46 protein-coding genes, 2 tRNA genes and 1 riboswitch (1 of these 49 cut by a window edge) are annotated in these 57671 nt (G+C 58.4%); of the genes, 32 read left to right on the top strand and 16 right to left on the bottom strand.

Going from position 1 to position 57671, the window contains the following annotated elements:
- Positions 1 to 213: the final stretch of a multidrug/biocide efflux PACE transporter gene (locus D8U61_RS02225; protein WP_130926347.1), read on the top strand. The gene continues 225 nt to the left of window position 1, outside the view; only the last 213 of its 438 coding nucleotides appear in the window; its start codon lies beyond the left edge, outside the window; its stop codon occupies positions 211 to 213.
- A 121-nt stretch (positions 214 to 334) separates the two neighbouring features.
- Here D8U61_RS02225 and D8U61_RS02220 read toward each other — a convergent pair whose 3' ends face one another.
- A complete protein-coding gene (locus D8U61_RS02220; protein WP_130926346.1) occupies positions 335 to 1093 on the bottom strand; it encodes an SDR family oxidoreductase in 759 nt (252 codons plus the stop codon).
- Positions 1094 to 1214: 121 nt separating this feature from the next.
- Between D8U61_RS02220 and D8U61_RS02215 the strand changes: the two genes are divergently transcribed.
- A complete protein-coding gene (locus tag D8U61_RS02215; protein ID WP_130926345.1) occupies positions 1215 to 2111 on the top strand; it encodes a LysR family transcriptional regulator in 897 nt (298 codons plus the stop codon).
- 137 nt (positions 2112 to 2248) lie between these two features.
- Here D8U61_RS02215 and D8U61_RS02210 read toward each other — a convergent pair whose 3' ends face one another.
- Entirely contained in the window at positions 2249 to 3271 is a 1023-nt protein-coding gene (locus tag D8U61_RS02210; protein ID WP_016773564.1) for a transporter, read from the bottom strand.
- Positions 3272 to 3547: 276 nt separating this feature from the next.
- Here D8U61_RS02210 and D8U61_RS02205 point away from each other — a divergent pair, with 276 nt between their 5' ends.
- The gene (locus D8U61_RS02205) at positions 3548 to 5170 is read left to right on the top strand and encodes a methyl-accepting chemotaxis protein (RefSeq protein WP_130926344.1); all 1623 of its coding nucleotides are present in this window, start codon (positions 3548 to 3550) and stop codon (positions 5168 to 5170) included.
- A gap of 267 nt (positions 5171 to 5437) precedes the next feature.
- Here the strand turns inward: D8U61_RS02205 and D8U61_RS02200 are convergent, their stop codons facing one another.
- Positions 5438 to 5743: a PepSY domain-containing protein gene (locus tag D8U61_RS02200; RefSeq protein WP_016773566.1), complete on the bottom strand. Its 306-nt coding sequence runs from the start codon at positions 5741 to 5743 to the stop codon at positions 5438 to 5440.
- Positions 5744 to 5899: 156 nt separating this feature from the next.
- A complete protein-coding gene (locus tag D8U61_RS02195) occupies positions 5900 to 7027 on the bottom strand; it encodes a glycerophosphodiester phosphodiesterase (protein WP_110602434.1) in 1128 nt (375 codons plus the stop codon).
- 220 nt (positions 7028 to 7247) lie between these two features.
- On the opposite strand from D8U61_RS02195, the gene D8U61_RS02190 reads away from it, so the two are divergent.
- Entirely contained in the window at positions 7248 to 7574 is a 327-nt protein-coding gene (locus D8U61_RS02190; RefSeq protein WP_130887352.1) for a DUF2025 family protein, read from the top strand.
- 108 nt (positions 7575 to 7682) lie between these two features.
- On the opposite strand, the gene D8U61_RS02185 is transcribed toward D8U61_RS02190, so the two are convergent.
- The 3 genes from D8U61_RS02185 to D8U61_RS02175 form a co-directional block, all read right to left on the bottom strand.
- The gene (locus tag D8U61_RS02185; protein WP_232245588.1) at positions 7683 to 8183 is read right to left on the bottom strand and encodes a DUF1003 domain-containing protein; all 501 of its coding nucleotides are present in this window, start codon (positions 8181 to 8183) and stop codon (positions 7683 to 7685) included.
- A 135-nt stretch (positions 8184 to 8318) separates the two neighbouring features.
- Positions 8319 to 9638 carry a PAS domain-containing methyl-accepting chemotaxis protein gene (locus tag D8U61_RS02180; protein ID WP_130887350.1) on the bottom strand — a complete coding sequence of 440 codons (1320 nt, stop codon included), beginning with the start codon at positions 9636 to 9638 and terminating at the stop codon, positions 8319 to 8321.
- A gap of 232 nt (positions 9639 to 9870) precedes the next feature.
- Positions 9871 to 10479 (bottom strand): TetR/AcrR family transcriptional regulator, encoded by a 609-nt coding sequence (locus tag D8U61_RS02175; protein WP_016773570.1) that lies wholly within the window; start codon positions 10477 to 10479, stop codon positions 9871 to 9873.
- 211 nt (positions 10480 to 10690) lie between these two features.
- Between D8U61_RS02175 and D8U61_RS02170 the strand changes: the two genes are divergently transcribed.
- Positions 10691 to 11746 carry an MBL fold metallo-hydrolase gene (locus D8U61_RS02170; protein ID WP_125917208.1) on the top strand — a complete coding sequence of 352 codons (1056 nt, stop codon included), beginning with the start codon at positions 10691 to 10693 and terminating at the stop codon, positions 11744 to 11746.
- A gap of 38 nt (positions 11747 to 11784) precedes the next feature.
- On the opposite strand, the gene D8U61_RS02165 is transcribed toward D8U61_RS02170, so the two are convergent.
- The 3 genes from D8U61_RS02165 to D8U61_RS02155 all read right to left on the bottom strand — a co-directional run bounded on the left by D8U61_RS02165 (position 11785) and on the right by D8U61_RS02155 (position 13233).
- Positions 11785 to 12042 (bottom strand): XRE family transcriptional regulator, encoded by a 258-nt coding sequence (locus D8U61_RS02165; RefSeq protein ID WP_122691415.1) that lies wholly within the window; start codon positions 12040 to 12042, stop codon positions 11785 to 11787.
- 12 nt (positions 12043 to 12054) lie between these two features.
- Complete coding sequence (locus D8U61_RS02160; RefSeq protein ID WP_039758012.1) at positions 12055 to 12372, bottom strand: hypothetical protein; 318 nt, start codon at positions 12370 to 12372, stop codon at positions 12055 to 12057.
- Between the two features lie 93 nt (positions 12373 to 12465).
- Entirely contained in the window at positions 12466 to 13233 is a 768-nt protein-coding gene (locus D8U61_RS02155; RefSeq protein WP_130926343.1) for a helix-turn-helix transcriptional regulator, read from the bottom strand.
- A 112-nt stretch (positions 13234 to 13345) separates the two neighbouring features.
- On the opposite strand from D8U61_RS02155, the gene D8U61_RS02150 reads away from it, so the two are divergent.
- The 3 genes from D8U61_RS02150 (at position 13346) to D8U61_RS02140 (ending at position 16715) form a co-directional block, all read left to right on the top strand.
- Positions 13346 to 14161 carry a sulfite exporter TauE/SafE family protein gene (locus D8U61_RS02150; RefSeq protein WP_130926342.1) on the top strand — a complete coding sequence of 272 codons (816 nt, stop codon included), beginning with the start codon at positions 13346 to 13348 and terminating at the stop codon, positions 14159 to 14161.
- Positions 14149 to 15399, top strand: coding sequence for a hypothetical protein (locus D8U61_RS02145; RefSeq protein ID WP_241663590.1), 1251 nt, complete (start codon positions 14149 to 14151; stop codon positions 15397 to 15399). The genes D8U61_RS02150 and D8U61_RS02145 overlap by 13 nt, the downstream gene beginning before the upstream one ends.
- A 125-nt stretch (positions 15400 to 15524) precedes the next feature.
- Positions 15525 to 16715 carry a hypothetical protein gene (locus D8U61_RS02140; protein WP_125926458.1) on the top strand — a complete coding sequence of 397 codons (1191 nt, stop codon included), beginning with the start codon at positions 15525 to 15527 and terminating at the stop codon, positions 16713 to 16715.
- Between the two features lie 3 nt (positions 16716 to 16718).
- On the opposite strand, the gene D8U61_RS02135 is transcribed toward D8U61_RS02140, so the two are convergent.
- Both D8U61_RS02135 and D8U61_RS02130 read right to left on the bottom strand, forming a co-directional pair.
- Positions 16719 to 17705, bottom strand: coding sequence for a hypothetical protein (locus D8U61_RS02135; protein ID WP_130926341.1), 987 nt, complete (start codon positions 17703 to 17705; stop codon positions 16719 to 16721).
- A gap of 277 nt (positions 17706 to 17982) precedes the next feature.
- Entirely contained in the window at positions 17983 to 18492 is a 510-nt protein-coding gene (locus tag D8U61_RS02130; RefSeq protein WP_130926340.1) for a Bro-N domain-containing protein, read from the bottom strand.
- A 573-nt stretch (positions 18493 to 19065) separates the two neighbouring features.
- Here D8U61_RS02130 and dcm point away from each other — a divergent pair.
- From dcm to D8U61_RS02110, 4 genes are all read left to right on the top strand, one after another.
- A complete protein-coding gene (dcm, locus tag D8U61_RS02125) occupies positions 19066 to 20502 on the top strand; it encodes a DNA (cytosine-5-)-methyltransferase (RefSeq protein ID WP_130926339.1) in 1437 nt (478 codons plus the stop codon).
- Between the two features lie 145 nt (positions 20503 to 20647).
- Positions 20648 to 21154 (top strand): very short patch repair endonuclease, encoded by a 507-nt coding sequence (locus D8U61_RS02120; protein WP_130926338.1) that lies wholly within the window; start codon positions 20648 to 20650, stop codon positions 21152 to 21154.
- On the top strand, positions 21100 to 22350 hold the full coding sequence (locus tag D8U61_RS02115) for a type II restriction endonuclease (protein WP_130926337.1): 1251 nt from the start codon (positions 21100 to 21102) through the stop codon (positions 22348 to 22350). Before D8U61_RS02120 ends, D8U61_RS02115 begins: the two co-directional genes overlap by 55 nt.
- A gap of 57 nt (positions 22351 to 22407) precedes the next feature.
- Positions 22408 to 24021, top strand: coding sequence for a hypothetical protein (locus D8U61_RS02110; RefSeq protein ID WP_130926336.1), 1614 nt, complete (start codon positions 22408 to 22410; stop codon positions 24019 to 24021).
- Between the two features lie 54 nt (positions 24022 to 24075).
- On the opposite strand, the gene D8U61_RS02105 is transcribed toward D8U61_RS02110, so the two are convergent.
- Together D8U61_RS02105 and D8U61_RS02100 are read right to left on the bottom strand one after the other, a co-directional pair.
- Positions 24076 to 25326 carry a ribonucleotide-diphosphate reductase subunit beta gene (locus D8U61_RS02105; RefSeq protein ID WP_016773579.1) on the bottom strand — a complete coding sequence of 417 codons (1251 nt, stop codon included), beginning with the start codon at positions 25324 to 25326 and terminating at the stop codon, positions 24076 to 24078.
- Positions 25327 to 25876: 550 nt separating this feature from the next.
- Positions 25877 to 26137, bottom strand: a complete 261-nt coding sequence (locus D8U61_RS02100; RefSeq protein WP_016773580.1) for a DUF2790 domain-containing protein — start codon at positions 26135 to 26137, stop codon at positions 25877 to 25879.
- A 423-nt stretch (positions 26138 to 26560) separates the two neighbouring features.
- On the opposite strand from D8U61_RS02100, the gene acs reads away from it, so the two are divergent.
- The 7 genes from acs to argR all read left to right on the top strand — a co-directional run bounded on the left by acs (position 26561) and on the right by argR (position 34551).
- Entirely contained in the window at positions 26561 to 28516 is a 1956-nt protein-coding gene (gene acs, locus D8U61_RS02095; RefSeq protein WP_016773581.1) for an acetate--CoA ligase, read from the top strand.
- A 652-nt stretch (positions 28517 to 29168) separates the two neighbouring features.
- Positions 29169 to 29942, top strand: a complete 774-nt coding sequence (locus tag D8U61_RS02090; RefSeq protein ID WP_024014020.1) for an ABC transporter substrate-binding protein — start codon at positions 29169 to 29171, stop codon at positions 29940 to 29942.
- Positions 29943 to 30033: 91 nt separating this feature from the next.
- The gene (locus tag D8U61_RS02085; RefSeq protein ID WP_016773583.1) at positions 30034 to 30723 is read left to right on the top strand and encodes an ABC transporter permease; all 690 of its coding nucleotides are present in this window, start codon (positions 30034 to 30036) and stop codon (positions 30721 to 30723) included.
- Positions 30720 to 31418 carry an ABC transporter permease gene (locus tag D8U61_RS02080; protein WP_122507650.1) on the top strand — a complete coding sequence of 233 codons (699 nt, stop codon included), beginning with the start codon at positions 30720 to 30722 and terminating at the stop codon, positions 31416 to 31418. The genes D8U61_RS02085 and D8U61_RS02080 overlap by 4 nt, the downstream gene beginning before the upstream one ends.
- A gap of 1 nt (position 31419) precedes the next feature.
- Positions 31420 to 32532, top strand: a complete 1113-nt coding sequence (locus tag D8U61_RS02075; RefSeq protein ID WP_130926335.1) for a succinylglutamate desuccinylase/aspartoacylase family protein — start codon at positions 31420 to 31422, stop codon at positions 32530 to 32532.
- Positions 32533 to 32559: 27 nt separating this feature from the next.
- Positions 32560 to 33324 (top strand): ATP-binding cassette domain-containing protein, encoded by a 765-nt coding sequence (locus tag D8U61_RS02070; RefSeq protein WP_007912705.1) that lies wholly within the window; start codon positions 32560 to 32562, stop codon positions 33322 to 33324.
- Positions 33325 to 33570: 246 nt separating this feature from the next.
- Positions 33571 to 34551, top strand: a complete 981-nt coding sequence (gene argR, locus D8U61_RS02065) for a transcriptional regulator ArgR (RefSeq protein ID WP_024014018.1) — start codon at positions 33571 to 33573, stop codon at positions 34549 to 34551.
- 13 nt (positions 34552 to 34564) lie between these two features.
- Here argR and D8U61_RS02060 read toward each other — a convergent pair whose 3' ends face one another.
- A complete protein-coding gene (locus tag D8U61_RS02060; protein WP_130926334.1) occupies positions 34565 to 42328 on the bottom strand; it encodes a DUF6543 domain-containing protein in 7764 nt (2587 codons plus the stop codon).
- A gap of 304 nt (positions 42329 to 42632) precedes the next feature.
- On the opposite strand from D8U61_RS02060, the gene D8U61_RS02055 reads away from it, so the two are divergent.
- The 7 genes from D8U61_RS02055 (at position 42633) to astE (ending at position 50514) form a co-directional block, all read left to right on the top strand.
- Positions 42633 to 43853 carry an aspartate aminotransferase family protein gene (locus D8U61_RS02055; RefSeq protein WP_071173305.1) on the top strand — a complete coding sequence of 407 codons (1221 nt, stop codon included), beginning with the start codon at positions 42633 to 42635 and terminating at the stop codon, positions 43851 to 43853.
- Positions 43854 to 44099: 246 nt separating this feature from the next.
- A complete protein-coding gene (aruF, locus tag D8U61_RS02050) occupies positions 44100 to 45119 on the top strand; it encodes an arginine/ornithine succinyltransferase subunit alpha (protein WP_024014015.1) in 1020 nt (339 codons plus the stop codon).
- 51 nt (positions 45120 to 45170) lie between these two features.
- Positions 45171 to 46196, top strand: coding sequence for an arginine N-succinyltransferase (gene astA, locus D8U61_RS02045; protein WP_024014014.1), 1026 nt, complete (start codon positions 45171 to 45173; stop codon positions 46194 to 46196).
- Entirely contained in the window at positions 46193 to 47662 is a 1470-nt protein-coding gene (gene astD / locus D8U61_RS02040) for a succinylglutamate-semialdehyde dehydrogenase (RefSeq protein ID WP_177433298.1), read from the top strand. Before astA ends, astD begins: the two co-directional genes overlap by 4 nt.
- 138 nt (positions 47663 to 47800) lie before the next feature.
- Positions 47801 to 49147 (top strand): N-succinylarginine dihydrolase, encoded by a 1347-nt coding sequence (astB, locus tag D8U61_RS02035; protein WP_130926332.1) that lies wholly within the window; start codon positions 47801 to 47803, stop codon positions 49145 to 49147.
- Between the two features lie 56 nt (positions 49148 to 49203).
- Entirely contained in the window at positions 49204 to 49494 is a 291-nt protein-coding gene (locus tag D8U61_RS02030) for a hypothetical protein (protein ID WP_016773591.1), read from the top strand.
- Between the two features lie 12 nt (positions 49495 to 49506).
- Positions 49507 to 50514, top strand: coding sequence for a succinylglutamate desuccinylase (gene astE / locus D8U61_RS02025; protein WP_130926331.1), 1008 nt, complete (start codon positions 49507 to 49509; stop codon positions 50512 to 50514).
- Positions 50515 to 50675: 161 nt separating this feature from the next.
- Here the strand turns inward: astE and D8U61_RS02020 are convergent, their stop codons facing one another.
- Positions 50676 to 51185, bottom strand: coding sequence for a 6,7-dimethyl-8-ribityllumazine synthase (locus D8U61_RS02020; RefSeq protein ID WP_024014011.1), 510 nt, complete (start codon positions 51183 to 51185; stop codon positions 50676 to 50678).
- A 103-nt stretch (positions 51186 to 51288) separates the two neighbouring features.
- Positions 51289 to 51461: riboswitch (FMN riboswitch) on the bottom strand.
- A gap of 275 nt (positions 51462 to 51736) precedes the next feature.
- Here D8U61_RS02020 and ltaE point away from each other — a divergent pair.
- From ltaE to D8U61_RS01990, 6 genes are all read left to right on the top strand, one after another.
- Entirely contained in the window at positions 51737 to 52741 is a 1005-nt protein-coding gene (gene ltaE / locus D8U61_RS02015; RefSeq protein ID WP_024014010.1) for a low-specificity L-threonine aldolase, read from the top strand.
- Between the two features lie 146 nt (positions 52742 to 52887).
- Positions 52888 to 55503, top strand: a complete 2616-nt coding sequence (gene alaS, locus D8U61_RS02010; RefSeq protein ID WP_122612069.1) for an alanine--tRNA ligase — start codon at positions 52888 to 52890, stop codon at positions 55501 to 55503.
- Positions 55504 to 55593: 90 nt separating this feature from the next.
- Entirely contained in the window at positions 55594 to 56835 is a 1242-nt protein-coding gene (locus D8U61_RS02005; RefSeq protein ID WP_016773595.1) for an aspartate kinase, read from the top strand.
- A gap of 187 nt (positions 56836 to 57022) precedes the next feature.
- Positions 57023 to 57211, top strand: coding sequence for a carbon storage regulator CsrA (csrA, locus tag D8U61_RS02000; RefSeq protein WP_002554426.1), 189 nt, complete (start codon positions 57023 to 57025; stop codon positions 57209 to 57211).
- A gap of 62 nt (positions 57212 to 57273) precedes the next feature.
- Positions 57274 to 57364 (top strand) — tRNA-Ser (locus D8U61_RS01995).
- Positions 57365 to 57471: 107 nt separating this feature from the next.
- A tRNA-Arg gene (locus D8U61_RS01990) sits at positions 57472 to 57548 on the top strand.
- The last annotated feature ends 123 nt before the right edge of the window (positions 57549 to 57671 follow it).

Below are 57671 nucleotides of genomic sequence, written 5' to 3'. Positions count from 1 at the left end.
TGGGTCCGTGTAGTGCATGCGTTGCTGTTCGAAGGTGGACTGATCGTGATGGGCGTGCCGCTGATTGCCTGGTGGCTGTCGGTCAGCCTGTGGCAGGCGTTGTTGCTCGACATTGGCGTGCTGCTGTTCTTCCTGCCGTACACCTATGTCTACCACTGGGGTTATGACGTCCTGCGCGAGCGCTTCATGACCCGCCGCGCATATGAAAGCTGAGGTGAACCTGTGTGGCGAGGGGATTTATCCCCGTTGGGCTGCGTAGCAGACCCGATTTTGGGGCCGCTCCGCAGCCCAGCGGGGATAAATCCCCTCGCCACAAACAGTCTGTTGGTTGAGGTCAGAGAAACATGCCGCCAGATGCCTCGACCCGCTGACCGTTGATCCACTGTCCACCCTCCGACAGCAGCAGCGCCAGTGCACCGCCAATATCATCCGGCAGCCCGACACGACCCAGCGCGGTATTACTGGCGACCATCGCGTTGACCGCGCTGTTGTCGCGCACCGTGCCACCGCCAAAATCGGTTTCAATCGCACCCGGCGCCAGAACGTTCACGCCAATCTGCCGCGCACCCAGCTCTTTCGCCTGATAACGCGTCAGCACTTCCATCGCACCTTTCATTGCCGCATAAGCGCCGTAACCCGGCAGGCTGAAGCGGGTCAGACCGCTGGAAATATTGACGATGCGCCCACCGTCATTGATCAGCGGCAGCAATTGCTGAGTCAGGAAAAACGGCCCTTTCAACTGCACGTTCATCAGCAGATCGAACTGCTCCGGGGTGGTTTCGCTGAACAGCGCATGCACGCCGACCCCGGCGTTGTTGATCAGGAAATCGAAGCGCTGACGCTCAAAGGTTTGCCCCAATATCTGTTCAACCTGCGCGGCAAACGCGGCGAAGTTTTCGCTGTGGCCGACGTCCAGTTGCAGCATCGCCGCTTTCGCGCCGAGTGCCTGCAATTCAGTGACCAGCGCCTGGGCCTCGTCGGCGCGGCTGTTGTAGGTGCCGATGATGTCGATGCCTTGCGCGGCGAGGTGCAGAGCGGCGCTGCGGCCGAGGCCACGACTGGCGCCAGTGATCAGTGCGATTTTGCGGTTCATGCTGACTTCCTCGATTGCGTTGAGTGGGGATGGAAGAAGTTTATTTATCCGCCCTGAGGTGATAAACACGGCAAAAGCGGAATAACTGATCGGCTCAGCCGAACAATCACCGGGGCTCGCAATGAACAAACTGGAACTGCTGCGGACCTTCGTCCGGGTCAGCGAACTGTCGAGTTTCACTCTCGCCGGGGAAAGCCTCGGCCTGCCGCGCTCCACCGTGTCCGAACAGGTGCAGGCACTTGAAGCCTTGCTCGGCACGCGGCTGTTGCAGCGCACTACGCGCAAGGTGCAGGCCACTCAGGATGGACTGGTGCTGTATGAGCGCAGCAAGGACTTGCTTTCGCACATGGATGAGATCGAAGGGTTGTTCCGTCAGGACGAGGCTTCGCTGACCGGGCGCATCCGCGTCGATATGCCGAACATCCTCGCGCGACGGCTGATCCTGCCGCGCCTGCCGGAATTCATGGATCGCCACCCGAATCTGCAGATGGAAATCAGCAGCACCGACCGCCGCGTCGATCTGCTCAGCGAGGGTTTCGACTGCGTGTTGCGCATCGGCGCGCAGCCGGATCAGTCGGTGGTCGCCCGGCATCTCGGCGACTTCCCGATGGTCAATTGCGCCAGCCCGGCTTACCTGCAACGTTACGGCGTGCCGCAGACCATCGAGGATCTGGCGCAGCATCGGCTGGTGCATTACGTCGGCGTACTGGGCTCGCGTTCGGAAGGGTTTGTGTATGAGGAGGGTGGCGAAGTGCGACGGGTGGCGATGGCGGGCAGTGTCACGGTCAACAGCACCGACGCCTATGAAGCGGCGTGCCTGGGCGGCTTCGGCCTGACGCAGGTACCGCGCACCGGCATGCAGCCGCATCTGGAAAATGGCGAACTGGTGACCGTACTGCCGCAACACACCGCACCGCCGATGGCGATTTCGTTGTTGTACGCGCGGCAACGGCATTTGCCGCTGCGGGTGCGGGTGTTTATGGATTGGCTCGGCGAGGTCGTACGTTCAACACTCTGACATTGAGCACTTTCCCCCTGTGGGAGCGAGCCTGCTCGCGAAAGCGCCATGTCATTCAACATTGATTTATCTGACACACCGACTTCGCGAGCAGGCTCGCTCCCACATTTGCCCTACGGTGGCATTGCGTTTTGCGCTCAGTAATCGCCACGCTTGCGAAACGCCCAGCGCCCGGCAATCACGGTGAACGTCGCCACCAACGCGACCAGCACCCAAAATCCGTGCGGGTCCTGGGACAGCGGCACGCCGCCGACATTCATCCCGAAAAAACCGGCAATGATGTTGATCGGCAAGGCCAGCACTGTCACCACCGTCAGGGTGAACAGCGTGCGGTTGCTTTGTTCGTTGAGGTTGGCGGCGATCTCTTCCTGCAGCAATTTGATCCGCTCGCCGAGGGCGGTGAGGTCGTTGATGATCAGCGCAAACTCCTCGGTGGATTTGCGCAACTCCTTGACGTCCTCCTTCTGCAACCACGGCGGCGGACGATTGAGCAGGCGCAGCAACGACCCTGGCTCCAGCGCCAGCAGCCGTTGCAGTCGCACCAGCACGCGACGGTTGGCGCCAAGTTCGGCGCGGTTGGTCGACAGGCGCGAGGAGAGCAGTTCGTCTTCGACCTGATCGACACTCAGGCTGGTCTTGCGCACGATCTGCGTCAGCACTTCGCCCTGATCGCGCAGCAAATGCACGAGCAGTTCCGAGGGCGAGCGAAAGCATTCGCCGGCCTTCACCGACGAGCGCAACTTGTCCACCGAGTGCAGCGGTTGCAGGCGCGCGCTGACGATCAGTTTGCTGCGCACGCAGACCCACAGCGTCGACACGTCGGAGGAGACCATGCTGCTGAGGTTGAACACCACATCGTTGACCACCGCCAGCAGCGCCGAATCGACATGCTCGATGCGCGTCGATCGCGAACCTTCGTGCAGCGCTTCGAAAAACTCCTCGGGCAATTGCAGATGACTTTTCATCCAGCGCTCGCACGCGGCGTGGGCCAGGTTCAGGTGCAGCCAGAGAAACTCTTCGCTGTCACCGTCATCCTGCAAACAGCGCAAAGCCGTCGCCGAATCGATCTCGCGCCCGCGCTCACCGGGCAGGAAGCGAAAGCCGTAGAGCAAGCCAAACAGGTCCGGGGCGCGATGGCTGATATCGAGGCTGTGGTTCATGGCGGCTCGCTGCGAGGAGGGTGCCTGGTGGGGGATTTTCAGGTTCACCTGAGCGGCATCATCGCAAGCCAACATGACCGTTTTGTGACAGCAAAGTGACTGCAAATCAACGCGTTACCGACTGTCGGAAGATTCTCAAGAAGCGCTCTGGCGCGCCGATCTCGGTTGAGTTAGGTTGCGCGCCATTGGCTTTCGGTCATGGTGTGTCGACAGGGAAGTCCGGCCATTTTTCACGTCCGCTCGGGCGTGCCTCATCCCTGCTTCGAGTACCTTGCAATGCTGCAAAAATCCCTGAGAGCGCAAATTCTCGCCCTGTTGAGCGGCAGTCTGCTGGCGATATTGTTGATCGCGCTGGCCTGCTTTCATTACCTCTCCAACGGCGTGCAAAGCTATAGCCAGTTGATCGCCGGCCCGCTGCACACCTCGCAACTGATCGATGAAGCCAACCTGCAATTCAAAGTGCAGGTGCAAGAGTGGAAAAACGTCTTGCTGCGCGGCAAACAACCGGCGGATCTGGCGAAATACTGGAGCCAGTTCGAAGAGCGCCAGCGCGACGTGCAGAACATTCTCGGCGAACTGGCCGGCCAGAAAGGCATCGAGGCCAATCTCAAATCCCGCATCGAACGTTTGCGCGAGGAGCATCGCCAGTTGGGCACGGCCTACCAGCAAGGCCGCGATGCCTACGTGGCTGCCGGTGGTGATCCGAGCGCCGGCGACGCTGCTGTCAAAGGCGTCGACCGTGCCACCAGCGAGCAGATGAGCGCACTGGTCGCCGAGCTGCGCGAGCAGGGCACCGCGCAATCGGCGTTGATCAGTGCCAGCGCTGAGCGCACCGTGTGGCTGGGGCTGTTGGTGATGCTCGCATCAGGCTTGCTGATCGGTCTGCTGAGCCTGTGGCTGGTCAGCCGCAACCTGATCGAACCGATCCGCAACCTCATCGATTACGTCACCCGCTTAAGCCGTGGCCAGTTGGCTGAACGTGTTGTCAGCGAGCGTCGCGATGAACTGGGCAACCTCGCCGCCGCAGCGAACACTCTGCGCGATTTTCTGGCGGACACCTTCACTCGCTTGCAACGCAGCGCCGGTGATCTGGACAGCGCCAGCGGCGAGTTGAACGCCATTGCCACGACCATGGCCGGCGGCACCAGCGAGCAATTCAACCGCACTGATCAAGTGGCCACGGCGATGAATGAAATGTCCGCCACGGCCCAGGAAGTCGCCCGTCATGCCGCCGATGCCGCGCGTGCTGCCGACGATGCCGATCACTCGGCGCAGCAGGGTGAAAAGGTCATGCAGACCACCATTCACTCAATCACGCAGATGCGCGGCGAAATCGCCAACACCGCCACGGTGATCCGTCGCCTGGAAACCGACAGCGGTCGTATCGGCAAGGTGCTGGAAGTGATTCGTGGCATCGCCGAACAGACCAACCTGCTGGCGCTCAACGCAGCCATCGAAGCGGCGCGGGCGGGTGAGGCCGGGCGTGGTTTTGCCATCGTCGCCGATGAAGTGCGCAACCTCGCCCAGCGCACGGCGGAGTCGATCATCGAGATCAACCAGATCATTCAGAACGTGCAGACCGGCGCTGTCGATGCCGCGCAGGCTATCGAGAGCGGCCAGGCGCGCAGTGATGAAAGTGTCGAGCAAGTGACCCAGGCCGGCGCGATGCTGGAGCGCATCACCTTGGCGGTGGAGGCGATTCGCGACATGAACCGGCAGATCGCCACGGCGGCAGAAGAGCAGACGTCGGTGGCCGAGGATATCTCGCGCAACCTGACTGAAATCACTGCGATTGCCAGCACCAACCTCGACAATGTGCAGCGCACCGAAAGTGCCAGTCAGAACCTGCATGGATTGTCGGGGCAGTTGAATGAGGTGACGGCGCGGTTGAGTGCTTGATTTTGGGTGGTGGTTTGTCAGCCCCTCACCCTAACCCTCTCCCGGAGGGAGAGGGGACTGGCCGCAGGGAATGTGTGAATTGCACCGAACTTGCAATACCGAGTCGAACTCGGGTTTGAGCGGCCCGCAAATCGGCTCCCTCTCCTGGGGGAGAGGGCTGGGGTGAGGGGGATCGATTTCACAGACCACACAAAGTTTGCGCGCCAATCCGCAGCCACAAAAAAGCCGCACGATCGTTAAATCGTGCGGCTCTTTAACAGCGGTCTATCAAGTGTCTTGCTTGTCGCTCAGCACTTTACCGGTGGTGGCATCAAAGTCCACGTCGAACTCTTTGCCGTCAGCAGTTTTAAGTTCAACTTCATACTCGTAGCCATTGAAGTGGTTATCCAGGTCGGTGTCGGTAATCGTTGCGCCCGGGTGCAGTTTCAGTGCTTCGGCGTTCATCGATTCCAGCGACTTGATCTTGCCGTCCTTGACCAGTTGCGGGATCTGGTCGATGCGAACATCAGCCTGAGCCAGGCCAGCGGTGAGGGTCAGGGCAGCGGCGGTAAACAGGGCAGTCAAAGTTTTCATCGGTTCATTCCTTGGCAGTGCGTTGAAGTGGTTGATCTGTGTAAGTGGGTTCAGATTAACCAGCGCAACTTAACTCACCCTTAAATCTCTGCTTCGCGATAAAACTGCTCTTTGTCGGAGCGAGCCTGCTCGCGAAGCAGGCGACTCGATAACAACTTAGAAACCGTTCTTCTTCAGAACCTCATCAACACTGCCAACAGCCGGACGCTTGTAAAACTTCAACAGTTCACTGGCGCGGTTGGTAAAGATGCCGTCGACACCCGCTGCCATGACTTTCTCGTAGTCCACCGCCTCGTCGACCGTATAAACGTGCACCAGCATGCCTTGGTCGTGGGTGTACTGATTCATCCACGGTTGCACCAGGTCGGAGTAACTCTGATCACCACCCTGAGTCAGCTTCGCCGAAGGGCCGGTGCCGATCGCGCCCTGGGCCTTGGCGTAGTCGACCCATTGCTTGAATTCCGCTTCCGATTTCGGTTCCTGTTTGCCGTAGAACACGTTTTTGTCTGTCTCGCCGGACGCGGCAAACGTCACGGCGGATTTCGGCTCGATGCTGCCTTCGCCGACCCACAACAGCAGAATCTTCGGCACTTGCGGCATTTCCTTTTCCAGCAATTGCAGGCTGTTCTTATCGAACGTCTGCAGGATCACCTTGCCTTTGCCCTGACCGACGCGGAGCGCACTTTTCGCCAGTTTCGAACCGGCCGGGCTCAGCCAGCCGCGATCCTGGAGTTTTTCCTTGAGGTCATGTTCGATGCCGGGAAACAGCTGCGGCTCTTTGGTTTCGATGTACAGGCCCGGCTTGTGCTGCGGGTTGGCGCGGGCGATGTCGATGATTTCATCGAGGGTAAGAATCTTCAGCCCGGCGTACGAGGGGCGTGCGCGGTCAGGATATTTGCTGTTGAACCAGCTGCCGGCATCGAGGGTTTTCAGTTCGGCCATGGTGAACGCGGTGGCCGGGCTGTCCTTGCGCTCGGGGAATTTGCTGGCGACGTCGGTGGTGCGTTGCAGGTTGTCGTCGTGCAACGCGAAGAGCACGCCGTCCTTGCTGCGCTGCAAATCCATTTCCAGGTAATCTGCGCCCAGGTCACGGGCCAGTTTGTAGGCCGCAGCGGTGGATTCCGGGGCATCGAACGACGCGCCACGGTGGGCGATCACCGCCGGATGCGGAATGCCATGGGCAGCAGCGATTGCCTTGGGCTCCGGGTGGCTGGCGGCATGCGCCTGACCGAGGCCGAACAACAGACTCAGCACCAGAGCGCTTCGGGTAAAAGTGGCAGGCATGGTCGAGTTCCTTTCGCAGGTTTTTTTCGAGACGTACCTTTTAACAATTGACGCGCCGCAGGGCTATCGCCAGACCGACATAAACCGAGCAAAACGGAAATTTCCTGCACTTTTGTGGCGCTGTTTGCAGTACGCTTGCCCTCGGCAGACGCCCCGGCAGAGGGCGCGCCGCTACATTGCCCTGCGTGTAAACCATCGATCATCTTTCGTGAGGTTTACCATGCGCATCACCTCCCAACTCATCTGCCAGGCCGCCGACGATCTCAAAGGCTTCGTCGGCCTCAACCGCAAGACCGGCCAGTACATCGTGCGCTTCAGCGAAGATTCCTTCGGTATGGACGTGGCCGACGACGGCATCATCCCCGCCAGTGAATTCGTCTGGGCGAAGGCGTCGGACACCACCATGACCCTCAAGCGCGAATTGATTCAGTTGCTGCTCGATCAACACATTGACGACCGGATCAACATCACCGAACCGTTACGGGTTTACATGAGCAAGGTTGAAGTGCCGGAGATTGTTGCGGTGCGGAGTCTGGTGCGCGGTTGAGGTATTGCAGTGTGGTTGCGGGCCTCTTCGCGAGCAGGCTCGCTCCCACAAGGATTTCGTGAACGCCACAGATCCAATGTGGGAGCGAGCCTGCTCGCGAAGGCGGCCTTAGTTCTGGCACACGTGAGCGTGCAACTCGCTGGTCAGTCCTTCGATGCGCTCGGTGAGGGTTTTTGTCATTTCGGTAAGGCGGGTGTTTTGTTCCAGTAACGCCAGCAATTGCGCGGAATTCTTCGCCGCGTCAGCCTGACGTTCGGTATTGGCCAATGCCAGCGCTTCGCGGTGCTGCGCATCGGCGTCGGCCTGCGCTTTGTCGCGCGCGGCCTGACGGGTTTGCGCGAGCAGGATCAATGGCGCGGCGTAGGCCGCCTGCAGGCTGAAGGCCAGGTTCAGCAGCATGAACGGGTAGACGTCGAATTGAGTCACGCCCCATACGTTGAGGCCGATCCATACCGCCACGATCAAGGTTTGCGCTCCCAGGAACAGCGGCGTGCCGAAGAACCGCGCAAAGGCTTCGGCGCGCAGGGCGAAGGCATCGTTGCCGAAGGTCGTATTCAGGTGGGCGTGGGGGCGGTGGAAGCGCAGGTGATCGATGGGGGCGTTGGACATTCCGGGTTTTTCGTTATTCATGAGGCACTCGGCGGGGCTTGGGACGTGTCGTCACTATAGCGCTGCGTTGTGGCGGCCGACCTTCGCGGACTGCCCACGAAGGTCGCGACTCGTTCTATCGACCCTGCACAAGCCTCAATTCGACACCCGCTCATTGGCAAACATGCTCACCGCATCCACCGCCTCACTGGCGCCATCGCGAATCTGCAGAATCACCGTGCCGGCCTGATTGGCCAGTTCCACGCCTTCTGCGGCGCGGTCGCGGGTGCCTTGCATGCTCTTGATCGCCTGCCGTGTTTCGCTCTGGATCAGACTGATCATGGTGGAGATCTCCGCGGTGGAACCGCTGGTGCGCGCCGCCAGTTGCCGTACTTCATCGGCCACCACGGCAAAGCCGCGGCCCTGTTCACCGGCGCGCGCGGCTTCGATGGCGGCGTTGAGGGCGAGCAGGTTGGTCTGATCGGCGATTGCGCGGATGGTGTTGACGATGGCGGTGATCTGCTCGGAGCGGTCGCCCAGTTGTGCGATCAGCGTTGAGGACTGGCTGATGTCCTCGGCGATTTCGCGCATTTCGCTGGCAGCCTGTTGAATCACCTGCGTACCTTGCTCGGCGACTTTTCGCGTCGCTACCGAGATGTGATAAGCGGTGCTGGCACTGCGTGCGTCCTGCTCGTGTTGCTCGACACGGGCGGTAACGTCAGACGCGAACTTCACGACTTTGTACAAACGCCCCGAAGCGTCGTAGACCGGGTTGTAGTTGGCCTCCAGCCAGACGATCTGACCGCGTTTATCCACGCGCTCGAACTGCCCGTGGAAGAACTCGCCCTGATTCAGGCGCCGCCAGAAATCCTGATAGGCGCCGCTGTTGACCAGCGCCGGGGTGCAGAACAGGCGGTGATGCTGGCCCTTGAGCTCTGCGAGGCTGTAACCCATGCGCGAGAGAAAATTCTGGTTGGCGGTAAGAATGTTGCCGTCGAGATCGAACTCGATCACCGCCATCGCGCGATCGATCGCCTGCAGCTTGGCGTTGGCCTCGTTCTCCTGCTGCACCTTGGCGGTGACATCCATCGCGTACTTGACCACTTTGATCACCCGTCCCGACGCATCCTTGATCGGGTTGTAACTGGCCTCGAGCCAGATCGGCTGGCCTTTGCTGTTGACCCGTTCAAAGGTGCCGGACTGGAACTGACCGTTTTTCAGGCGTGACCACAGCTCGGTGTATTGGACACTGCGCCCGAATTCCGGCGTGCAGAAATGCCGGTGCGGCTGGCCGATCGCCTGGGCAGCCGTGTAACCCATGGTCTTGAGGAAATTGTCATTGGCACGCAACACCACGCCATCAAGATCGAACTCGATCACCGCCATCGAACGGTTGATCGCTTCGAGCATCGCAGCTTGGTCAAAAACGGTGTGTTGCAATTCAGCGAGGGCGGCTTTCTGGCGATTGAAAAACATGCTTGCGATACTCGGGAAGTGGGGAAAATCAAAAGGATTCAGTCCCTATTCCTGTGCCGGCAGACCGAAATGCACGGACGGCATTCGGTGGTGACTGCTCAATGCCAGCGTTCCGTTACTGGCAGATGGCTACTTATACAAAACTTAATAAAGTTGTACAAGAAAGGAATTTTTCACAACCTTGTATAACTTTTTGCGAAATTAGTTGTACGCGGCTCGCCGCACCAGTGATTCACCGCTGATACAGTGCCAGGAACATCTCCAGCGCCGACTCGGCAACTGCATTCTGCGCGTCTGGATCAAGGGCCGCGCGACCCAGCGAGATCTGCGGCCAGAACGCGAATGCCTTGAGCAAACCTTGTACTTGATGCGCGGCAAATTCTGGATCCACCGGCTTGAGCCGTCCGTCGGCTTGTGCTGCGCGTATCCAGACGGTCAGGCCTTCCTCGCGCTCGCCCATGCGCTCGATCATGTTCTGCGCACGTTCGGGGGAATGAATGGTTGCAGCAATTGCCACCCGGGCGAGGGTGAGAAAATTCTCGTCAGCCATCATCTGCACTTTTTCTCGCAGCATCAGGCGCAGCTGCTCATGCAGCGGTTGCTCGCGGTCGTAGCTCACCGACGGCTCGGCAATGATCCGCGCCCACAACTGATTAAGGATCTCGGCGAACAGCTCTTCCTTGCTCGGGAAGTGGTTGTACACCGTCCGCTTCGACACCCCCGCCGTGGCGGCGATCTTGTCCATGCTGGTGATTTCGAACCCGTGGGCACGGAATTCGGCGATCGCCGCCTGGATGATGGCTTCGCGTTTGCGGTCGGTGAGGCGTTGTGGAGCGGTCATGAGCGGACTTCGGCAGAGAAGGGGGGAAATTACACTCGGCAGTTTACTTGGCGTCGGCTTTGATGCAACCTAGAAACTACACCGCTCAGTGTAATGTTGCGTTAATCCTCGCACCTTACAAACCAGAGCGTTTGGCCTTTGCGTGCAGCTTGGCCATTTTCATTTCCCGTGGAATACCGTGCAGCACACGGTTTTTCGGAGTCGTTCAGTCATGGCCAATCCAGTCTCTCTCCCGGACAACACACCCACGCCTGAAGCCTCGCGCCAGGATCAAGGGCTGTTTCGCAATCATGCGCCGGTTCAGCGCGAAGGCCTGCGCAAAATGCTGCGGATCATGTGGAACATGATTTTCCACAAACCGCGCGACACCCGTCCGAGCGCCGCCATTCCTGTGCAGCCGCTTACTCGCGAAGATCTGCTCGCAGCGCCCAATCACAGCGTTTACCGCTTGGGGCACTCGACGCTGCTGCTGAAGATGCGCGACAAATTCTGGATCACCGACCCGGTCTTCGCCGAGCGCGCCTCGCCAGTGCAATGGGCTGGCCCGAAACGCTTCCACCAACCACCGATCAGCATTGACGAGCTGCCACCGATCGAAGCGGTGATCCTCTCGCACAACCATTACGACCATCTCGACTACGAAGCGGTACTCAAACTCGCCGCCAAAACCACTTACTTCCTGACTCCGCTGGGCGTGGGCGACACCCTGATCAAATGGGGCATCGACGCCAGCAAGGTGCGCCAGTACGACTGGTGGCAGGGCACCGAAATCGCCGGTATCCGCTTCATCGCCACCCCATCGCAGCACTTCTCCGGCCGTGGCCTGTTCGACGGCAACAGCACGCTGTGGGCGTCATGGGTGATGATCGACGCCGACACACGAATCTTCTTCAGCGGCGACAGCGGTTACTTCGACGGCTTCAAACGCATCGGCGAACAATACGGCCCGTTCGACCTGACCCTGATGGAGACCGGCGCCTACAACGTCGAATGGCCCCACGTGCACATGCAACCGGAAGAAACCCTGCAAGCCCACATCGACCTCAAGGGCCGCTGGCTCTTCCCGATCCACAACGGCACCTTCGACCTGGCCATGCACGCCTGGCACGAACCTTTTGACCGCATCCTTGCGCTTGCATGGGAACGCAGTATTGCGATTACCACACCGCGGATGGGGGAGGCGTTCAACCTTGCGCATCCACAACGGGGGAGTGCGTGGTGGATGGCGGTTGAAGAGGAGGGGGAGGCGCTAGTGCAGAACGCCTGACGATTTCATCCGGTTCGCCTCGGTGCGAACCGGATGAATCAGATTCCCATTTCCTTCATTCGCCGGTGGTAATCCTCCATCGTAGCGACTGACAAATCCCTGAATTTTCCACGAAGTATCTGACTTAGTGTTTCCAAGGTGATGCCAGTAATTTGCGCCGCTTCAGATTCGTTCAGGTTGGCAGTCTTGATCAACGCGGCCATTTTTGTCGCATATCCCGATTTGATCAGCATTTCATCTGCACCCTGCAGTCCCAAATCTGCGTAGATGTTGCCCGTGCTTCTTTCGATGTCCATCCTTAGCGCTCCTTATTCAGCCATCGCAAAATCCCCACGCCCCACCGATTCCCCCGCCATACCCTGTGCCCTGACACTGCGCCCCGGTGCAAACCCCGGGAAGAACACCAACCCCTGCGCTTCAAACCGATAAGCCAGTGCCAGCCTTGCGGCGTCCGCCACGTCCTGCTGCGCTTCGAACCGCTGGATATCTGCCACCGCCACTTCGGCCTCGCGCGACAGTTGTTCAACGCTCCAGCCCAGCATGGCGCGGGCCTGGACGCAGTGGGTCGGGGTGAACTGGAAAAGGGCAATGCGTTCGAGGACGTGGTTCATCGCAAGAGAGGCCATGGTGTGCTCCGGGCTCAAAAGTGCTGATTGAAAATGTACTGTGTTTTTGTACAGTTGTTTTCGGCCGGGATCAAACGCATTTTTCGAATTTGCCTAGTTCGTCGGCTCCAACCAGACGGACGGTGCCTGTCCCAGCACGCGCCGAAACATCGTCGAAAACGCCGCCGGGCTCTCGTAGCCGAAGTCCAAGGCAATCCGCGTCACCGCTTCCCCCGCCGCCAACCGTGCCAACGCCTGCACGACGCACGCCTGCTGACGCCACTGACGAAAGCTGAGCCCGATCTGTTGCCGAAACAATCTGTTAAAGGTACGCAAGCTTATGTGTAACTGATCGGCCCAATCCTGCGGGGATTGATGGGTGTTGGGCATGTTCAGAAAGGTCTGACACAGACTGAGGAGCTTTCCTTCGGCTGGCATGGGAATGTGTAGGGCAAGGGGCGCGCTGCGTGCCAGTTCATGCAACAGCAAGTTGATCAGCACACCGTCGCGTCCGGCCTGGTCGTACATCAGTGGCACGTCCACCGCTTCCATCAGCAAATGCCGCAGCAGCGGCGACACATTGAGCACTTGGCAGTCCGGCCCCAGATCCACGTTGCCCGGTTCGACATACACACTGCGCGTGCTCACCCCGAGCATCAACACCTCATGAGCCACGCCCGGCGGAATCCACACCGCGCGCTGCGGCGGCACCACCCAATTACCGTTCCGGGTGCTGACTTGCATCACGCCTGTTGCGCCGTAGAGCAATTGGCCACGGCGATGCGTATGAAACGGGAGTAGGTGACCGTGGGAATAATCGGTACCGATGGCCACGACCGGGCGAGGCGTGTCATCGAGCTGATTGATCGAAATATTGCGCATCAGGCGTGTTCCAGCGATTGGCGTAAACGCGAACATTATTGGCCCAACTACTGAAGCCGGCCAGTGCATCACGCTCTAATGTCCTGGGCTCCCCCGATCCTGGACGCCCACCATGTTCTACCTCCTGCTTACACTGTTCGGTTGCCTCACCGGCATCAGCGCCGTGCTCTTCGGTTTCGGCGGCGGCTTCGTCATTGTGCCGCTGCTCTATCGGATGCTCACCGCCAGCCACGCAGCCGACGACCCCATCGCCCAGTCGGCCATGCACATCGCCGTGGCCACCTCGACCTGCGTGATGATCGTCAACGCCCTGATCGCCACACGCAAACACCAACGCGCGGGCAATCTGCTCAGGGATTATCTTTGGCCATTGGGCGGGTTTATCGGCGTGGGCGCGATCGTCGGCGCCATCGCTGCGATGTGGGTCAACGGCCAAGTCATCCGCTACGCCTTCATCGCCTATATAGGCGTGACCATCGTCGATTGCCTGCTGCGCCAAGGATTTCTCACACAGTCCCAAACCACTTTCCCACGGCGACTGACCATGACGGAAACATCCGCCGGCGGTGTAGGCATCGGCGCCGTCGCAACCTTCCTCGGCGTAGGAGGAAGCGTCATGACCGTGCCGCTGCTGCGCCGTTGCGTACTGAGCATGTCGCAAGCGACGTCCATGGCCAATCCGCTCAGCGTGCCGGTAGCGTTGGCGGGGACGTTGACGTACATGGCGCTGGCCGGTTTCACTGAGTCTGATTTGGGCGTTTGGTATATCGGGTATGTCGATGTGCTGGCGTTTGCGCTGCTGACGGTTGGTTCGTTGCTGGGGATCAGATTGGCTGCGCCGTGGATAGGGCGAATACCGGATCGGCTGCATGCGCGCGTGTACATCGGTTTACTTATGGTGGTGATGATCAGCATGTGCTTGAGCTGAGCGCGACGGCGCTCGATTCCAGCGCGCAAGCTCGCCATAATTCGCAGCTACTTTCGCGGGCAGTTGCTCGCTTATTCAAGGATGAAGTGATGTACCGAGGACTGTTACGTCTTTTTGCTGTTTTTCTTCTAACGGGTTCTTTTGTCTCGACGGCAACTTGGGCCGAGACCGGCGCGCAGTTGTTCACCGGCACGTTGGGTAAATCGTCTATCGTCCTCGAAATAAATCCTCGTACCGGAGAGGGACGTTACTTTTACAAGAAGTACCGCAAGGATCTACCACTCGACGGTGCTCTGGACGGGGAAACGCTTGTGCTGGAAGAAGGCTCGCGGATAGACGACTCACGCCCGACCTTGCGTCTGCGGCCGACAACTGATGGTTGGTATGGCGAGTGGACGAGCACCGCTGGGAAAAGCCTGAAGATCAAGTTACAGCCAGCCGTCATCCCCGATGTAGCGGATGATGCCTTGCCCTTTTTCACCACACTTCACGACAAGTACCCTTATGAATACCTGCGGCTGCAGGGCGTCACACTCAAAAAAGGCAACATCGACACCTTCATGGGCTACACGCTGCAGTGGTGGAGCGAGCCGAAGACAGGCACTTCTCTGTTTGAAGTGGTCTCGGGTTATTCCCTTGAAGAGCGTCGACGCATCAACCAACAATTGATGGCGCGTTTGTGGAGCGAGGTATTGTCGTCTTATGGATGTTCAGGCACTTACGCGCAGTCGAGCCAACCACTGTGGATGTCGTCAACAGTGATGAGTGTTCTGATTTCATCAGATTATTTCTGCGGCGGTGCCTATCCGGATCAAAGCCAGGATGCGCTCAACTTCGACACTAAAACAGGCAGACTCCTGACCCTTGATGATGTTTTGTGGGTGGGGCAGGGCAAGCCATTGCATTTCCAACGAGAGGGCGACTTCGGCGGGGAGGCGTCCGGCTCGTCTGATTCCTGGTCTAACTACCGCAGTGAGGAACTGGCACCCTGGCTGGTCGCGCAGTTGCTGAAACTCTACTCCAGTGAAATGACCGTTACCCCCGAAGGTGAAAACGACTGCAACTACGACGAGAGTTATCCCTGGCAATTTCCCGGTTGGCACTTCACGGAACTGGGCATCAAGCTCGAGCCATCATTTCCCCACGTCGCGGCGGTCTGCGGATTCGTCGACTGGAGCGTTCTGCCGTACACAATCGTCAAACAACATCCGGGCGGGGTTGCACTGCAACTGCCTTGATGTCGCGTTTACTTTCATGCGCAGCCCCTCGATTCCCGACCACAACCCCGCCATAATCGCCGCGAATTTATCCGCGCCGGCCCTCAAATGCCGGCGCGACATCCGACTCTTTCAAGGAACGATCAATGCTCAAGGGACTGATGCGCCTGGCGCCATGCGCTGCTGTGCTGTTCTCGCTGATTCCAAGTGTCCACGCCGATGATGGCCGACGCGTGTTCACCGGCACGTTGGGCAAAATGCCGATCGTCGTAGAGCTCAATATCACGCAGCAGGACGAAGTAACCGGTCGGTACTTCTACGAAAAATACCATCGTGATTTGCCGCTCAGTGGCGCGTTGCAGAACAGCACGCTGACTTTGACCGAGGGCAATAATCGCTATGGTGACGAAAAGCCGCTGTCAACGTTGGAACTGGAAGAAACCGGCAGCGGCTGGCAGGGCGAATGGAAAAGTCCGCAGGGCAAGAAGCTGCCAGTGAAACTCATCGAGGCCAGACTTACCGCCCCCACCTCATCAACTTTGCCGTTCATTGCCGCTTTGCCCTACAGCGAGCCTTACGAGTATTTGCGCCTGCTGGGACTCAAACTGAAACCGGCGAAGAAAGAAAACTTCATGGGCTACGACCTGCAATGGTGGACAGAGCCTGAGACAAAGATTTCCCTGTTCAGCGTGGAGTCCGGATTGTCGAAAGATGATCAGCAACGGGTTAACCAGCAGTTGCTTGGACGCCTCTGGAATGAAGTCATCAGTTACCACGGCTGCCAGCTGCAGGGCGGCGAAAACGTCGAATTTATGCAACAGGTGCAACCGAAAATGATCTCGCCAGCCGTGGTCAGCCTGAACATCTCGACCAGCTATTACTGCGGCGGCGCGCATCCAGACTTCGGCGATTCACCGCTCAACATTGACGTCAAAACCGGCCACCCGCTGTCCCTCGAAGATGTGCTGTGGGTCGGTGAGGGCAAACCACTTTTACATGCCGAACGCGACAGCTTGGGCGACGAACCTCTGAGCAAGGACGAAAGTAACGCGCGCTATCAGTACGTCAGCAAAGAGTTGGTGCCGTGGGTGATCAAACAATTCACGGCCCTGTACCCCACAGAAATGAAGACACCGACGGGAGATGACGACTGCAACTTCCAGGACGAAAGCATCTGGGGGACTTCACCTTGGTACTTCACCGAGAAGGGCTTGTACCTCGGCGCGTACTTCGCTCGCGTGCAACGCTCTTGTGATAGACCTGACTGGTCGATCCTGCCGTACTCCCTAGTCAAACAACACCCTGGCGCCGTAAAACTGCAACTGCCCCAAGGCTAGCCATCACTCCAACCCCGGCGCTTCACGAATAATGAAGTGATCCAGGTTCTCGATATTGGCATTGAAGACCTCGAAAGGCTTTTCGGGGTTCTTCTTGCCGGGCACCTGCTTCAACTCCGGCGTCACCCCATAGAAGAAACAGAACAACGCCTTGTCGCTATCCACCGCGTGCTTGATCTCTTCCAGAAACGCCTTGCGCTTGCGGTAGTTGTCGATCAGCTTCTTGTTCAGATAAACGCTGACCGGATACGGCTTCTTCTTGCTGTCTTCGGGCTTCTTGAACCAGACCTTGTCCTCGAAATCGATACGAAAACTGGCGCTGTGGAAGTCCTCGATCTTCTTGATCCGCCCCCAGTAAATCAGCCCCTTGTTGTCCGTCAGATACTCGATCTTCTTGAAGAACGAACTGTACGGCGCCGTATGCTCGCCAATCTTCAACGGCATGCGCTTGAGCAACTCCTTGTCGGCGAAGTTGGAAACAAAACACTCCACCGGATGCGCAAACACACTGGTCTTGTCCGGCGCCGACTCACGACTCGCTGACTCCTTACCACTGTCTGCCACCATCCGAACCGGATCATCGCGCAACACATCCGCCGCCCCCGCTGGCGTGACAGGCTTGCGTACATACTCACGCCGGGTCAGCAATAACTCCGATGGGAAATGCTCCTCACGCCCGTCATCCACCTCGCCATCCGCCGTCTCAACACCAGACGCCGACGCCTTCAAACTCACATACGGACAACCCGCCACATGCTGCGTCGTGGGCAGATTCTTGAAGTGCGGCGTGCGCACGTAATTCACATTCTTGGCATTGAATGTACCCAACTCATTGGAAGCCTCGAACGCCGCACGACAGGCATCGTTGGGGCACTGGAAGTGTTCCTTCGCCGAGTCAAACGCCGCCGTCTCATCGAAATTGAGATCGCGAACGTCATAGATCGACAACTTGTCGTCGAGGCTGAGGCAGTAGGCGAGATCGAATTTCATGGTGGGGCTCGGATCCTTGAGTGGGGGAGGGGTATTAATAGCGGGAGGCGGCGCGGGTTGCACTGATTGTTTTCAAGGTGATGCGGGATTTGTGGGAGGTAGCCTGCTGGCGATTCTCGGCATCAACTCAATACCCAATCCCGACTCCCGGCCGGCAGCAACACATTTCAATCGTGGTGAGGGGATTTATCCCCGATGGGCAGCGAAGCTGCCCCAAGGATTTTTGGCCACAAAAAATCCGCTGCTGGAAAACTCAAACAGCGGATTTCTGAAACCATCAGCCTCCACGCAACAATCGCGAAGCCTTACGCCACCAGGACTCATGGCGATTGGACGAATTATCTGCCAACAAACAAGGCATATCCCGCAACCGAATCCACGGCTCGTCCTGCCAGTGCAACGTACTGAGCGACATCTGCGGCCAACTCAAAACACTCAACGTCGGACGCTCAACCGAGCGCGCCGGACGAGCATCACGCAGAGCAGGCACAACTTGGTGCGTCAGCCACTCACGAAGCTGCCGATGCTCAGGACAGTAGTGATAGATCAGCAGCGCATACACGCCGGACTCACTCACCATCATGTGTTCCTCAGCTTCGCCATAGGTCTCTACGCGCATCATCTGCCGCTGATCCGCGTCGAGTTTGCGTAGCTGGCGCTCATCAAGATGTTTGCCCATCAACCGGCCCAGCTCATGGACGCAGAACCACGCCTGGTTCTCCACCAGAACGGCATGCAGATGGGTTTTGTTGCGAGCAAATCGAGTCGGTAATAGTAGCTCAGACATGGACGGCCTCCGGTGTCGGAAGCGACGCGGGCGTCCTACGGGTACAGCGATTCACCTTCATCTTGAAGGTTGGATAGTCAGGCATTTCCATTTACCTCTGGCTGCTTTCTTAGGGCATTCGTTAGGGTGTCGGGAGCTAAGAAACCCACCAGAGACGGGCCGGACATATTCCCCTTTCGGGTCTTGTATTCGCCCACTCCCGACATAACGGGATTTTTCGCAGGCGTAGAGAAACCGCAGACGAAAAAAAGCCGCATGACTGTCGGGTGCGGAGAACCGCTCTGGTTTGTAGAGTTTCTTAGGCTCGGAGTTGAGGGTAGGGGCATCAGGGATGGTCGTCAACCAGCGACTTTTCCTACTGGTAATGAGGCGGAAGGAAACCTGGACAAAGATGCAGAGTAAATTATGCTGTGTTTATATACAGTGCTTGATTGCCATTGAATCCCGCAGCTGCCATATCCGTGTCGCCACGACTCACCTCACGGAATCCAGGAAATTTCATTTACTTTGGAGTTTTGCGGGATAGAATGGTGACCATTCGTCACAGCTTTGACCCAGAGGATCTTCGGGCTCATGAATCTTTTTGAAACACCGTCTTTTGAATCCTTGAGCGAAACAACCTCGGGTTCGTACGAGCCTGATACCCATCCCGTTACTGATCTGGCGCTGCTGCACAAGCTGCTGGAGATCTACGATCAAGGGCAGTTGGCTGAAATTCTCAACGACGTTAGCCCTAGCCACTGGTGCCGTGAAACCATCAATCGCTGGATCAAGGGAAAGGCCTCGCCGAAGCTCTCTCACATTGAGTTCACTCGTCTGAAGGATCTGCTGCCCAAGCGCTTGAACCACAAACCTTCATTCACTTTTATCGATCTCTTTGCCGGCATTGGCGGTATCCGGAAAGGGTTTGAAGCCATCGGTGGCGAGTGCTTGTTCACATCCGAATGGAACAAATACGCCGTTAAAACGTACAAGGCGAACCACTACTGCGATCCTGCTCGTCATCGCTTCAATCTCGATATCCGCTCGGTCACGCTTTCAGACAGGCCCGAAATCAGTGACGAGGAAGCCTACAAGAATATTGATCGTGAAATTCCTGATCACGATGTTCTGTTGGCTGGCTTTCCATGCCAGCCGTTTTCGCTTGCAGGTGTTTCCAAGAAGAATTCTTTGGGGCGCAAGCACGGTTTCGAGTGCGAGACCCAAGGCACTCTGTTTTTCGACGTGGCGCGGATTATTGCCGCGAAACGCCCGGCTGCATTCTTGCTTGAGAACGTGAAAAACCTGAAAAGCCATGACAAGGGCAATACGTTCCGGATCATCTGCGAAGCGTTGGATGAACTCGGCTACGAGGTTGCAGATGTAAATGCGCCAAAGGGGTCAGACCCGAAGGTCATCGATGCCAAGCACTTCGTGCCGCAGCATCGTGAGCGAATCGTGCTGGTCGGTTTCCGCCGTGATCTCAATGTTCACCAAGGATTCACTCTGCGCGACATCAGCAAGCACATACCAAAGCAGCGACCTAGCTTCGGTGATCTGCTCGATAAGGATGTGGACGAGAAGTACATCCTTACCCCGAAGCTATGGGACTATCTATACCGGTACGCCGAGAAGCATCGTGAGAAGGGTAATGGCTTTGGCTTTGGCTTGACTCGTCCAAACGATGTCGCTCGTACGCTGTCGGCGAGATATCACAAGGATGGTTCGGAAATCCTGGTTGACCGTGGGTTTGTAGATACCTTGGATTTCAACAGTGAACTGAATCAGCTCAATCGTCCTCGTCGATTGACTCCGCATGAGTGCTCGCGCCTGATGGGTTTTGACAAGCCTGGGGAAAGCAAATTTGTGATTCCTGTCTCCGATACCCAAGCGTATCGACAGTTTGGGAACTCCGTGGCGGTTCCTGTTTTTGAGGCTGTGGCTCGGTTGATGAAGGAACGGATATTGGCCGCGAAGGAAAAAAACGCTGAAGAGGAAAGACCGCAGTTGGAGTTTGCCCTTCCTGAGTAAGGGGAGGCATCTCTATCCAAGGTCTGGCATATTTTTCTCGTCGACTCCATCCATGAATGCATTAGATAGTTCAAGGTGAACCTTGAGTTTTAAGTCTCCAAGGGTTTACAAAGGAGCTGAACTATCGAGTGCATGGAGGTGAGGTTTGGTCGATGTTGTGGATGCCGTAACCCGATCTCGAATGATGTCTGGCATTAAAGGTAAAAATACCAAGCCAGAGATTTCGATTCGCAGGGCTTTGCATGCCCGCGGGTTTCGCTACCGAATTCACGTCAATAATCTCCCCGGTAAACCTGATCTGGTTTTACCAAAATACAAGGCTGTGGTGTTCGTCCATGGCTGCTTCTGGCATGGACATACCTGTCGCTATTTCAAAGTGCCCCAAACGCGTTCGGATTTCTGGCTGGAGAAAATTGGCAAGAATCGAGCTAGGGATCGGAGCCAGGAGACTGAGCTTTTGAATCAAGGCTGGCGAGTTCTAGTCGTTTGGGAGTGTGCGATTAGGTCAATGAATAGAGAAAAATCTCTAGTATTGATTGACCTAATAGCGGAGTGGCTGATAAACGGTAATGAATATTTACAGATAGACGAAACCGTATGTTCACCGACCGCATCAGTGACTATTTTGAAGGCGTCGCCGCCAAATATTTGAGTGCCGTGGATGCAGACCCTGGGCGTTCCCATCAGCATGAGATCGGTGGCCTTCCTGCTGCTGGATTCAAACAGTATCTAGGTACGCCAGGTAAAAATGAAGAGTATCGGTTCAAAGCCAAGCAAATCTATTTCACAGACGATTCCGATGCTCCTGATGTAAGTGACGGTATGGTTACGTGGTACGACTGTCGGCGAAAACAACCTCATCGAAGTGCCGAGTTTCGACTTTATTACAATAGAAATGTTGTGACTGAGTTGCTTGAGGAGGGGGATTTTCTTCTTGTAGCTAAGATGCGAGATGGATCTCTATTAATGGTTTTCACGCCTGCGGGGAGTACAATTGAAAGTCAGTTAAGGTTGCTCTTTGGATTGGATTACGTTGGCGAGAGCTTTACTTCTGGTACGTTGGATTCGATACAGTTACTTTTACCTTTGCGGTTAATGCTTGAAGATTTAGGGGTCGAAGTAAATAAAGTTGAAACAGGCGATAGTAACTGGTTAGAAAAACTTGTTCAAAATTTTGGTGGGATAGCATTTCCTACCACAAGAGAGTTTTCCTGCTTTGCGAGAAAAACGATTGAGGGTGTGGTCGATCCGTTAGGAAATCCAGATGAAGCTGTTGTTGTCTGGATGGAGCATGAGGAAAAGCTCTTTCGAATTTATGAGCGACATTTAGTACAGCAAAGACTGCGTAGTGGTTTTGGTGAGAATGGTGATGATGTAGATGAGTTTGTCGGCTTTTCTCTGAGCGTACAAAATCGTCGCAAGTCCAGAGTAGGTCATGCTTTTGAGGGGTATTTGGATGAAATCTTCCGGATTCACGGATTACGATTTCAGCAGGGACGGGGCAAAGGCTTAACAACCGAAAATAACTCTAGGCCGGACTTTGTTTTTCCGGGATTCTCTGAGTATCGAAATCCAGAGTTTCCCGCGGAAAAGCTAATAATGCTGGGTGCAAAAACAACATGCAAAGATCGGTGGCGTCAAGTTTTGAGCGAGGCTCATAGAATTCCTCGTAAACATTTAATAACTATGGAAGCTGCTATTAGCGAGCATCAAACTAAAGAGATGATGTCTCATGATTTGAGTTTGGTAGTTCCCGAGCGGATTAAGTCAACATATACAGATCAGCAGAAAGATTGGTTGATTGGGTTGGGCGCGTTTATAGGATTGGTCAAAAATACAGCTACTTAACGTAGCTCAAGTTTATCAATTTCTGCGTATATTTTTATTATTTGCTAAGGAAGGGAAATGGGACTCGATCCAATCAGTCATCTATATGAATACGATTTAGAGGGTTTTCCAGCTGAGTGGTTGCCTTTGACGCATCTCTATGATCCAGACTTACCTCTTTTTCCAATTCTTTACTTTCATGAACTAGATCCATTACTGGCAAAGGATGAACGACCGGGAGCGAAAGATCGAGTATTTGGATTTGTTTATAGCGTGTCATTGATTCGCTCTGAAAATACCGTTCGGATAACGCTCGCGATAAATAAAGATCCATCGTTAGCTGGAGAAAAGCGCTTCATCGACGTTGCCAGAAAAGCTGCAAACTCGAGGCTTGGACTTGATGATCCTGTTACCGAAAAGGATATAAAGGGGGCGTTTGCTGCTGGAGGAGCATTGGACTCTGCGAACCAGATAATTAAAGAGTTATGGCACCAAGTGATAGCTAGTTCCTTTGGCGGGCAGCTGCCATTCGGGCGATGCTGGGATCCAGTATTTGGTCTCGCTAGATTTATCGCTAGTTGGTATTCAGATGGCGGAAGGAAGGGGGAGCTTATACAATTACACTCCTATGTGGCTGCTTTCGGTGAAAAGATTAGTATGGGGGGCGGTATTCATGCTGATTTTTATTTGTTGCCCACTTGGCAGGAATTTATCGATGTAGATAACCCGCTTGCAATATTTGCAAAATATGCATCTCTTGTTGGCGTCGACGGTGCGGCCGCGTATTTTATAGATAAATTTGCCGGCCAAGTGACGGCTGGCGGATTTTCGTACAGTAAGTTTGATTTACCTCGCATGAAAAGTCATTTGGGGCGTCAATTCAAAAGCCTGAATACTGATGCATTTGTTTCGATGATTAATCTTTCTCCAAGAAGTGGCGGTGTAAGGAAGGCGCTTTTCGAGAATTATAATGCTTTTAATCGCGGCCCCTCTAGAGCAGTGCTGTCTTTGCTGATGCATTATGATTTAAGGAATGCTTTCTGGGATCCTTCTAGTTTGAGTCCGGAGGATTGCATTGCTCAATATACTGGGTTGCAAAATAGCTATCAAAGCCCGAAAGTTATGCAGCTTTATGCTCAACAATGCTTCGGTGCAAAGTCGGTACTTCCCATTGATAATTGGATAAAGGTTTTCCTAAAAACACCGCTATCATTAAATGTTGCAAATAAGGTGTTTCATAGTTCTGTTTTTAATAGTAGTGCAGTATGGGGTAAGGTTGAGCGGCTTATTTGGATGGCTGTACAAGCTCGTAAAGTTCATTCTTCCGTTGCGGGCGATATTCTCTGGTGTGTCCGTTATGGTGGGCCTGATAAGCTTATGAGGTCAGCAAATCCATTAAGTTGCAAGGTGTGCTTGGTACATATGCGTAGGTCTTGCCCGTCATATGCTGGAATCAAAAATTTAACCGTGGGCTTTAATGATGGTTCGTCAGGTCGTGAAGATTTTTTAATTAAAACTAATGAAGGAAATAATTTTGCTCAAGGACAGTTCTTTTCTAGCTGTACGGGGAAGGATGGTTCTTATGATGAGTACACACCGAAAGATAGAGAGGCGGAGTTCTCACTTTATCCAAATTCTTCTCATGTTGATGGTGTTAACTTGTCTGTTGAAAAATTTATAAAAACGTATTGAAAAAAAGGGCAGCCTTGCGGCTGCCCTGCTTTTGTTAATTTTACTTTCGTTGGATCAATCCCAGCTCAACGCACCACCAGTTTGGTATTCGATCACGCGCGTCTCAAAGAAATTCTTCTCTTTCTTCAAGTCCATAATCTCGCTCATCCAAGGGAACGGGTTCGTAGTCCCTGGGTATTCCTCTTTCAAACCAATCTGCGACAACCGACGGTTAGCAATGAATTTCAGATAATCCTCCATCATCGCCGCATTCATACCCAACACCCCGCGAGGCATGGTGTCGCGGGCGTATTCGATCTCCAGCTGCGTACCCTGCAGGATCATCTGGGTCGCTTCTTCTTTCATCTCAGCATCCCACAAATGTGGGTTTTCGATTTTGATCTGGTTGATCACGTCGATGCCGAAGTTCAGGTGCATGGATTCGTCGCGCAGGATGTACTGGAACTGCTCGGCGACGCCGGTCATTTTGTTGCGGCGGCCCATGGAGAGGATTTGGGTGAAGCCGCAGTAGAAGAAGATGCCTTCCAGCACGCAGTAGTAGGCGATCAGGTTGCGCAGCAACTCTTTGTCGGTTTCCGGGGTGCCGGTTTCGAACTTCGGATCGGAGATCGAGCGGGTGTACTTCAGGCCCCAGGCTGCTTTTTTCGCGACCGATGGGATCTCGTGGTACATGTTGAAGATTTCGCCTTCATCCATGGCCAGCGATTCGATGCAGTACTGGTAGGCATGGGTGTGGATCGCTTCTTCGAAAGCCTGGCGCAGGATGTACTGGCGGCATTCCGGGTTGGTGATCAGGCGGTACACGGCCAGGACCAGGTTGTTGGCAACCAGGGAGTCGGCGGTGGAGAAGAAGCCGAGGTTGCGCATGACGATGCGGCGCTCGTCGTCGGTCAGGCCTTCCGGGTTTTTCCAGAGGGCGATGTCGGCGGTCATGTTGACTTCTTGCGGCATCCAGTGGTTTGCGCAACCGTCCAGATACTTCTGCCAGGCCCAGTCGTACTTGAATGGCACGAGTTGGTTGAGGTCGGCGCGGCAGTTGATCATGCGCTTTTCGTCAACGGCGACACGGGCGGAGGCGCCTTCGAGTTCGGCGAGGCCTTCGGCGACGTCGAGGGAGTTCAGTGCAGCCTTGGCGCGGGCCACGGCGGCCGAGTCGTCGGCGGTGACGGCGCGGGCTTCCAGCGCTGCGGCGCCGCCGGCGTTGTCGAGGCGGTCCATGTTGGCTTCGCTTGCGTGGCCGGCGTTGGCGCCTTTCACGGTTGCGACTTCACTGTCTTCTTTATCGAATTCGTCCCAGCTCAGCATGACGTGTCGTCTCCTGCGTGAGGGCTTGTGCCCGTGTGAAACCTGAAGGGTTGGTTTTTCACACGGCCAAACAAGCCGCATTGGATGTCGTTTTTTGCAGCGCTGCACGCAGGCAAATAAACAGAAATTTTGACGGGTTCCGAGAGCCTCTGATGGGCGCAATCAGCGTCGGGCACTGTTGCGGGGCTTCAGAATGGCTTTTGCTCCCTGTAAGGGAATATTGCTGACCCGTATAGGGCGGCATTATAGGGAAATTTTTACCGGCGTGGTGCGGCGAATCGGCTCATGGCGAGGCCGAGGAGGGGGTGGATTTCGGTCCGACCGAGGGATTACAGGGCTTTGCGCGGAATCGACCCGAGCAGATTTTTTTTCGTTAATTTTTTGGCAGGTGGTTTTTTGTTTAAAAAATAGCCAGAAAAGTGGGTTTTTCACTATATCTAGTGTTTTGCAAGCCTTTTTCGCGGCTCCAGACACAACTGAGCCCGACCGAAGCCGGGCTGGAATAGACCCTCAATGTAGCGCTGAGCGATCCGATTCGGTGCAGTCTGATTCAGTTCGTGCAGCCGTTGCCCATGATGCTGTAGCGCAGGATGTGGCGTTGGCCTTTGGAGTCGTCGTATTCCATTTTTGCCGGTACAACTTCGCAGACATTTGGAATTTCGCTCATCGATACAACTTTGGCGATGTCCAGGTGTGTGGAGTAAGTGTATTCCTCGATGACCGGTTGTTGCTGTGCGACATCAGTCGGGACCTCGTCTGCCATGGCGGTTGCGCACAGACTGCTGAGGGCCAGAACCAATAAAGCTTTCATTTCTAATTCACCTTTTTGAGGTCGAGTGGGGTCACGCAACCTTTTTAGGGTTGCGTGTGGAGCTTGAGTATTTGATGCGTTACTTGGAGAGCTGGATTAACGGCCTTCGTGGGGGCTGTAACGTTGTTAATCGCGGTTGCCTTGTTGGCGAGGTGAATTTTAGGGCGGTGGGATGCAGGTAAACAGGGGCGGTTTTGATAAACACTTTTGATAGATTTGGTAACAATCGATTGAGGTCTTGGTGTCCGGCCGGATGGGGTTTGCCTGACGGACCGCGTTGACTGCATCGCTGGCAAGCCAGCTCCCACATGGAATGCGGACATTTTGTAGGGGCTTGTTACTACCATCGTCGAATGGTTCTATGGGCCCCACCCGGCTACAACGGGGTCATACAAAAACAACTATTACACCGAGGTAGGAAAGATGAGTGCGGCTTCTCTGTATCCCGTTCGTCCCGAGGTTCTGGCAAACACGCTGACTGACGAGGCGACCTACAAAGCCATGTACCAGCAGTCGGTCGTCAACCCTGACGGCTTCTGGCGCGAGCAAGCCAAGCGTCTGGACTGGATCAAGCCTTTCACCACGGTGAAGCAGACGTCGTTCGACGATCACCATGTCGACATCAAGTGGTTTGCCGACGGCACCTTGAACGTTTCCTATAACTGCCTCGACCGTCATCTGGCCGAGCGCGGCGATCAAGTCGCGATCATCTGGGAAGGCGACGATCCTTCCGAAAGCCGCAACATCACCTACCGCGAACTGCACGAGCAAGTGTGCAAACTGGCCAACGCCCTGCGCGGTCAGGACGTACACCGTGGCGACGTGGTGACCATTTACATGCCGATGATTCCCGAAGCCGTGGTCGCCATGTTGGCTTGCACCCGGATCGGCGCGATTCACTCGGTGGTGTTCGGCGGTTTCTCGCCGGAAGCCCTGGCCGGTCGCATCATCGACTGCCGCTCGAAAGTGGTGATCACCGCTGACGAAGGCATCCGTGCCGGCAAGAAGATTTCCCTCAAGGCCAACGTCGATGACGCGCTGACCAACCCGGAAACCAGCAGCATCCAAAAAGTCATCGTCTGCAAACGCACCGGTGGCGACATCAAGTGGAACCAGCATCGCGACATCTGGTACGAAGACCTGATGAAGGTCGCAGGCACCGTCTGCGCGCCGAAAGAGATGGGCGCCGAAGAAGCGTTGTTCATCCTTTATACCTCCGGTTCCACTGGCAAGCCGAAGGGCGTGCAGCACACCACCGGCGGTTATCTGCTGTATGCGGCGATGACCCACGAGCGCGTGTTCGACTATCGTCCAGGCGAAATCTACTGGTGCACCGCCGACGTCGGCTGGGTCACCGGCCACAGTTACATCGTCTACGGCCCGCTGGCCAACGGCGCGACCACCGTGCTGTTCGAAGGTGTGCCGAACTACCCGGACATCACCCGGGTGGCGAAGATCATCGACAAGCACAAGGTCAACATCCTCTACACCGCGCCGACCGCGATCCGCGCGATGATGGCCTCGGGTCAGGCCGCCGTGGAAGGCGCCGATGGCAGCAGCCTGCGCCTGCTCGGTTCGGTCGGTGAGCCGATCAACCCGGAAGCCTGGGACTGGTACTACAAGAATGTCGGCAAGTCGCGTTGCCCGATCGTCGATACCTGGTGGCAGACCGAGACTGGCGGCAACATGATGAGCCCGCTGCCGGGTGCCCACGCGCTGAAGCCGGGTTCGGCGGCGCGTCCGTTCTTCGGTGTGGTGCCGGCACTGGTCGACAACCTCGGCAACATCATCGAGGGCGAGGCCGAGGGCAATCTGGTGATTCTCGATTCGTGGCCGGGTCAGGCGCGTACGTTGTACGGCGATCACGATCGTTTCGTCGATACCTACTTCAAGACCTTCCGTGGCATGTACTTCACCGGTGACGGCGCGCGTCGCGATGCCGATGGTTACTACTGGATCACCGGGCGCGTGGACGATGTGCTCAACGTCTCCGGCCACCGCATGGGCACCGCCGAGATCGAGAGCGCGATGGTCGCCCATCCGAAGGTTGCCGAAGCTGCGGTGGTGGGCGTGCCGCATGACATCAAGGGGCAGGGCATCTACGTCTATGTGACCTTGAAGAATGGCGAGGAGCCGACCGAGCAACTGCGTCTGGAGCTGAAGAACTGGGTGCGCAAGGAGATCGGCCCGATTGCTTCGCCGGACGTGATCCAGTGGGCGCCGGGGCTGCCGAAGACCCGTTCGGGCAAGATCATGCGCCGCATCCTGCGCAAGATTGCCACGGCGGAATACGATGGCTTGGGCGATATCTCGACCCTGGCGGATCCGGGTGTGGTGCAGCATTTGATTGATACGCACAAGACCATGAATGTTGCTTAAGTAGCGGTTTGATGTGCTGAAAAGCCCTGTTCGGTTTTCGCCGGACAGGGCTTTTTTGTGTCTGCAGGTTTTGTGCGGGTAGGATTTGGCCTCATCGCTGGCAAGCCAGCTCCCACAGGTTTTTGATCGTTCCCACGCGGAGCGTGGGAACGATCAGCGACTCAACCAATAATTATCGATCTGCACCGTCAGACCTTTCCCGCTGTTACCCGCCACAACCCAATGTGTAACCGCCCGCGCCAAACCGGGGCGAAGGGAAACGCGGTGCGCCGTTTTAGAGCCTCCAAAGCCCCGCTGGAAAATAAGACATAACGCTGCGCTTGCCGGATTAGAAGGGTTTGCGAATAATGGGCCCGCAACTTGCAATATGTATCGGTTCACTGTCTTTCGCTCTTGCATGAAATTGCAGGGCTGTCAATGAGCTCAAACCGCTTTCTCGGTGCATCTGTAATTAGTTGTCGCATTGAAGAAATATCGGCTTCGGGCCTGTCGTTAGAATGCCGATCACTCGCTCATCGTGGCTGACGTTGAAATCGCCTGCGGTTTCAACGAGAAATTTCCGCCGATGCGCAACCGATTTCCGATTCACCCATTCGCATATTGGGCTGTCGCTCACTCTGCCGTTTTTGCCCTTTACCGATGGAGTCCCAAGATGAAGAAACTTGTGCTGCTTGGCGCCCTGGCACTGTCCGTGCTGTCGCTGAATGCCGTCGCTGACGAAAAACCTGTGAAGATCGGCATCGAAGCGGCTTACCCTCCATTCGCTTCGAAAGCACCGGACGGCAGCATCGTCGGTTTCGACTACGACATCGGCAACGCGCTGTGCGAAGAGATGAAGGTCAAGTGCGTTTGGGTCGAGCAAGAGTTCGACGGTCTGATCCCGGCTCTCAAAGTGCGCAAGATCGACGCGATCCTGTCGTCGATGTCGATCACCGAAGATCGCAAGAAGTCGGTCGACTTCACCAACAAGTACTACAACACCCCGGCGCGTCTGGTCATGAAGGCCGGCACTCAGGTCAGCGAAGGTCTGGCTGAACTGAAGGGCAAGAACATCGGCGTACAGCGTGGCTCGATCCACGAGCGTTTCGCCCGCGAAGTTCTGGCTCCACTGGGCGCCGAGATCAAGCCGTACGGCTCGCAGAACGAAATCTACCTCGACGTGGCTGCCGGTCGCCTCGACGGTACCGTGGCTGACGCCACCCTGCTGGACGATGGTTTCCTGAAAACCGACGCCGGCAAAGGCTTCGCATTCGTTGGCCCGGCCTTCACCGACGTCAAATACTTCGGCGACGGCGTAGGTATCGCAGTGCGCAAGGGCGACGCCCTGAAAGACAAGATCAACACTGCCATCGCGGCCATCCGCGAAAACGGCAAATACAAAGCAATCCAGGACAAGTACTTCGCCTTCGACATCTACGGCAAGTAAGACGTCTCTGCGACAAGTCCGAAATGGCGCAAGCAACAGAATCTCTGCGGTTTGCGCCATTTTTTCATCCCAACTTTCGAGGACCTGAATCATGTTGAAAGGCTACGGGGCTGTCATCCTCGATGGCGCATGGCTGACGCTTCAGCTCGCCTTGTCGTCCATGGCTCTGGCCATCGTTCTCGGGCTGATCGGTGTCGCGTTGCGCCTGTCGCCGGTGCGCTGGCTGGCGTGGCTGGGCGACCTGTATTCGACGGTGATCCGCGGCATTCCCGATCTGGTGCTGATCCTGCTGATCTTCTACGGCGGTCAGGACTTGCTCAACCGCGTCGCGCCGATGCTTGGCTACGACGACTACATCGACCTGAACCCGCTGGCCGCCGGTATCGGTACCCTCGGTTTCATCTTCGGTGCGTACCTCTCGGAAACCTTCCGTGGCGCGTTCATGGCGATCCCCAAGGGCCAGGCCGAAGCGGGCATGGCGTACGGCATGAGCAGTTTTCAGGTGTTCTTCCGGGTGATGGTGCCGCAGATGATTCGTCTGGCGATTCCCGGCTTCACCAACAACTGGCTGGTACTGACCAAGGCCACCGCGCTGATTTCCGTGGTCGGTCTGCAAGACATGATGTTCAAGGCCAAGCAGGCGGCGGATGCCACGCGCGAGCCTTTCACCTTCTTCCTCGCAGTGGCGGCGATGTACCTGGTGATCACCAGTGTTTCGTTGCTGGCATTGCGTCACCTTGAGAAGCGCTACTCGGTAGGCGTAAGGGCGGCTGATCTATGATCTTCGACTACAACGTCATCTGGGAGGCACTGCCGCTGTACTTCGGCGGCTTGCTGACCACCCTCAAACTGCTCGCGCTGTCGCTGTTCTTCGGCTTGCTCGCGGCGTTGCCGCTGGGGCTGATGCGCGTCTCGAAAAACCCGTTCGTCAACGGCGCCGCGTGGCTGTACACCTACGTGATTCGCGGCACGCCGATGCTGGTGCAGCTGTTCCTGATCTACTACGGTCTGGCCCAGTTCGAAGCGGTACGCGAAAGCTTCCTGTGGCCGTGGCTGTCCAGCGCAACGTTCTGTGCCTGTCTGGCTTTTGCCGTGAACACCAGCGCCTACACCGCAGAAATCATTGCCGGCAGCCTGAAGGCCACGCCGAACGGTGAGATCGAAGCGGCCAAGGCCATGGGCATGTCGCGCTTCAAGCTGTACAAGCGCATTCTGCTGCCGTCGGCCCTGCGCCGCGCGCTGCCGCAGTACAGCAACGAAGTGATCATGATGCTGCAGACCACCAGTCTGGCGTCGATCGTGACCCTGATCGACATCACTGGCGCGGCACGTACCGTCAACGCGCAGTTCTACCTGCCGTTCGAGGCGTACATCACCGCTGGCGTGTTCTACCTGTGCCTGACCTTCATTCTGGTCAAGCTGTTCAAACTGGCCGAGCGTCGCTGGTTGAGCTACCTCGCGCCACGGAAGCACTGATATGCAACGCATTGATCACGTATTGCCGTGGAGCCACTTGGGCAGCGAGCGCAAGGTTTCGGTTTTCCGTTTCGGCAGCGGCGAGCGCAAGGCCTACATCCAGGCCAGCCTGCACGCCGATGAACTGCCGGGCATGCGCACCGCCTGGGAGCTGAAAAAGCGCCTCGGCGAACTCGAAGCGCAAGGCTTGCTCAACGGCGTGATCGAGCTGGTGCCGGTGGCCAATCCGTTGGGTCTCGGGCAATTGCTGCAAGGCAATTTCCAGGGCCGTTTCGAGGCGGGCAGCGGCAAGAATTTCAACCGTGATTTCGTCGAGCTCAGCGCGCCGGTCGCGGCGGCACTGGGCGAAAAACTCGGTGATGATCCGCACGCCAATGTGCGCCTGATCCGCCAGGCAATGGCCGACCACCTGGCCGGCTTGCCTGAAGCAAGCAGCCAGTTGCAAGGCATGCAACGTGTGCTGCTCAGCCACGCCTGCACCGCCGATGTGGTGCTGGATCTGCACTGCGATGCCGAAGCCGCGCTGCACATGTATGCGCTGCCGCAGCACTGGCCGCAGTGGCGTTCGCTGTCGGCACACCTGCACGTCAAGGTTGGTTTGCTCGCGGAAGATTCCGGCGGCAGCTCTTTCGATGAGGCGTGCTCGTTGCCGTGGCTGCGCCTGTCGCGGCAGTTTCCCGATGCGCAGATTCCGCTGGCGTGTCTGGCGACGACGATCGAGCTGGGCGGGCAGGCCGACACCGGCCGCGTCGAAGCCGAGGCTTATGCTGAAGGCATTCTGGCGTTCCTTGCCGAGCAAGGTCTGATCACCGGCGAGTGGCCGGACCCGGCCTTCGAACCGTGCGAAGGCATGCCGTTCGAAGGCACCGAATTGCTGTTTGCGCCGCACCCCGGTGTGGTGAGTTTTTCCCGCAGGCCCGGCGAATGGGTCGAGGCGGGCGATGAAATTTTTCAAGTGATCGACCCTGTGTCCGATCGGGTCAGCACGGTATGTGCTGGTACGTCCGGGGTGCTGTTTGCCATTGAACGGCTGCGCTATGCCCAACCCGGTTTCTGGCTGGCCAAGGTGGCGGGGCGCGAAGCGCTGCGTCACGGGCGCTTGCTCAACGACTGACTGACTGTTTTTGTGAGAACCGACCGCATGTACAAACTTGAAGTCCAAGACCTGCATAAACGCTATGGCAGTCACGAAGTGCTCAAGGGCGTGTCCCTGAAAGCCGCCGCCGGCGATGTGATCAGCATCATCGGCTCCAGTGGCTCCGGCAAAAGTACTTTCCTGCGTTGCATCAACCTGCTCGAGCAGCCGCACGCCGGCAAGATCCTGCTCAACAACGAAGAGCTGAAGCTGGTGGCGAACAAGGACGGCGCGCTGAAAGCCGCTGATCCGAAGCAGCTGCAACGCATGCGTTCGCGCCTGTCGATGGTGTTTCAGCATTTCAACCTGTGGTCGCACATGACCGCGATTGAAAACATCATGGAAGCGCCGGTGCACGTGCTTGGCGTACCCAAATATGAAGCCCGCGAAAAAGCCGAGTACTACCTGAACAAGGTTGGCGTGGCCCATCGCAAAGACGCGTTCCCGGGGCACATGTCCGGTGGCGAGCAGCAGCGTGTAGCGATCGCCCGGGCGCTGGCGATGGAGCCGGAAGTGATGCTGTTCGACGAACCGACCTCGGCCCTTGACCCGGAACTGGTCGGCGACGTGCTGAAAGTCATGCAGGCGCTGGCGCAGGAAGGCCGCACCATGGTGGTGGTGACCCACGAAATGGGCTTCGCCCGTGAAGTGTCGAATCAGTTGGTGTTCCTGCACAAGGGCGTCGTCGAAGAAAGCGGCAACCCGCGCGAAGTGCTGGTCAACCCGCAGTCGGAACGCTTGCAGCAGTTTCTGTCGGGCAGCCTGAAATAAATCAGGGCTGCCGTTGTGCACCAGATTAGGTCATGCTTCGCGATCTTCTGGCTGGCTCAGTTCCCCTGTGGGAGCTGCCGAGTGCAACGAGGCTGCGATCTTTTGATCTTGTTTTTCAAAAATCAAAAGATCGCAGCCTTCGGCAGCTCCTACATGGATCTGTGTCGGACTCAGGATTTGTATTCATTTCCGGGCTAGCATTGGCCCATGCCTTCATCACCGTTGTTCGTTTCGGATTGCCCGCCCATGACTGCCCATCGAATTGGTTTCCTGATTTGGCCCAGCACTAAAGCGTTGACGCTGGCGCTGGCGGAGGAGGCCTTGCGTGTTGCGCAGCGGGTGCACCCGGACGTGGTTTACGAACTGTCGTTCTTGCAGGCCGAGCCGCAGAGCGAAGGGGCCTGGCAATTGCCCGGCGAACCCTGGGCCGGCAAGCTCGAGAATTTCCAGAAACTGTTCCTGCTCGCCGACGAGCCACCGACCACCCTGGCGCCGGCGCTGAGCAGTGCGCTCAAACAACTGGTGCGTGCCGGTTGCGTGATCGGTGGTCTGTCGGCCGGTGTCTATCCGCTGGCCCAGCTCGGTTTGCTCGACGGTTATCGCGCCGCCGTGCACTGGCGCTGGCAGGACGATTTCGCTGAGCGCTTCCCGAAAGTCATCGCCACCAGTCATCTGTTCGACTGGGATCGCGATCGTCTGACCGCTTGCGGCGGCATGTCGGTGCTCGACCTGTTGCTGGCGGTGCTGGCCCGCGATCACGGTGCGGAACTGGCCGGTGCGGTGTCGGAAGAACTGGTCGTTGAGCGCATCCGCGAGGGCGGTGAGCGTCAGCGCATTCCATTGCAGAATCGCCTCGGCTCCAGCCATCCGAAGCTCACCCAGGCGGTGTTGCTGATGGAAGCCAACATCGAAGAGCCGCTGACCACCGACGAAATCGCCCAGCACGTGTGCGTATCCCGTCGGCAACTGGAGCGGATCTTCAAGCAATACCTCAACCGCGTGCCGAGCCAGTACTACCTGGAACTGCGCCTGAACAAGGCCCGGCAGATGTTGATGCAGACCAGCAAGTCGATCATCCAGATCGGCCTGTCGTGTGGCTTCTCCTCGGGGCCGCACTTCTCCAGCGCCTATCGCAATTTCTTCGGTGCCACGCCGCGGGAAGATCGCAACCAGCGACGCAGCAGCAGCCCGTTCGAATTGTCGTCAGTGCCGCCGGAGCGTGGCTGAGCGCGGGCCGAGTTCAATCGGTGTCGATGCTGCTGGAAAAATCATGGAAGTCCTCAAACGACTGATACACGGTGTCGTTGCTCGACTGCTGCTCCGCCAGGCGCAATTGATACGCCGCCTCATAACGCTGCAGGCGCTGCTGGCTTTCTGCGGTCAGCGGGTTGTCGCCGAAGGCATATTCGGTCAACACCTCGCCGGGCTGTGAAGGAAACTCGCCCGGCAACTCGGTGATCGCGTTCCCGGACAAGTCCGCGTACCTCAATCGAGGCAGTTCGAGCAGACCCTCAGGCACCTTGCTCAAGGCGCAATTGCCCAGACGCACATCGGTCATCTGCGGGAAATGACTCAGATCCGGAGCCATGTTGAGCGGATTGTCGCTCAGGTCCACGGATCTCAGGTTTCTCAGCATTCTGAAGGCTTCTGCGGTCTGCGCAGTCAGCGTGATTTCACAGCCAGGCAGATACAGGCTGTGCAATCTGTCCATTCCGAAGATTCTGGGGGGAACCTCGCGCAACGGATATTTGCGGATGGTGATGCTTTTGAGTTTGGGAAAAAGCGCCAACAATTGATCGACCCTGGGCGGCGCGGACGCTCCGCTTGTCAGTCGCAACTCTTCGATATGGTCGAAGCTTGCGGCCAGCGCCGGCAGCTCGCCGGTAAACGAAATGTCGCAGGTAACTCTTGGGTCCATGATGAACGTGGGCGCCCGGCGCAGGTCAATTTCCAGATCTCGCCTGAAATGTTGGCGATTGCGTGTTTCCCTGGCTGCCGCGTCGTTCGCCAGTGGCATCTGCGTGCCAGGATCGTTGGGGATCTCGTTTGCCCAGCTATCCAGGCGTTCGAGCAGGCTGGTGAGGCCGGTTTTGCGGCGCATCAGCTCAAGACGTCCATCGGCCAGCGTACCCGCAAGTTTGTAGACCAGATCGTTAGCATCGAAGCCGGACAGCGACGGGTAAAGGCTTTGCGCCAGATCGATGTCGTCCTGTTGGACCCAGACACCGAAATTGTCGGCTTTGGCCTGGAAAGCGGCTTTGACACGTTCTCTGGAAGCAACCGACAACGGGTTGGCGCCCAGTTCCATGCCGCGACCGGAATAACGCGTCAGCTCCGTCGGCACTTCGATGATGTTGTTGTCGCTCAGCAATGCAACTTCCAGCTGCGGCAGCTGTTCCAGCCCGGCAGGAACGCTATCGATTCCGGTGCTGGTCAGATCGATGAACGTCAGGTTCTGCAGTGCCGACACATCGGGCGTGACCTGCAGCGGATTGCTGTACAAGTCCAGAGATTTCAAGCGGGTCAGCGTGGACAAGACCGCTTGTCCGGCAGGATCCAGTGTGATCTGGCACTTGCTCAGCATCAACGTTTCCAGCGACGGCAGGCTTTGCAGCGCTTGCGGCATCTGGCCCAGGGACAAATCCTGCAATTCCAGGCCCTGCAATCCGCTGAAGCTTGTGAGAAAACCGTCGGAAACCTTCAGTGCCGGATTGCCTTGCAGACTGAGATGGGAGATGTGACTGAAGTCGGCAGCCAATTGCGGTAACTCACCGGTAAATGCCGCATTGGCATTGAAGGTGTTGAACCGTAGTGCTGAATTGTCGGTGCGCCTGCCGCGCCACAGTTGTTCGAGGCTTTCGCTGAATTTATGTCTCTCGGCGAGTTCTGCGGCTTTTTCCTGCGCAGTCCATGGCCGTTCTGTCGATGGATTGTTGACTGGCAGACGCTCACGCCATGCGTTGAGATCGCCAATCATGCGGGCGATTTCGCCCTCCCACCTGATCAGTTGCGCCGTGCCGGTCTGTAATGTCCCGGGCAGGCGATAAATCATGTTGATCGCAGCGTTTTCCCCAAGTCGCGGGAACAGTCTCTGCGCCATGGCAATGTCAGCCGATGGCGGCTTGATCCGGAAGTTGCGCCCGTGTGCCGCGTAGTAGAACTTGACGCGCTCGCGGGCATTTATCGACAGAGGGTTGTCGTTCAGATATATGCCGTCGGCCTTATCGGGCTTCAGGCTGAAGATAGCGTCCGGCAGTTCGGTAATCTGGTTGTTGGCAAGCGAGAGCTCTCGCAGAAGCGGATGCTCGGCGATGCCCTTCGGCACGCTGGTCAGATCGGTATGGCCAAGTAAAAAGTTGGTGACCTTGGGCAGGGTGGTCAGATCGGGCGCGTTTGACAGTGGGTTGTGGCTCAGATCGAGCAGCCGCAACTCGGACAGAGTGCCGAGTACTTGCTGCCCGGCAGGTGACAGTGTCAGCGCGCAGTCATTCAGTTTGAGCTCTTTGAGATACTGCAGGCGGCCGACGAATGAGGGTATGTCATAGAGCGTGAAGGCTTTCAATTTCAGCGTCTGAAGATTCGGGAACAAGGCAGCGAACGGCTCCAGTCCGGCGGTCGTCACGTTGCCGGTAAGCTTGAGGCTGGTCACGTGATCGAAGTTGACACTCAGGCGCGGCATTTCGCCGAGAAACTTCAGGTCTGCCGCAAACAATGCGCTGCGCTTGCCGCTTCCCATCGATCTTTCGCTCCAGAAATCCTCCAGCAATTGCTTGAAGTCCGAGCGTGCGGATCGTTGCGCCAGATGCTCGCTTACGCTCAAGGCCTGGCCTGTGACCGGGTGCGCGGACGGAATTGCCGAGGCCCAGCGGGTCAGGTCATCGCGCATCTGTTGCTGCTCCGCTTTCCAGCGAAGGAGCTGTTTGCGGCTGTCGCCCAGATTGCCGGGCAAGTCGTAGATCATCTCGCTGGCCTCCTGCTTGTTCAAACCGGGAAACAGCTGCCGGGCGAGGCTGACATCCTGCTCGGGCGCCAGGACGTCAAAGTCGTTTCGATGGATGCGGAAGTAGTTTTTGATCTGATCGCGCGTTGCTGCCGATAGCGGATTGTCGGCAAGGTCAATGCCGTCACTGCGCTCGGCGGGGAGGTCGAACAGCGCCTCCGGCAATTGCGTGATGCGGTTGCCCGAGAGGGCTGCGATTCGTAACCCCGGATGGCTGCTCAGTCCTTCGGGAGCGACGGTCAACCCGCAGTTGGACAGGTCGAGATGGAACAATTCCGGCAACAGGTTCAGGTCGGGGAACGTTCCCAGCGGATTGTTGCTCAGGTCCAGCGTATCCAGGGCGGTGAGTGACAGCAGCGCAGCCTGGTTTTCCGGGGTCATGACCACGCCACAATTCTTCAGTTCCAGATCGGTCAGCCGAGGCAGTTTTGCTTCGCCAAGCGCCAGCGGTTCCAGTTCGAAGCCGCTCATTTTCAGCTTGGCAAGGTTGGGCAAGCACTCCACGAAGCGCAGGGCTGCGGTGATATTGGCGTTGCCAACGAGGTTCAACCGGGTAACGCGCTCCAGACCGGTGCTGAGTATCGGCATATCGCCACTGAAGGCCGCCGTTGCCCTGAGTTCTTCAAGGCGCGGGTACGTGGGCGGGCTGCGCCAGAACTGTTCGATCTGTTGCGCAAAGTCTCGCCTGGCATCCAGTTCGCGGGTCTGCGTCTCGAGCGGCAGACGTTCTCCCGATTCGGCGGCAGTCACGGCGGCCTGGTTGATCCATTGGCTGAGTTCGAGATTCAGAACGCCGAGCTCATTTTCCCAGCGTGACAACTGTGCACCGCACTCGGCCAATGGCCCGGGCAATCGGTACAAAACCCGTGTCGCGCCTTCGGTGTCAAGGGAAGGGAACAAGGCGATGGTGCGCTGCAGATCCTCCTGCACAGGCCGGACCCCGAAGTGCTTGCCGGTATGCTCGTAAAACACTTTGACCCGTTCGCGAGAGGCCGCGGTCAACGGGTTGTCTGCAAAGGTGTAACCGTCGCTGAGGGAGCTGGCCAGGTTGAAGAACTTTTCCGGTATCCGCGTGATGCGGTTGCGATCGAATTGCGCCGAGATCAATCGCGGATGATCCAGCAGATCGTCGGGCACCGTATGAATGCCGGTGTCGGACAGATTGACGTAGCGTAACGAAGGCATCGCGTGCAGGTCCGGCGGCAAGCCCAGTGCATTGCCTTGCAGATCGAGCAGGGTAAGTTGTGGCAAGGAAGCCAGCACCGACTCTGTGACCGTTGTCAGGCTCACTCGGCAATCGCGTAAACGCAGTTCGCGCAGCGAGGGCATTGAAGTCAGTGCTTGCGGCAGGCTGGGCAGATTGAGGTTGCGCGCATCAATATTCTGCAACTGACTGAAGGACTGCAGAAAGCTGTCGACAGATGTGGTCATCGGGCTGCCATCAATGGCGAGCGAGGTGATATGGCTGAAGTCCGCTGACAACACCGGCAAGTCGCCCATCACCGCAGGTGTAAGGCGCAAGGCGTATCCGGCGGCGAAGCCCTGTTGATTGATACCCGTGACGTGCTCCCGCCTCCAGGCTTTGAGCAATTGCTCCCTGAGCAGCCTGCGATTCTGGAATTCGGCGCGCTTCTCCAGCGGCGTCAGCGCCGTGCCGGTTTCCGGGTGTACGGCGGGCGGATTGTTGGCCCAGACATGCAGCTCGTTCTGTAATTGCAAATAGTCATTTTGCAAGCGAAGCATCTCTGCGCGCGGGCCTGCGGGACTCCTGCGCATGCTTTCGGCGAGAAAGCGCATCTCATGATTCGACATGCGTGGATAGAGCACGCGGATGTCTTCTTCGAGGGTGTGTGGCTGGTAAGCGGGACGCGGCGGACGCGGAGCATGGGCGTAACCATCGGTCCCCAGCAGGCGCAGGGTGTCGACAGTCGGCGCTCGGGACGGCGTATCGGCAATCATTTCACGCCACTCGTGGCGCTCGAGCGTACGTTCGCGAATGGCCGCCTTCAGCGCCTGACTCTGACCGATGCGCAGGTCCAGGCTCTGGCGCTCGCTGTCGGGCAATGCGTACAACAGGCTGGAATAGAAATCAGTGAATGAGTGCAGCTGCTGCCCACGATCGTCATAAGGTTGATATTGGCCATCGTCGCGGCGAACCAGCACCTTGTATTCGGGCGCATCGTCACGGCCGATGGTGTCCAGTAATGCGCCCTTGTAGCGCCCGTCACGGATCTCGATGCGCACATCACCACTCCAGCCCGGCAACAATTTGAGGCTGTGCAGCGCCAGAGATTCAGAGTCGGGGTTGCTCACCGAGGCCAGCTCAAGGCCTTCATACGCGCGGGTGACGCGTACCTCGTCACTGGCCATCTGCATGAGCGTCTGTTGGCGCGGGGGCAACTGTCCTTCGCTGATTTGCAACAGTTCGCTGCCGGTCGCGGTATCGAGCAGTTCGCGGGTAATGCTGGCCGGCAATTGCGGAGGGTGGGTCTTGAGTCGTGCCGCCAGCGGGTCGTCGAGGTGCTGAAGGGCTTGATAGCGCGACTCGAACAGCGCGCTTGTGTTGCGTCTGGCGAGGTCAGCCACTTGCTTGCGCAGGTTCTGGCTGCGGACCTCGATGGACGGCATCGGTCCGGCGAAGGGCTCGTCCAGCAAGGCTTTGATCTGCGTCTCGTCGAGGGCTTGGAGCAGGGTTTTGAGCACGTCGCCACCGATCAGTTCGCCCTGGCGCAGTTCAGTCACGGGCAGGGTTGTGTCGACAGACGATTGCCACAGTTGCGCGCCCTGGCGATCGAGCAGACGCAGGCATTTGTCGCTTGGCCAGCGACCGTATTCGCTGAGCACCTGCAATTGCATGGCCGGGTCGGCGCTCAAAAAAACTTCGGCGTCATCGCTGTCGAGCTGGTCGATGAAGCGTTGCAACTGCTGATCAAGCTTGAAGCGCTGGATACTGTCGGCCAGCAGCGGCGGGACCTTTTCCTGCTCGACATGCATTTTGCGCAACGCGTCTTCGCTGGTTCCGCTGATCTGCAGGACGGTTTCGCGCTCGCTCGCGGACAAGCTCTCGACCGCAGGGCCGATACGGCGCAGCGCGGTTGCGCCATCCCATTCCAGCGGTTGCTCGAGTTCAGTGTGCCAGGCACCTTCGCCGTTGTGGCGCAGCACCGGTTGGTATGCGTCCGGGCGACTCGGATGTTCGATGCGGTACTGCCCTGGCACCTGACTTTCCCTGACTGCAAAGTGCGCGTCCTCCAGGGGCAGCAGGCGCTTGTCTTCATGGGTATGCAGACCCAGCGCATCGGGTTGCGAATCGGCAGTCGGGCGCTGCGGATGTTTGTAGCGTTCGAGATCCGGTTGCCAATAGCGGGTGTCACCATTGGCCAGTTGTACCGGTTTGAAGCGGTCGATGAACGCCACGATTTCCTTGGGCAATACCTTGCGAAACTCGGCCGCGCCAATCGCACCGCCGACGGCGAACATGCCCAACTGGATCATCGATTCCACGGTCCCCATCAGGTGTTCGACCGCTTCGGTCGTGCGTCCCTGCGCCCACTCGACAATGCCTTCGAATACTTCATCGAGCATCTGATAGGCCATGTACGCCATCATCGCTTCACCGAGCACCGGCACGAACGGCGCGACGATCATCGCCGCGGTCTGGGCGATGGAAGACAGGATGTTGACCAGCGAATCCCAGAATGCCCAGCGCGCCCTTTGATCAACCAGGGCAGTCGGTACGGCAATGGTTCGGGCGTCATTGAAAATCTTGTTCAGCTTTGCCTGGTACAGGTGTTGCCAGACATCGTCGTAAAACGGCGTCAGCGCAGTTTGCAGATCGGGCCGCTCCACCGGGGCTTCGCGCCACGCCGGCAGCGGGTTGCCGGGTTCGTGCGGATGCCAGCGGATTTCACTCAGCCGGCTGTTGAGGGTGCTGAAGAAGAAACCGCGCTGGTCGTGGTTGACGAAGCGGCTGAAGAATTGCTGATAGTCCCTGGAGCGCAACTGGCGCGTCAGTTCCACAACCATTTCCAATGGCGAGGCGTACTCCTTGAACGGATGTTCGGGGTCATCCGGGACGTAGGCGACGACGCGCGCTGCATTGCGTGTCATGTACAGGTCCGGGGCGAATACCACGATGCCGGTGAGCGGTGCGCAAAGCATCGTCATGTCATGACACAGCAGCGGGGCGCCATGCACATGCAGGCCTTTCATGCCGTCGAGCATGGCCTCGATCGTGCGTAACGCGTTTTCCGAGACATCGCGGTTCATCCGCGCCCATTGCAGGGCAAACTTCATCGCGGCCTTCTGGCTGGCGTCGATTTTGCCGCGCAAGACCGAAGCGACCATCGGATCGGAATAGCCCAGATTGTCTTCCAGACTGGCTTTGTATTGGGCGCCGATATCCAGTCGACGGCACAGTTTGGTGAAAGCGGAAATGCTCAGTTTCGCCTTGATCTCGGGCAGGGTTTCAAACTGCCCTGTGGCCGAGGGGGCGCTGGTGAATGTCGACTCGGCTTCGAAGGCGTTGTCTTCGGTTTCCCTGTCTTCGAAGTTATGCAGCGCAGCCTCGAGCAGTGACACGGACCAGGCGCGGGCGCCGGTGCGGATCGGAAACCACGGGGTGGTGGCGGGAATGTACAGGCGCACGTAGGTGTTTCTGACATCCAGTTCCAGATCGAAGCAGCTTTTCAGCTCGGCCTTGAGCAGGGGCTCGGCGAAGGCCGCAGCGTCCTGCAAGTGCTCCAGGCTTTTATCGACCCGGCTCTGGGCGCTGATATGCGCCGCCCCAAGGCTTTTCATCAGCGCGTGCTGTTCGGCTGGCGCGTTCTTGAGCGCGGCCGGCTGTTGCGGGAGGCTGCTTTTCAATGCTTCTCGCCGAGTGGCTGAAGTGTCGCCCAGCCAGGCGGGAATCGCGTTTTTCAGTGGTTGATAATGCTCGTCCGCATGGTGCGCGTCAGTTGCGTCATCCGGGATTGCCGATGGGGGTGCTTCAGACAAATGCATGGCCATTCCTTGGCGTTGGGAGGAACCCTCAGCAAATCAGCAGCAAGCGCCCCCCGTGCGGTAGATATTTATGTCTCTGCCGTGGGGGCTGACTTGGTATCCTGCGCGGCCTGCCGCAAATCGGCCGCGCCCGGTAAACTGCGCCTTTGCGACGCTATATGTCGCATTGCCGTAAACCCGGGAAAATCCGGGGTTTGCGCTATAAGAAGTTGTCGCTTGGCGACAAGGCCGGGCACCCAACTGTCCTTACAATCCCCTCATCGCTCGCCAGTTCCAGGCGGGTGTTCCTCTTCAGGAGACTCCGATGTCCGTTGAGCACGCTGCGGTACAACGCGCCGATTTCGACCAGGTAATGGTTCCCAACTACGCGCCTGCCGCTTTCATTCCGGTGCGTGGCGCCGGTTCCCGGGTCTGGGATCAGGCCGGCCGCGAGCTGATCGACTTCGCCGGCGGGATTGCCGTCAACGTCCTGGGCCACGCGCATCCGGCGCTGGTCGGTGCCTTGACCGAACAGGCGAACAAGCTGTGGCACGTGTCCAACGTGTTCACCAACGAACCGGCCCTGCGTCTGGCGCACAAGCTGATCGACGCCACGTTTGCCGAGCGCGTGTTCTTCTGCAACTCCGGCGCCGAAGCCAACGAGGCCGCATTCAAGCTGGCCCGTCGCGTCGCATTCGACCGTTTCGGCAGCGAGAAATACGAAATCATCGCCGCGCTGAACAGCTTCCACGGCCGTACCCTGTTCACCGTCAACGTCGGTGGCCAGTCGAAGTACTCCGACGGCTTCGGCCCGAAAATCACTGGCATCACCCACGTTCCCTACAACGATCTGGCCGCGCTGAAAGCCGCGGTGTCCGAGAAGACCTGCGCGGTCGTGCTCGAGCCGATCCAGGGCGAAGGCGGCGTGCTGCCGGCCGAGCTGGCTTATCTGCAAGGTGCCCGCGAACTGTGCGACGCGAACAACGCGCTGCTGGTGTTCGACGAAGTGCAGACCGGCATGGGCCGCAGCGGCAAGCTGTTCGCCTACCAGCATTACGGCGTGACCCCGGACATCCTCACCAGCGCCAAGAGCCTGGGCGGCGGTTTCCCGATCGCGGCAATGATGACCACCGAAGCGCTGGCCAAACATCTGGTCGTCGGCACCCACGGCACCACTTACGGCGGCAACCCGCTGGCCTGCGCCGTCGCCGAAGCGGTGATCGACGTGGTCAACACCCCTGAAGTGTTGAACGGCGTGAACGCCAAGCACGACAAGTTCAAGACCCGCCTGCAACAGATCGGCGAGAAATACGGCCTGTTCACTCAGGTACGCGGTCTCGGTCTGCTGATCGGTTGCGTGCTGAGCGAAGCGTGGAAAGGCAAGGCCAAGGACATCTTCAACGCCGCCGAACAGGAAGGCCTGATGATTCTCCAGGCAGGCCCGGACGTGATCCGTTTCGCCCCGAGCCTGGTGGTGGAAGACGCCGATATCGACGCCGGTCTCGACCGCTTCGAACGTGCTGCGGCGAAGTTGACGCAAGCCTGATGGACCTTTCGGCGTCTGGAGTTTTTCCGGCGCCGAACCAATTTTTGATACCGGGCACATTCACCTGTTGGATTGAACCTGTGGAGAGGGGATTTATCCCCGATGGGCTGCGCAGCGGCCCCAGATTTTTGGGGGTGCTTCGCCCCCCAGCGGGGATAAATCCCCTCGCCACAAGTCCCATTCCTGCATCGATCTTTATGTGGGCCCGGTTTTTTCTGTGAATATTGAAGAGAAAGGAGTGACACCATGCTGGTGATGCGCCCCGCGCAAATGGCTGATCTGGGCGAGGTACAGCGTCTGGCTGCGGACAGCCCGATTGGTGTCACTTCCTTGCCGGATGACGTGGAACGTCTGAGCGACAAGATCGCCGCGAGCGAAGCCTCGTTCGCCGCCGAAGTGAGCTTCAACGGTGAAGAGAGTTACTTCTTTGTCCTCGAAGACTCGAGCACCGGCAAACTGGTCGGCTGCTCGGCCATCGTCGCTTCCGCCGGTTATTCGGAGCCGTTCTACAGCTTCCGCAACGAGACTTTCGTCCACGCCTCCCGCGAGCTGAAGATCCACAACAAGATCCACGTGCTCTCGCAGTGCCACGACCTGACCGGCAACAGCCTGCTGACCAGTTTCTACGTGCAGCGCGAGCTGGTCGGATCGCCGTGGGCGGAGCTCAATTCCCGTGGCCGTCTGCTGTTCGTCGCCAGCCACCCGGAGCGTTTTGCCGATTCGGTGGTGACCGAGATCGTCGGTTACAGCGACGAGAATGGCGATTCGCCGTTCTGGGATGCGATCGGGCGTAACTTCTTCGACCTCAACTACGCCGAGGCCGAGCGCCTGTGCGGGCTGAAAAGCCGCACCTTCCTTGCCGAGCTGATGCCGCATTACCCGATCTACGTGCCGCTGCTGCCGGATTCCGCCCAAGAGGCGATGGGCCAGGTGCACCCGCGTGCGCAGATCACTTTCGACATCCTGATGCGCGAAGGCTTCGAGACCGATCACTACATCGACATCTTCGACGGCGGCCCGACCCTGCATGCGCGGGTTTCCGGGATCCGTTCGATCGCCCAGAGCCGCGTGGTGCCGGTGAAGATCGGCGAGCCGGTCAAAGGCGCCGGGCGTCAGTACCTGGTGGCCAACGCACAGTTGCAGGATTACCGCGCGGTGTTGCTCGAGCTGGATTACGCGCCGGGCAAACCGGTAACGCTGGATATGGAAGCAGCCGAAGCCCTGGGCGTCGGTGAAGGTGCCAGCGTGCGCCTGGTGGCGGTTTAACGCCTTAGCGAGTTTCACGGGTGGCGCGAGCGGCCCGTTTGAGGAGATAGCATGATTGTTCGTCCCGTACGCAGCAGCGATTTATCCGCGCTGATCGACCTGGCCCGTAGCACCGGCACCGGCCTGACTACCTTGCCGGCCAACGAAGAGCGCCTGACCCACCGGGTCGGCTGGGCCGAGAAGACCTTTCGCGGCGAAGCCGGGCGTGGCGATGCCGACTATCTGTTCGTGCTCGAAGACGATGACGGCCGTGTGGTGGGGATTTCCGCCATCGCCGGTGCGGTCGGCCTGCGTGAGCCCTGGTACAACTTCCGCGTCGGTCTGACGGTCAGCGCTTCGCAAGAGCTGAACATCTACCGCGAAATCCCGACGCTGTTTCTGGCCAACGACCTGACCGGCAATTCCGAGCTGTGCTCGCTGTTCCTGCACGCCGATTACCGCAACGGCCTCAACGGCCGGATGCTGTCCAAGGCGCGCATGCTGTTCATCGCTGAGTTCCCGGAGCTGTTCGGCAACAAGATCATCGCCGAAATGCGCGGTGTGTCCGACGACGCCGGGCGCTCGCCGTTCTGGGAAAGCCTCGGTCGGCACTTCTTCAAGATGGAATTCAGCCAGGCCGATTACCTGACCGGCGTCGGCAACAAGGCATTCATCGCCGAACTGATGCCGAAATTCCCGCTGTACACCTGCTTCCTCTCGCCGGACGCGCGCAACGTCATCGGCCAGGTGCACCCGGACACCGAGCCGGCACTGGCGATGCTCAAGAGCGAAGGCTTCAGCTACCAGGGTTACGTCGACATCTTCGACGCCGGCCCGGCCATCGAATGCGAAACCAGCAAGATCCGCGCGGTGCGTGACAGCGAAGCGCTGGTGCTGGCCGTCGGCACGCCGGGCGATGACGCCACGCCGTTCATCATCCACAACCGCAAACGCGAAGATTGCCGCATCACGGCTGCCCCAGCGCGTCTGGCTGCGGGCACCCTGGTGGTCGATCCGCAGACCGCGAAACGTCTTCAACTCAGCGCCGGCGATCAGGTTCGCGCCGTGGCGCTGTCCGCTGCACGGGAGTCGAAATAATGAATTCGCTATACATCGCAGGTGAGTGGCTGGCCGGTCAGGGCGAAGCCTTTCAATCTTTGAACCCGGTGACCCAGCAAGTGCTGTGGGCGGGCGAGGGCGCCACTGCCGCGCAGGTCGAATCGGCGGTTCAGGCTGCTCGCCAGGCATTTCCTCATTGGGCTCGTCGCACCCTCGAGGAGCGCATCAGCGTCCTCGAAGCTTTCGCCGCTGCGTTGAAAAACCACGCTGACGAACTGGCTCGCACCATCGGCGAAGAAACCGGCAAACCGCTATGGGAAGCTGCGACCGAAGTCACCAGCATGGTCAACAAGATCGCCATTTCGGTGCAGAGCTACCGCGAGCGCACCGGCGAGAAGAGCGGCCCATTGGGCGACGCCACCGCCGTGTTGCGCCACAAGCCCCACGGCGTGGTTGCGGTGTTTGGTCCTTACAACTTCCCGGGTCACCTGCCTAACGGTCATATCGTCCCGGCGCTGCTGGCCGGTAACAGCGTGCTGTTCAAACCCAGCGAACTGACGCCGAAAGTCGCCGAGCTGACGGTCAAGTGCTGGATCGAAGCCGGTCTTCCGGCAGGCGTGTTGAACCTGCTGCAAGGCGCGCGGGAAACCGGTATCGCTCTGGCGGCGAACCCGGGTATCGACGGCCTGTTCTTCACCGGTTCGAGCCGCACCGGCAATCACCTGCATCAGCAATTCGCCGGGCGTCCGGACAAGATCCTTGCTCTGGAGATGGGCGGCAACAACCCGCTGGTGGTCGATCAGGTCGCTGATCTGGACGCGGCGGTGTACACCATCATTCAGTCGGCGTTCATTTCCGCCGGCCAGCGCTGCACCTGCGCCCGGCGTCTGCTGGTGCCGCAAGGTGCGTGGGGCGACAGCCTGCTCAAGCGACTGGTTGAAGTCAGTTCGACCATTGAAATCGGTGCCTTCGATCAGCAACCGGCACCGTTCATGGGCTCGGTGATTTCCCTCGGCGCGGCCAAAGCGCTGATGGATGCGCAGGAACAACTGCTGGCCAACGGCGCGGTGGCGCTGCTGGAAATGACTCAGCCACAAGCGCAGTCGGCCTTGCTGACCCCGGGCATCGTCGATGTGACGGCCGTGGCCGAGCGTCCGGACGAAGAACTGTTCGGGCCGTTGCTGCAAGTGATCCGCTATGCCGATTTCGGCGCGGCGATCAGTGAAGCCAACAACACCGCTTATGGACTGGCCGCCGGTTTGCTCTCCGATTCCGAAGCGCGTTACCAGCAGTTCTGGCTGGAAAGCCGCGCCGGCATCGTCAACTGGAACAAACAGCTGACCGGCGCCGCGAGCAGCGCGCCGTTCGGCGGCGTCGGCGCCTCGGGCAACCACCGTGCCAGCGCCTATTACGCAGCGGACTACTGCGCGTACCCGGTGGCGTCGCTGGAAACCCCGAGCCTGGTGCTGCCATCGGCCCTGACGCCTGGCGTGAAAATGGCGTGATGCCCATTCGCGAGCAGGCTCGCTCCCACAGGGAAATGCATTCCAGTGTGGGAGCGAGCCTGCTCGCGAAGGCCGCGCCTCGGTCTTAAAGAATAGTTACTGAAGCCTATAACAACAGATTCTCGTGGAGCCTCGCTGATGAAATCCTATGAAGTCAATTTTGACGGTCTAGTGGGGCCGACCCATAACTACGGTGGTCTGTCCTACGGCAACGTCGCCTCGCAGAGCAACAGTCAGCAATCCTCGAATCCGAAGGAAGCGGCGCTGCAAGGTCTGGCAAAAATGAAAGCGCTGATGGACATGGGCTTTCAGCAAGGCGTGCTGGCTCCGCAGGAACGTCCTGATGTGGCGGCGCTGCGTCGTCTGGGCTTCAGCGGCACTGACGCGCAGGTGATCGAGCGCGCCGCCAAGGAAGCGATGCCGCTGCTGGTCGCCAGTTGCTCGGCGTCGAGCATGTGGGTGGCCAACGCCGCCACGGTCAGCCCGAGTGCCGACACCGCTGACGGCCGCGTGCACTTCACCGCCGCCAACCTCAATTGCAAATACCACCGCAGCATCGAACACCCGACCACCAGCCACGTGCTCGGCGCGATGTTCGCCAATCAACAGCACTTCGCCCATCACGCCGCTTTGCCGGCAGTGGCGCAGTTCGGCGACGAAGGCGCGGCCAACCACACGCGTTTCTGCCGTGAGTACGGCGAAGCGGGCGTCGAGTTCTTCGTGTTTGGCCGCAGTGCGTTCGACAACCGGTTCGCGGCGCCGCAGAAATACCCTGCGCGCCAGACCCTCGAAGCCTCGCAAGCCGTCGCGCGTCTGCACGGTCTGCGTGACGAAGGCGTGGTCTACGCGCAGCAGAACCCCAACGTTATCGATCAGGGCGTGTTCCACAACGACGTGATCGCCGTGGGCAACGGTGAAGTGCTGTTCTATCACGAGGATGCCTTCCTCGAGACCGACAAGATGCTTGCCGAGCTGCAAGGCAAACTGGCCAAGGTCGGCGGTAACTTCCAGTCTGTTTGCGTGCCGCGTTCGGCAGTCACTGTGGATGACGCGGTGCGTTCCTACCTGTTCAACAGCCAATTGCTCTCGCGTGCCGATGGCTCGATGCTGCTGATCGTGCCGCAGGAATGCCAGGCCAACGAACGCGTCTGGGCTTATCTGCAAAGCCTGACCAGTTCCGGCGGGCTGATCCGCGAAGTGAAGGTCTTTGATCTCAAGCAAAGCATGCAGAACGGCGGTGGCCCGGCGTGTCTGCGTCTGCGCGTGGCGCTGAATGAAACCGAACTGGCGGCAGTCAACCCAGGCGTTATCATGACGGCCCCGTTGTACGGTTCGTTGACCGCATGGGTTGAAAAGCACTACCGCGACCGCCTGAGCGAAACCGATCTGGCGGACCCGCAGTTGCTGCTTGAATGCCGGACGGCACTGGATGAACTGACGCAAATCCTTAAACTGGGCGCGGTTTATCCCTTCCAGATCAATTGATCGCCGGCGCGCTGCCTGAACGCGGCGCGCGGCGTGTCACCCAAGAGAGTAAAAACATGAGCGATTCCCTGCAGCTGATCCTTGAAGACACCGACGGCACGCAATTGCAAACCTCGTGCACCCGCGTCGCGGTGATGTGGCAAGGCAAAGAGCTGTGGATCCAGCAGGACGGCCGTGGCCAGCTGCTGATCGGCGTCGACGTCGAGGAAGGTGACGAAGAGTACGCCAACCTGCTGCTGCGCCCATTGGCGACTAATCTGGTAAGTCTGCAACTGGAAATGGAACCGGCTGACCTCGGCGCTGACGAGGATCACGTACACGGCCCGGATTGCAACCACGACCACTAAGGAAACCGCTCTATGCTCGCCCTCGGCAAACTGCTTGAACTGACCCTCGCCGGCCGCGAACCGGCGGAGAAGACTCAACTGACTGTCGAAGGCGTGCGCATGCGCTGGTTGAGCGAAGGGGCGCTGGAAGTGCGGCCCCCGGAAGCGCGCGACAATGGCCTGGACTTGCTGCTGTCGGCAGGCATCCATGGCAACGAAACGGCACCGATCGAGTTGCTTGATCGGCTGCTGCACGACATCGCACGCGGCGATCTCAAGCCGCGCGCACGCATTCTGTTCCTGTTCGGCAACCCGGAAGCGATTCGCAAGGGCGAGCGTTTCGTCGAGCAGGATGTCAATCGGCTGTTCAACGGCCGCCACGAACAAAGCAGCGGCTCGGAAGCGTTGCGCGCCTGTGAGTTGGAACGGCTGGCGGCGAGTTTCTTCAGCAAGCCCGAGCGCCAGCGTCTGCACTACGACCTGCACACCGCGATTCGCGGGTCGAAGATCGAACAGTTCGCCTTGTACCCGTGGAAGGAAGGGCGCCAGCATTCCCGTCGCGAACTGGCGCGCCTGCGCGCGGCCGGCATGGAAGCAGTGCTGTTGCAGAACAAACCATCCATCGTGTTCAGCTCGTACACCTACGACAAACTCGACGCCGAGGCTTTCACCCTGGAACTGGGCAAGGCGCGGCCGTTCGGGCAGAACGATGGCGTTAACGTTTCACTGCTGGAAACTCGTCTGAAGCAGATCATCGAAGGCACTGAGCCGGAGACAGAAGCAGGGCTGGACGGCTTGCAGCTGTTCAGCGTGGCGCGGGAAATCATCAAGCACAGCGATGCGTTCCGCCTGAATCTGCCAGCGGACATCGAGAACTTTTCCGAGCTGGAACCGGGTTATGTGCTGGCCGAAGACCTGGCCAATACCCGCTGGGTGATCGAAGAGCAGGGCGCACGGATCATCTTCCCCAACCCCAAGGTCAAGAACGGCCTGCGCGCCGGCATCCTGATCGTCCCGAGCACCGACGAAAACCTCGCCTGACGCAATCTGGCGGCTGGAGCAAATCCCTGTGGGAGCGAGCCTGCTCGCGAATGCTGACTGCCAGCCAAAAATGATGGTGGCTGACACACCGCATTCGCGAGCAGGCTCGCTCCCACATTTGAATCCGGGTGGGGCTTGAGTCCCCACCCGGCCTGGTGCAGTCAGACCGCTACAGCACGCGGCTCGGTTCGACGCAACGCGCGAATCTTCTGCAACGTATCGGCGCAAGTCCGCGCCGCTTCCTGACCCTTGTGCACAAAGTGCTCGAAGAAGAACTTCTGATGCTCTTCGCCCGAATGGAAGTGATGCGGGGTCAGCGACACCGAGAACACCGGCACTTCGGTTTCCAGCTGCACCTGCATCAGGCCGCTGACCACCGATTGCGCAACGAACTCGTGACGGTAAATGCCGCCGTCCACCACCAGGGCGGCGGCGACGATGCCGGCGTAACGGCCGGACTTGGCCAGCAGCTTGGCGTGCAGAGGCATTTCAAAGGCGCCGCCGACTTCAAAGAAATCGATGTCCGCTTCCTGATAACCCTGCACCAGCATTTCAGCGACGAAGCCTTTGCGGCTCTGGTCGACGATTTCCTTGTGCCAGCAGGCCTGGATGAACGCGACGCGCTCGCCCTGTGGGTGTTTGCTTTTGCTGTCGATTGCGGTGGGTTGCATGTTCTGACTCCTGTTTGTGTGAAAAACAGGGCGTTATGAATCGAAAGGGATGCAAGGGTGCGAACGCAGGCACGGATGCACGCGGACGGCCCTTTGGCGTCGATCCCGTTCTCTCTTCATCCGGACTATGACCGTCGGCCCCGGGATCACACCGGGTCTGCTGACCTTGCCGACGCACCCCGACTCAAGTCGTGTGCAGCGCCAAGCGCTCGCGGGCTATGCGCATTGCGCGCAATTACCGCCGGTGGGGAATTGCACCCCGCCCTGAGAACGTTTGTGCCGCCCATAGGCGGGCGGCGGCAAGTTTGTAACACATATTTCCCGGCCATGCACATGACACTGTGGGAGCGAGCCTGCTCGCGAAAGCGGCTTCACATTCAACGAATATGCTGACTGTTACTGCTCTTTCGCGAGCAGGCTCGCTCCCACATGGATTGTGCTTTTCCTGAGGACGGTGATTTTTCCTTCTTCAAGGCTTGATTAATCCGCGCCATGACCGCAGTAATCCCACTTCACAAAGGGATTTCCCCATCTGACCAGAGGCCAGGTTCATGAGCGTTATCGATCTTCGCAGCGACACCGTCACCCAACCGACTCCCGCCATGCTCGAGGCGATGACCGCAGCCGATACCGGTGACGATGTGTACGGCGAAGATCCGACGGTCAATCACCTCGAGGCCGAACTGGCCAAACGCCTGGGCTTTGCCGCCGCGCTATTCGTGCCGACCGGGACCATGAGCAACCTGCTCGGCCTGATGGCGCACTGCGAGCGGGGCGATGAGTACATCGTCGGTCAACAGGCGCACACCTATAAGTACGAAGGTGGCGGGGCGGCGGTGCTCGGTTCGATTCAGCCGCAGCCGCTGGAGGTGCAGGCCGACGGTTCGCTGGATCTGGATCAGGTCGCGGCGGCGATCAAACCGGACGATTTCCATTTCGCCCGCACGCGTTTGCTGGCGCTGGAAAACACCATGCAGGGCAAAGTCTTGCCGCTGGAGTATCTGGCGCGCGCGCGACGCTTTACTCAGGAACACGGCCTGCAATTGCACCTGGACGGCGCGCGGTTGTACAACGCGGCGGTCAAGCTCGGCGTCGATGCCCGTGAGATCACTCAGCACTTCGATTCGGTGTCGGTGTGCCTGTCCAAGGGCCTCGGCGCGCCGGTCGGCTCGGTGCTGTGCGGCTCCGAGCAACTGATCGGCAAGGCGCGGCGTTTGCGCAAAATGGTCGGTGGCGGCATGCGTCAGGCCGGGTTGCTCGCGGCGGCTGGCCTGTACGCGCTGGATCATCACGTCGAACGGCTGGCGGATGACCATGCCAATGCGCAGTTGCTCGCCGAGGGTCTGCGTGAGGCCGGTTTCGTCGTCGAGCCCGTGCAAACCAACATGGTCTATGTGCAGATGGGCGACAAGGCCGCAGCACTCAAGGACTTTGCCGGCGAACGCGGGATCAGGCTCAGCGCCGCTGCGCGCTTGCGCATGGTCACGCACATGGACGTCAGCCGCGCGCAAATCGAACAAGTGATCGCGACATTCGTCGAGTTTTCACGCAAGTGACAGCGTCAGCCGTCCAATTGACCGTTTCTATCGTATAAACACGCTGTACCCCGCGCGCAGGGCCGATATAATGCGGCCCTTTGCCGTCGCTTCGTCTCACGACGTTTCGAACAGGCCTTTGGCCGCAGCCTCCGTGGAAGAACCTAATGAAAAGCGCAGAAATCCGTGAAGCCTTCCTTCGCTTCTTCGAAGAGCAAGGCCACACCCGTGTAGCCTCAAGCTCTTTGATTCCGGGCAACGACCCAACCCTGCTGTTCACCAACGCGGGGATGAACCAGTTCAAGGACTGCTTCCTGGGCCAGGAAAAACGTGCGTACACCCGTGCCACCAGCAGCCAGAAATGCGTGCGCGCCGGCGGCAAGAACAGTGACCTGGAAAACGTCGGTTATACCGCGCGTCACCACACGTTCTTCGAAATGCTCGGTAACTTCAGCTTCGGCGACTACTTCAAGCACGACGCGATCACCTTTGCCTGGACCTTTCTGACTGGCGTGCTGAAGCTGCCGAAGGAAAAGCTCTGGGTCACTGTCTACGCCACCGACGACGAAGCGTATGACATCTGGACACAGAAAATCGGTGTGCCCGCCGAGCGCATGATCCGCATCGGCGACAACAAGGGTGCGCCGTACGCTTCCGACAACTTCTGGACCATGGGCGATACCGGCCCGTGCGGCCCGTGCACCGAGATTTTCTACGATCACGGCGAGCACATCTGGGGCGGCCCGCCGGGCTCGCCGGAAGAAGATGGCGACCGCTACATCGAAATCTGGAACAACGTGTTCATGCAGTTCAACCGCACCGCCGATGGCGTGTTGCATCCGTTGCCAGCGCCGTCGGTGGACACCGGCATGGGCCTGGAGCGGATCAGTGCGGTGATGCAGCACGTCAACTCCAACTACGACATCGACCTGTTCAAGAACCTGCTCAAGGCTTCGGCTGAAGCGATCGGCTGCGAAAACGGCGATCAGTCGTCGCTCAAAGTCGTCTCCGACCACATCCGTTCCTGCGGTTTCCTGATTGCCGATGGCGTGCTGCCGTCCAACGAAGGTCGCGGTTACGTGCTGCGCCGGATCATCCGTCGCGCCTGCCGTCACGGCAACAAGCTCGGCGCCACCGGCAGCTTCTTCTACAAGATCGTCGCGGCGCTGGTTGCCGAGATGGGCGAAGCCTTCCCGGAACTGCAGAAGCAGCAAAGCAACATCGAACGCGTGCTCAAGGCTGAAGAAGAGCAGTTCTCCAAGACCCTGGAGCACGGCCTGAAAATCCTCGAGCAGGATCTGGCCGAGCTCAAAGGCACCGTGGTGCCAGGCGACGTGGTGTTCAAACTCTACGACACCTACGGTTTCCCGATGGACCTGACCGCCGACATCGCCCGCGAGCGCGGCCTGACCGTCGACGAAGCCGGTTTCGAGCGCGAGATGGAAGCGCAGCGTGTTCGCGCGCGTTCGGCCAGCTCGTTCGGTCTGGACTACAACACCTTGGTCAAGGTTGACGTGGCCACCGAGTTCACCGGTTACGCCGCCACCAGCGGCTCGGCGAAAATCGTTGCCATCTATAAGGATGGCCAGTCGGTCGACGTGCTGAGCGAAGGTCAGGAAGGCGTGATCGTGCTCAACCAGACGCCGTTCTACGCCGAATCCGGTGGCCAGATCGGCGACTGCGGTTTCATTCAGGCCGGCAGCAGCCGCTTCGACGTGCGCGACACCACCAAGACCGGCGGCGCATTCCTGCACCACGGTGTGCTGGCCTCGGGCAGTCTGACCATCGGCGCACCGGTGGAAACCCACGTCGACGCCGAAGTACGTCACGCCACCGCGCTGAACCACTCGGCTACTCACTTGCTGCACGCCGCGCTGCGTCAGGTGCTGGGCGAGCATGTGCAGCAGAAAGGTTCGTTGGTCGACAGTCAGCGTCTGCGTTTCGACTTCAGCCACTTCGAAGCGATCAAGCCAGAACAGATCAAGCAGCTGGAAGATATCGTCAACGCCGAGATTCGCAAGAACTCCGCCGTTGAAACCGAAGAAACCGACATCGAAACCGCGAAGAACAAAGGCGCCATGGCGCTGTTCGGCGAGAAGTACGGCGACAGCGTGCGCGTGCTGAGCATGGGAGACTTCTCGGTCGAACTGTGCGGCGGTATCCACGCCAACCGTACCGGCGACATCGGCCTGCTGAAAATCATCAGCGAAGGCGGTGTGGCCTCGGGCGTGCGTCGTATCGAGGCAGTCACCGGTGCTGCGGCGCTGGCCTACTTGAACGCGGCGGAAGAACAACTCAAGGAAGCGGCCAGCCTGGTCAAGGGCAGCCGCGACAACCTGATCGACAAGCTCTCGGCGGTACTGGAGCGCAACCGTCTGCTGGAGAAACAACTCGAGCAGTTGCAGGCCAAGGCAGCCAGCGCTGCGGGCGACGATCTGTCGGCCTCGGCGGTGGACGTCAAGGATGTGAAGGTGCTGGCCGCCCGTCTGGACGGTCAGGATGGCAAGGCGCTGCTGGCGCTGGTCGATCAGCTGAAAAACAAACTCGGCCGCGCAGTGATCCTGCTCGGCGGTGTCCATGAGGAAAAGGTCGTACTGGTTGCAGGCGTAACCAAGGACCTGACTGGCCAACTCAAAGCCGGTGATTTGATGAAACAGGCTGCTGCGGCAGTGGGCGGGAAGGGCGGTGGTCGTCCGGACATGGCGCAGGGCGGCGGTGTCGATGCCGCTGCGCTGGATGGCGCGCTGGCGCTGACCGTTCCATTCGTCGAGCAGGCTTTATAAGACGGCTCGCCGGGCCCGCAGTCTAGTGGCTGGCCCGGCGACTGTTCGAAAGATTATTGGGCGCCCTTCATGGGCAGAGGCGGCTTTGAAATGGCTTTGATCGTACAGAAATTTGGAGGCACCTCGGTCGGCACTGTCGAGAGAATCGAGCAGGTCGCCGACAAGGTTAAGAAATTCCGCGATGCCGGCGATGACCTGGTGGTTGTGCTGTCTGCAATGAGCGGCGAAACCAACCGTCTGATCGATCTGGCCAAGCAAATCAGTGGCGAGGCACAACCGGTTCCGCGCGAGCTGGACGTGATCGTGTCCACCGGTGAGCAGGTGACGATTGCCCTGTTGGCCATGGCGCTGATCAAGCGCGGTGTGCCGGCGGTGTCGTACACCGGCAATCAGGTACGGATCCTGACTGACAGTGCGCACAATAAAGCGCGTATCTTGCAGATTGATGACCAGAAGATTCGCGGTGATCTGAAGGCTGGCCGTGTGGTGGTTGTCGCCGGTTTCCAGGGCGTCGATGAGCACGGCAACATCACCACCCTCGGTCGCGGCGGTTCCGATACCACCGGCGTGGCACTGGCGGCGGCCTTGAAGGCGGATGAATGCCAGATCTACACCGACGTCGACGGTGTCTACACCACCGACCCGCGTGTGGTGCCGGTCGCTCAGCGTCTGGACAAGATCACCTTCGAAGAGATGCTGGAAATGGCCAGCCTCGGTTCCAAGGTGCTGCAGATCCGTGCGGTGGAATTCGCCGGCAAGTACAACGTTCCGCTGCGCGTACTGCACAGCTTCAAGGAGGGTCCGGGCACCCTCATTACTATTGATGAAGAGGAAACCATGGAACAGCCGATCATTTCCGGCATCGCTTTCAACCGCGATGAAGCCAAGCTGACCATCCGTGGCGTGCCAGACACCCCGGGCGTGGCATTCAAGATTCTCGGCCCGATCAGTGCCGCGAACATCGAAGTCGACATGATCGTGCAGAACGTCGCGCACGATAACACCACCGACTTCACCTTCACCGTGCACCGCAACGACTACCAGGCCGCACAGACCGTGCTGGAAAACACCGCTCGCGAGATCGGTGCTCGTGAAGTAGTCGGTGACACCAAGATCGCCAAGGTCTCGATCGTCGGCGTCGGCATGCGTTCCCACGCAGGCGTGGCCAGCCGCATGTTCGAATCCCTGGCGAAAGAAAGCATCAACATCCAGATGATCTCGACTTCGGAAATCAAGGTGTCCGTAGTGATCGAAGAGAAGTACCTGGAACTGGCCGTGCGCGCGCTGCACACGGCTTTCGAACTGGATGCTCCGGCCCGTCAGGGCGAGTAATCCGCTTCTGTGAAGGGCGCGGTCTGACCGCGCCCTTTATTTTTGAATGGCGCGAGCCCCGGAACTGTTCTTTTGCTCGCGCTGGTCAATACTCAGGCATGTAGGGCTACGATCGCTGCGGTTGTAGGTCGGGTGCCTTTTTTTTGCAGACTGTTGTCCCTGAAATGAATGGCGTAAGGAGAAAGGTATGCTGATTCTGACTCGTCGGTGCGCGGAAAGCCTGATTATCGGTGACGGCGAAATCACCGTGACCGTGCTCGGCGTCAAAGGAAACCAGGTGCGTATCGGCGTCAACGCTCCGAAAGAGGTTGCGGTGCACCGTGAGGAAATTTACCTGCGTATAAAGAAAGAGAAGGACGAAGAACCAAGCCATTAATTTTTATCGATTTTTATGTTTGCAAACGGGGAAGAAGCTGGTTAATATACGCCCCGTGTTGCGGAGAGCTGGCCGAGTGGCCGAAGGCGCTCCCCTGCTAAGGGAGTACACCTCAAAAGGGTGTCGGGGGTTCGAATCCCCCGTTCTCCGCCATTATTTGCTTAGTACGTCGTAATCTGGCTTCTTCTGTAAGTTGTTGAAATTACTAGAAAAAGTGTTTGACATAGAGATTAGACGGCCTATAATGCGCGGCAACAAATGCACTCGTAGCTCAGCTGGATAGAGTACTCGGCTACGAACCGAGCGGTCACAGGTTCGAATCCTGTCGAGTGCACCATTTAAGAGTTATTTGCTGTAAGGTGAGTAACTCGGCTTCAGCCAGTTGTGGTCTGGTTTAAAAACACAAAATGCACTCGTAGCTCAGCTGGATAGAGTACTCGGCTACGAACCGAGCGGTCAC

This window comes from Pseudomonas sp. Sample_14, assembly GCF_004307515.1.
GTDB classification, from domain to species: Bacteria; Pseudomonadota; Gammaproteobacteria; order Pseudomonadales; family Pseudomonadaceae; genus Aquipseudomonas; species Aquipseudomonas atacamensis.
The sequence above is the reverse complement of the archived record's forward strand: the minus strand, read 5'-3'. Positions and strand labels throughout refer to the sequence as shown.

Bases quoted from the DNA above. Each gene is read 5' to 3' on its own strand.
- D8U61_RS02210 (WP_016773564.1), bottom strand. From the start codon at position 3,271: ATGAACCACAGCCTCGATATCAGCCATCGCGCCCCGGACCTGTTTGGC.
- csrA (WP_002554426.1), top strand. From the start codon at position 57,023: ATGCTGATTCTGACTCGTCGGTGCGCGGAAAGCCTGATTATCGGTGAC.
- D8U61_RS02190 (WP_130887352.1), top strand. From the start codon at position 7,248: ATGCGCATCACCTCCCAACTCATCTGCCAGGCCGCCGACGATCTCAAA.
- D8U61_RS02060 (WP_130926334.1), bottom strand. From the start codon at position 42,328: ATGCATTTGTCTGAAGCACCCCCATCGGCAATCCCGGATGACGCAACT.
- D8U61_RS02100 (WP_016773580.1), bottom strand. From the start codon at position 26,137: ATGAAAGCTTTATTGGTTCTGGCCCTCAGCAGTCTGTGCGCAACCGCC.
- dcm (WP_130926339.1), top strand. From the start codon at position 19,066: ATGAATCTTTTTGAAACACCGTCTTTTGAATCCTTGAGCGAAACAACC.
- D8U61_RS02215 (WP_130926345.1), top strand. From the start codon at position 1,215: ATGAACAAACTGGAACTGCTGCGGACCTTCGTCCGGGTCAGCGAACTG.
- D8U61_RS02005 (WP_016773595.1), top strand. From the start codon at position 55,594: ATGGCTTTGATCGTACAGAAATTTGGAGGCACCTCGGTCGGCACTGTC.
- alaS (WP_122612069.1), top strand. From the start codon at position 52,888: ATGAAAAGCGCAGAAATCCGTGAAGCCTTCCTTCGCTTCTTCGAAGAG.
- D8U61_RS02155 (WP_130926343.1), bottom strand. From the start codon at position 13,233: ATGCGCAATATTTCGATCAATCAGCTCGATGACACGCCTCGCCCGGTC.
- D8U61_RS02205 (WP_130926344.1), top strand. From the start codon at position 3,548: ATGCTGCAAAAATCCCTGAGAGCGCAAATTCTCGCCCTGTTGAGCGGC.
- argR (WP_024014018.1), top strand. From the start codon at position 33,571: ATGACTGCCCATCGAATTGGTTTCCTGATTTGGCCCAGCACTAAAGCG.
- D8U61_RS02075 (WP_130926335.1), top strand. From the start codon at position 31,420: ATGCAACGCATTGATCACGTATTGCCGTGGAGCCACTTGGGCAGCGAG.
- D8U61_RS02105 (WP_016773579.1), bottom strand. From the start codon at position 25,326: ATGCTGAGCTGGGACGAATTCGATAAAGAAGACAGTGAAGTCGCAACC.
- D8U61_RS02115 (WP_130926337.1), top strand. From the start codon at position 21,100: ATGTTCACCGACCGCATCAGTGACTATTTTGAAGGCGTCGCCGCCAAA.
- D8U61_RS02130 (WP_130926340.1), bottom strand. From the start codon at position 18,492: ATGTCTGAGCTACTATTACCGACTCGATTTGCTCGCAACAAAACCCAT.
- D8U61_RS02085 (WP_016773583.1), top strand. From the start codon at position 30,034: ATGTTGAAAGGCTACGGGGCTGTCATCCTCGATGGCGCATGGCTGACG.
- D8U61_RS02220 (WP_130926346.1), bottom strand. From the start codon at position 1,093: ATGAACCGCAAAATCGCACTGATCACTGGCGCCAGTCGTGGCCTCGGC.
- D8U61_RS02055 (WP_071173305.1), top strand. From the start codon at position 42,633: ATGTCCGTTGAGCACGCTGCGGTACAACGCGCCGATTTCGACCAGGTA.
- D8U61_RS02200 (WP_016773566.1), bottom strand. From the start codon at position 5,743: ATGAAAACTTTGACTGCCCTGTTTACCGCCGCTGCCCTGACCCTCACC.
- D8U61_RS02135 (WP_130926341.1), bottom strand. From the start codon at position 17,705: ATGAAATTCGATCTCGCCTACTGCCTCAGCCTCGACGACAAGTTGTCG.
- D8U61_RS02110 (WP_130926336.1), top strand. From the start codon at position 22,408: ATGGGACTCGATCCAATCAGTCATCTATATGAATACGATTTAGAGGGT.
- D8U61_RS02185 (WP_232245588.1), bottom strand. From the start codon at position 8,183: ATGTCCAACGCCCCCATCGATCACCTGCGCTTCCACCGCCCCCACGCC.
- D8U61_RS02020 (WP_024014011.1), bottom strand. From the start codon at position 51,185: ATGCAACCCACCGCAATCGACAGCAAAAGCAAACACCCACAGGGCGAG.
- ltaE (WP_024014010.1), top strand. From the start codon at position 51,737: ATGAGCGTTATCGATCTTCGCAGCGACACCGTCACCCAACCGACTCCC.
- D8U61_RS02175 (WP_016773570.1), bottom strand. From the start codon at position 10,479: ATGACCGCTCCACAACGCCTCACCGACCGCAAACGCGAAGCCATCATC.
- D8U61_RS02195 (WP_110602434.1), bottom strand. From the start codon at position 7,027: ATGCCTGCCACTTTTACCCGAAGCGCTCTGGTGCTGAGTCTGTTGTTC.
- D8U61_RS02180 (WP_130887350.1), bottom strand. From the start codon at position 9,638: ATGTTTTTCAATCGCCAGAAAGCCGCCCTCGCTGAATTGCAACACACC.
- D8U61_RS02165 (WP_122691415.1), bottom strand. From the start codon at position 12,042: ATGGACATCGAAAGAAGCACGGGCAACATCTACGCAGATTTGGGACTG.
- aruF (WP_024014015.1), top strand. From the start codon at position 44,100: ATGCTGGTGATGCGCCCCGCGCAAATGGCTGATCTGGGCGAGGTACAG.
- D8U61_RS02090 (WP_024014020.1), top strand. From the start codon at position 29,169: ATGAAGAAACTTGTGCTGCTTGGCGCCCTGGCACTGTCCGTGCTGTCG.
- D8U61_RS02160 (WP_039758012.1), bottom strand. From the start codon at position 12,372: ATGGCCTCTCTTGCGATGAACCACGTCCTCGAACGCATTGCCCTTTTC.
- astA (WP_024014014.1), top strand. From the start codon at position 45,171: ATGATTGTTCGTCCCGTACGCAGCAGCGATTTATCCGCGCTGATCGAC.
- astB (WP_130926332.1), top strand. From the start codon at position 47,801: ATGAAATCCTATGAAGTCAATTTTGACGGTCTAGTGGGGCCGACCCAT.
- D8U61_RS02150 (WP_130926342.1), top strand. From the start codon at position 13,346: ATGTTCTACCTCCTGCTTACACTGTTCGGTTGCCTCACCGGCATCAGC.
- D8U61_RS02070 (WP_007912705.1), top strand. From the start codon at position 32,560: ATGTACAAACTTGAAGTCCAAGACCTGCATAAACGCTATGGCAGTCAC.
- D8U61_RS02140 (WP_125926458.1), top strand. From the start codon at position 15,525: ATGCTCAAGGGACTGATGCGCCTGGCGCCATGCGCTGCTGTGCTGTTC.
- D8U61_RS02080 (WP_122507650.1), top strand. From the start codon at position 30,720: ATGATCTTCGACTACAACGTCATCTGGGAGGCACTGCCGCTGTACTTC.
- acs (WP_016773581.1), top strand. From the start codon at position 26,561: ATGAGTGCGGCTTCTCTGTATCCCGTTCGTCCCGAGGTTCTGGCAAAC.
- D8U61_RS02170 (WP_125917208.1), top strand. From the start codon at position 10,691: ATGGCCAATCCAGTCTCTCTCCCGGACAACACACCCACGCCTGAAGCC.
- D8U61_RS02030 (WP_016773591.1), top strand. From the start codon at position 49,204: ATGAGCGATTCCCTGCAGCTGATCCTTGAAGACACCGACGGCACGCAA.
- astE (WP_130926331.1), top strand. From the start codon at position 49,507: ATGCTCGCCCTCGGCAAACTGCTTGAACTGACCCTCGCCGGCCGCGAA.